A 57097-nucleotide genomic window follows, 5' to 3' on the forward strand; every position below is an offset into this window, starting at 1 on the left:
GCCTGCAGGGCGCCGGCATCGATGTGCTGTCCTACCTGCAGGCGCTGCTCGAAGTGGATCGCCTCGATGGCCAGGTAATCGTCCACGACCGACAGTTCCTCGGCCAGCGTGACCTGCTCGCTGCGGTTGTTCGCCAGCGCCTGCCGCAGCGTGCGCGACAGGCGGGTGACCATGTCGCGGGCCCGCTCCGGGTCTTCCAGGATCAGCGCGCGCAGGTTGTTCAGCGCATTGAACATGAAGTGCGGGTTGAGCCGTGCGCGCAGTGCATCGCGCTCCAGTGCGCTGCGTTCTGCTTCGGCTCGCAGCCGGGCCAGTTCACTGTGGCGCGCCCGGCGCAGACCGTGCAGGCCGGCCCATAGGCCGGTCCACATCAGCAGGAACAGCGCGGTGTTCATCCAGTACACCAGCAGCGAAGACCATCGGTAATCCGCGTGGCCACCGGGCAGCTGCACCCAGCCCAGTGCCAGCGCCGGCAGCAGCAACGCCGCCGTCATCGCCTGTGCGACGCTGGCACCGGCCACCACACCGGCGGCCAATTTCAACACCAGGCTGCCCAGGCTCCCCTCCCACCAGCGCTGGCGCAGCGCCACCGCGCGCAGCATGCCGCTGCACAGCCACAGGCAGGCGGCCACGCTGACGGTGATCAACACGATGCCGCTGAATACCACGCCGCCGCCGATCCGCATCCCCGCCCACAGCCCGTACATCGCATAACCCGCCCATGCCAATGCATTGAGCGTCCAGAAACGGCGGGATGAGGTGGTGGCGTCCATGCGGGCTCTCGGCGAGGACAAGGGTCAGGGGTGCGCGGCGAGGAAACGCTGCACCTGCTCCTGCAGCCACCGCGGATCATCCCACATCAGGAAGTGGAAACCCTGCGCGCTCATCGCGATCTGCACGCCCTGCAGTTTCGCGTACTGCGCCTGGAACACCGCGCGCGTGCTGTCCTCGGTGCCGCCCATCGGCTGGTAGCCGGCCCAGCTGCCCAGCACCAGTGTCGGTGCGGTGATCGAGGCGATGCTGTCGCGCAGGTCAGTGGTGATCACCGCATGCATGGCGTCAGCGGTGGTCTGGCGGTCGCTGGCTTCGCCCCAGCGCCCCAGTTCGGCCTGCCGCTGCGGATCGCGGGTCATGCCCGGCAGGCCGGCTTTCAGCTGCGCCTGCCACTGCGCGACATCGGCGGCGAGCATGCCCTTGCGCAGCTGGTCGGCCATCGGCCGCACGCTGTCTGCGGTGGCGTTCGGGTCACGCGCGGCCGGCAGGAACGGCAATGCATCGACCACCACCAGCGCGCTGACTGCCTTCGGCTCGGCCTGCGCCATCTGCAGCCCCAGCAGGCCGCCAAGACTGTGGCCGATCACCACCACCGGGCCCAGCTGTTGGTCATGCAGGTAGGCCAGCAGCTGCCCGCGCATCGCCGTCAGGAATTCGGCCGGGCGCGGGTCGGCAGGCGCAGCGCCGGCAAAGCCCGGCAGCTGCACCAGATGGCACTGCACGTCCTTCAGCGCCAGGCAGGTCTCGCGCCAGACCTCGGCGCTGCTGTTCAGGCCGGGGATCATCAGCAGCGGACGGCCCTTGCCGACCACCTCGACCTGCACCTTGCCGGTGCCGGTGGCGGCCGCCGCATGGGCCGAACCGGAGCCGAGCACCGCCATCGCCATGCCGATCATCGCCAGCCGGGCCAGCGCCTTCATTGCGTACCAGAGTGCCAGGAAGATCTTCATCGTCTGCTCCTTCATCGGGTGGGTGCTGCCGGGATGGGAGCAGCGTGGGCCCGGCCGACGCATGCCGGTTGCGATTTCGGAGCAGCGGCCGGACGGCGGGGCGAACGGTCGCGGGTTGGGGACGGCTGGCCCTCACGCAATCTTCAAACATCCATCTTGATGAAGAGATATACTGCTTCGCTCCGACCGCCGCCATCCGCGCCATGACCGCCATCAGCTTCGAGTTCTATCCGCCCAAGACCGACGAACAGCGCAGCCAGCTGGACCGTGCTGCGGCCAAGCTGAAGGACTACGCCCCCGAATACGTGTCGTGTACCTTCGGCGCCGGTGGCTCGACCCTGAGCTACACCTCCGAGACCGTGCGCCACCTCAACCAGCACCATGGGTTCGATGCCGCGCCGCACCTGTCGTGCGTGGGCGGCACCCGCCAGGAGATCCGCGAGCTGCTCAAGCTGTACCGCGCCATCGGCTGCCGCCGCCTGGTCGCGCTGCGTGGCGACCTGCCCTCGGGCATGGGCTTTCCCGGCGACATGCGCTATGCCGCCGAACTGATCGCCTTCATCCGCGCCGAACACGGCGATGCGTTCCACATCGAAGTGGGCGCGTATCCGGAGACGCATCCGCAGGCCTCCGATTCACTGGCTGACCTGAAGCACTTCAAGGCCAAGATCGATGCCGGTGCCGATGCGGCCATCACCCAGTATTTCTTCAATCCGGACGCGTACTTCCATTTCGTCGATGAAGTGCGGCGGCTGGGCGTGCAGGTGCCGATCACGCCGGGCATCATGCCGATCGCCAACTTCAGCCAGCTGCGCCGCTTCTCCGAACAGTGTGGTGCGGAGATTCCGCGCTGGATCAGTCGCAAGATGCAGGCCTATGGCGATGATGCGGAGTCGGTGCGTGCATTCGGCACGGAAGTGGTGGCCCGGCTGTGCCAGCGCCTGATCGAGGGCGGCGCACCCGGCCTGCACTTCTACACCCTGAACCTGGCCAAGCCGACCACCTCGGTGCTGAAGCTGCTGCAGGGCTGAGAGCACGACGCGCAAGCGTGATCGGCGCTACCCTGCAGGAATGATACGGCTTTCCTTCCTGCTGTTCCTGCTGCCGCTGTGCGTGCTGCCGAGCGTCGCCCAGGCACAGTCCATGCGCCTGAACCGCTGTACCGATGCGCAGGGCCAAAGCGTGTATACCGACCGACCCTGCGACAGTGTGGGTGCGCGGTCGCGGGTGCCACCGCCTGCGCCCAGCGGCAACATCCTGCAGCGCGATACCCTGGGGGCACGCTGCCCGCGGCGGCTGAGTGAACTGGTGGACGCATTGCGCAACGGCATCGTCAGCAATGATGTGAACCGGCTGTCCTCGCTGTACCTGTGGGGCGCGGTCTCCGATGCGGGCGCGCAGCGAATCCTCGGTCAACTGGAATCGCTGGTGCGGCGGCCGCTGGTGGACGTCGTGCCGGTGTATCCAGGACAGGGCCAGGACGCAGTGACTGACGAGGGCCAGGGCCCTGCTGCGCAGGGATCCGCCCCTGAGCCGACGGCTGTTCGCCATCCGGTCGGCCTGCGCCTGGAGCAGACCCTGCCAGGCAGCGTGGCGCGTGCCTCGACGGTGGTGGGATTACGGCGGCAGTACGGGTGTTTCTGGATCACGTTGTGATTGGGAGGGGTCAGAGCCCTGCTGCGCAGGGATCTGACCCCGCATGCCGGCTCACTCCGGCCACAGCCCGCGAATGGCGGCAATACCTTGCCCGCCATGGCGGCGCGCTTCGGCAATGTGACTGCGGCCCATGCCTCCCAGCGCATAGATGGGCAGTGACACCTGCGCGCGCAGCTCGGCGAAGGCATCCCAACCCAGCGGCACGGCATCTGGATGGCTGGGCGTGGCCTGCACCGGGCCCAGCACAGCGAAGTCGCAGCCCAACTGTTGTGCGGCCTGCAGTTGCTGCAGGTCGTGGCAGGATGCAGCCACCAGCTGGCCTTGGGGTAGCGGGCGCTGCGACAGCTGCAGCAGCTGTTCGCTGCCCAGGTGCACGCCCACGCCCAACGCACGCGCCAGTTCGATATCGCGGTTGAGCAACCATTGCACGCCGCTGCGGCGATGCGCACGCACGACCTGCTCGACCATCGCCTGCCGCTGCGGATGGGCCGTCGGCAACCGCAGTTGGATGCGCTGCTGGCCCGCAGCCACCACGCGCTGCAGCTGTTCGTGCCAATGCTGCATGCCGCCCTCATCATCGGCCGGCGCCGGGGTGATCAGGTAGCTGTCGGGCTGGCGCAGGGCGGCCACCACCGGCAGGTCTGCCGGCGGCATTGAATAGCGGCCCAGCTTGTCCGGCGCCACCCAGGTGATCGCCTGGCCCTCCCGCCCACGCGGTGTCCCCTTCCAGCTGCGCACGTGGCGCACCTCCAGGGTCAGGTGCTTGTCCGGATAGCGCTGCGGCACATCCATCAGCCACTCGCCGACATCGGCCTCGATGCCCAGTTCCTCGCGCAGCTCGCGCACCAGCGCCTGTTCGGAGGTCTCGCCGGATTCGCGTTTGCCGCCGGGAAACTCCCACAGGCCGGCCATGTCGCGGTTCTCGGTACGGCGGTTGAGCAGCACGCGGCCACGGGCGTCGGTGATGACGGCGGCCACGACATGGATCGATCGGGTGGGGGAAGGCATGGGGGGAAGCATGCCCAGAACAGGGCGGCCGGCGCAATCACGGATCCGCTGCAACTCCCCTGCCACAAACGAAAAGCCCCGCTTTCGCGGGGCTCTTCGGCATCAGCTCAGCTGGCCGTGGCAGTGCTTGTACTTCTTGCCACTGCCGCACGGGCACGGATCGTTGCGGCCGATCTTCGGCTCGTCGCGCTGCATCTGCGCCACGCCCTGCTGGGCAGCCTGCACCTGCGCAGCTTCCTCGTCGGCGCTGTAGCCGCCCACGTCCTGGTGCTGGAACTGCGACTGGCTCAGGCGGGCTTCGGCCTGCTGGCGTTCGGCCGCTTCCAGCGCCTGCACTTCCTCGTCGCTGCGGATGCGCACGCGCGACAGCAGGGTCACCACTTCGCGCTTGACGTTTTCCAGCATGTCCGAGAACAGCTCGAAGGCTTCCTTCTTGTATTCCTGCTTCGGCTGCTTCTGCGCGTAACCACGCAGGTAGATGCCCTGGCGCAGGTAATCCATGCGCGCCAGGTGCTCCTTCCAGCTCTGGTCCAGCACGGTCAGCATCACGTGCTTCTCCAGCGCGCGCATGGTCTCTTCGCCCACGCCGGCCTCCTTCTCGGCGAAGTGCTGGTTGACGCGTTCCTGCACCTTGGCGGCAATCGCCTCGGCGTCCAGCTCCTCGTGTTCCTTGACCAGGTCGGTCAGCGACATCTGCAGGCCGAAGTCCGACTCCAGGGTCGCTTCCAGGCCTCGCAGGTCCCACTGCTCGTCGATCGAGTTCGGCGGCACGAAGCGGGCCACCACGTCGAAGATCACGTCGTCGCGGATGCCGTCGACGTTGTCCTTCACCGATTCGGCGTCCAGCAGCTCGTCGCGCTGGGCGTAGATCACCTTGCGCTGGTCGTTGTTGACGTCGTCGAAGTCCAGCAGGTTCTTGCGGATGTCGAAGTTGTGGGCCTCGACCTTGCGCTGCGCCTTCTCGATCTGGCGGCTGACCAGGCGGTCTTCGATGACGTCGTCTTCCTTCATGCCCATCATGCGCATGGCCTTCTGCACCCAGTCGGAGGCGAAGATGCGCATCAGGTTGTCTTCCAGCGACAGGTAGAAGCGGGACGAACCCGGGTCACCCTGGCGGCCCGAACGGCCACGCAACTGGTTGTCGATACGGCGCGACTCATGGCGCTCGGTGCCGACGATGTGCAGGCCGCCCGCCGCCTTCACTGCCTCGTGGCGCTTCTGCCAGTCGGCCTTGACCGCGGCCTTCTGCTCGTCGGTCGCGTCCTCGCCCAGCGCGTGGAGCTCTGCTTCCAGCGAACCGCCCAGCACGATGTCGGTACCACGGCCGGCCATGTTGGTGGCGATGGTCACCGCGCCCGGACGGCCGGCGTTGGCGACGATGGTCGCTTCGCGGTCGTGCTGCTTGGCATTGAGCACTTCATGCTTCACACCGGCCTTGCTCAGGTGCTCGGACAGCATTTCCGAAGTTTCAATCGAGGTGGTACCGACCAGCACCGGCTGGCCGCGCTTGGCGCACTCTTCAATGTCGGCCAGCACCGCATTGAACTTGCCCTTGCGGTTGAGGAACACCTGGTCCGGGCTGTCCTTGCGGATGGTCGGGCGGTTGGTCGGGATCACCACCACTTCCAGGCCGTAGATGCTCTGGAACTCGAAGGCTTCGGTATCGGCCGTGCCGGTCATGCCGGACAGCTTCTTGTACATGCGGAACAGGTTCTGGAAGGTGATGCTCGCCAGCGTCTGGTTCTCGCGCTGGACCGGCACGCCTTCCTTCGCTTCCACCGCCTGGTGCAGGCCATCGGACCAGCGGCGGCCGGCCAGGGTACGCCCGGTGAACTCGTCGACGATGACCACTTCGCCGTCGCGCACGATGTAGTCAACGTCGCGCTGGTAGATCGCGTGAGCGCGCAGGGCGGCGTTGAGATGGTGGACCACGGTCAGGTTCTGCGCCGCGTACAGGCCTTCGGTTTCGCCGTTGAGGATGCCGGCTTCAACCAGCAGCTGCTCGGCGTGCTCCATGCCCGCTTCGGACAGGTGCACCTGCTTGCCCTTCTCATCGACCCAGAAATCACCTTCGCCGTCCTCGCTCTCCTGCTTGACCAGGTGCGGCACGACGCGGTTGACACGGATGTACAGCTCCGGGGAATCGTCGGCCGGACCGGAGATGATCAGCGGGGTACGCGCTTCGTCGATCAGGATGGAGTCGACTTCGTCGACGATGGCGTAGTGCAGGCCGCGCTGGTAGCGGTCGGCCTTGGACAGCGCCATGTTGTCGCGCAGGTAGTCGAAACCGAATTCGTTGTTGGTGCCGTAGGTGATATCCGCAGCGTAGGCTTCGCGCTTGTCGCTGTGCGGCATGCCCGGATACACCACGCCCACGCTCAGGCCCAGCCAGTTGTACAGCTTGCCCATCTGCGCGGCGTCGCGGCGGGCCAGGTAGTCGTTCACGGTGACCACGTGCACGCCCTTGCCTTCCAGCGCGTTGAGGTACACCGGCAGGGTCGCCACCAGGGTCTTGCCTTCACCGGTACGCATTTCTGCGATCTTGCCCAGGTGAAGCACCATGCCGCCGATCAGCTGCACATCGTAATGGCGCATGCCCAGCACGCGGCGGCCGGCTTCGCGGCACACCGCGAACGCTTCCGGCAGCACCTTGTCCAGGGCTTCACCACCGGCAATGCGCTGCTTGAACTCCGGCGTCTTGGCCTGAAGCTGCTCGTCGGAAAGCTTCTCGATCTCCGGCTCCAGCGCATTGATCTTGGCGACGATGCGGTTGAGCTGGCGCAGCTGTCGTTCGTTACGACTGCCAAATACGCGGGTAAGCAGGCTGTTGATCATTGAAGGAACCGGGTTGGATGGACACGACGCCCGGCCTCCCCCTGGGGATCCGTCCGCCGCAAACGAAACAGGGCGCCTGGCGCCCTGTCGATGGCAACACCCATTGTAGCTTGGGACGGGCGGCTGAGGTTTCAACCCCGAGGGGGTAGTGCCGGCCGCTGGCCGGTGATCCGCGATGCTGCCGAAGATCATGAGGTTGCCGGCCAGCGGCCGGCACTACCAGGTCAACCGCATCGGGTCAGAGCCCTCCCGCGGCGCGGAAGGGATCCGACCCGGGATCAGCCGCGGCTGACGCGGCCGACCGGCGTGTTGCCGCCGTCGCCGAGGAATTTGCGCGGGTTGACCACGTTGCCGTTCTCCCACACCTCGAAGTGCACGTGGGCGCCGGTCGAACGACCGGTGGAACCGGCCTTGGCCACTTCCTGGCCGGCACGGACCAGGTCGCCGGCCTTCACCACCAGGCGGGAATTGTGCGCGTAGCGGGTGACGTAGCCATTTCCGTGGTCGACGTCGACCACGTTGCCGTAGCCCCCCTTCACGCCGGCGAAGCTGACCACGCCTTCGGCCACGGCCATCACCGGGTCACCGACCTTGGCGTGGAAGTCCATGCCCTTGTGGGTGGCGGCGCCTCGGCCGAACGGGTCGGCACGGGTGCCGAAGCCGGAGGTCACGTAGCTGTTGCGGATCGGCATGCGCGAAGGCACGGCGTTCTGCTGCAGCTGGTGGTCAAACATCAGCGACTCCATCACCGACAACTGGCGGCCTGAAGCAGCGAAGCGCTGCTCCAGCACCTGTAAGTCGGCGTTGACGTCCTTGACCGGGATGTCGCTGGTCGGACCGCCTGCGTCACCGTCACCGAGACCGGGGGTCTCGTTGAAGTCGAACTCGCCATCCTCCAGCTTGCCCATCTGGGTCAGCCGTTCGCCGAGCGCGTTGAGGCGGGTGGCCTGGGCCTGCAGCTCGCCGAGACGGGCCGCCAGCGCGTTGACCTGGGTCTGCGCATCGCGCTTGACCTTGGCCAGCTCCGCATCCTGGCGCTCGACCTTGGCCTGCAGCCGGGAATCATTCAGCGCGCTGACGCCAATGCCGCCAGCAAGGCCGATAATGCAGCCTACCCCGAGCACGCTGCCCAGCAGGGCGCGGGGGCGGTCCTCGAAATAGAACCGCAAACGCGTGATCGGCGACGATTTGGCCTGTCCTTCACGCGTTTTGATTACGATCTTTTTGAATGCCATCAGTGAGTTTTCATGTCTGAGCCGAAATCCAGCGTTCGCCCCGCGTCGGCACCGAAACCGGCGCTGGATGCGGTAATGGCGGACAAAAGCGGGAACCCGCTGCGGCGTGCCCTGTGGCTCGACGCGCTGGACCGACAGTTGCGCCCCCAGTTGCCGCCACCTCTGCGCAGCCGCTGCCGGCTGGCCAATGTGGACGGGGAACACCTCGTTTTTCTCGTCGAATCCCCGGTCTGGCATGCCAAGTTGCGGCTTGCCGAAGCCCAGTTGCTCGACGCGGCCCGTTCCATCGGGCTGAAGGCCACCAAGGTGACCATCAAGACTGCGTCTCCCACTCCCACGCGCTCCCCAGCGCTCGACAACCGGAATGGACCCCACGCAGTTTCAGCCGCCACGCACAAAGGGCTACGCGACGCCTTGGCTTGCCTGCAGGACGTTCCTTCCAAACCGAAGAAACGGTCATGATGGCAACGGAGCATCCGGCTCCGCTCCCCGTCGCGCGTGTCACCACGGCGTGAAACATTTCGGGGGCCGGGTCGCATCCTAGCGGCCATCCAGGGGCCTGTCGTTAGATTGTTGTTAAAACGGCGTTAAATTCAGGCTTCGGATCCAACAGGTTCACAAAACCGTGACCTCGAACCGGCCTTGATGCCTTTTCAAGCACACTGAATGCGTCGTCTTCGCCGGAAACAACAACGCCGCCTTGGGTGGCGGCGTTTTTATCTTTAAATTCAACGGCCTACGGAATCAGGCATAGGCCGGAGTGGCGTATTCGACCGGACCCGGGGTGGCAGGCGAGTCGAAGCTGACCCATTCCCAGGCAGTGGCGTCGGCCATCAGCGCCCGCACCAGCTTGTTGTTGAGCGCGTGGCCGGATTTGAAGCCCTCGTAAGCGCCCAGCACCTGGCCACCGGCCAGGTAGAGGTCGCCGATCGCATCGAGGATCTTGTGGCGCACGAATTCGTCGGCGTAGCGCAGGCCGTCTTCGTTGAGCACGCGGAACTCGTCCAGCACGATGGCGTTGTCCATCGAACCGCCCAGGCCCAGGTTGCGCTCGCGCATGTATTCCAGGTCGCGCATGAAACCGAAGGTGCGCGCGCGGGAGATTTCCTTGGTGTAGGCCAGCGTCGAGAACTCGATTTCCTGGCGCGACTGCTTGGCCGGGATCATCGGGTGGTCGAACTGGATGGTGAAGCCCAGCTTGTAACCCTCGTACGGGGTGAAGCGGGCCACCTTGTCGCCCTCGGTCACTTCCACGGTCTTCAGCACGCGGATGAAGCGCTTGGGCGCATCCTGTTCCACGATGCCTGCCGACTGCAGCAGGAACACGAACGGGCCGGCCGAACCGTCCATGATCGGCAGCTCGGCCGAGGACAGTTCGACGATGATGTTGTCCACACCCAGGCCAGCCAGCGCCGACATCAGGTGTTCGACGGTCTGGATCTTGGCGTCGTTGCAGGTCAGGCCGGTGCACAGGGTCACTTCGGTGACCAGCTCGGCCTTGGCCGGCACTTCCACCACCGGGTCCAGGTCCACGCGGCGGAACACGATGCCATGGTTGACCGGTGCCGGGCGCAGGGTCATGTAGACCTTGTCGCCGCTGTGCAGGCCAACGCCGGTGGCGCGGATCGTGTTCTTGAGGGTGCGTTGCTGGATCATGGGGGATGGACCGGAAGTGACACATTAGATTAACACGCACGCTCCCCTACCCCGGCTGAAACGCCGGCAGGACGCGCGTGAAGCAGGGCGGCCGGGCCCATCCTGGCCCGGCGCCCGCGTTTTCAGGACATGGTGGCGCTACCCGGGGAGGACAACCCCGGGCCGCCCCGCTCAGTCCGCCTGGCGGCGCAGGAACGCCGGGATGTCCAGGTAGTCGTTCGGCAGTTCCGCCGCAGCCGGGGCCGAGGAGGACGGCGCCGACGGGGCCGAAGCGGCCGCGGTATCGCTGCTGGCGCGACGCAGGCCCAGGCCCATGCCGCCGACGGCCTTGGACACGGCGTCGCCACCGTTGTCGAAGTCGCCGAACTCCGGCTGGCCGGTCGTGGCATTGCGGACCAGCTTGATCGGCGCACGCTCGCCCGGACGCTGGGTCTTGCTGGCCGAAACGCGGTTCAGGCCGGTAGCGACCACGGTCACGCGCACTTCGTCCTGCATGTCCGGATCCAGCACGGTACCGACCACCACGGTGGCGTCTTCGGAAGCGAAGCCATCGATGGTGCGGCCGATCTCGTCGAACTCGGCCATGGTGAAGTCGGCGCCGGCGGTGATGTTGACCAGGATGCCGTTGGCACCGGCCAGGTTCACATCGTCCAGCAGCGGGTTCTGGATGGCGGCTTCGGCGGCGGCCTGGGCGCGGTCATCGCCACGGGCGGTGCCGGTGCCCATCATCGCCAGGCCCATTTCGGACATGACGGTACGCACGTCGGCGAAGTCGACGTTGATCAGGCCCGGACGCACGATCAGGTCGGCGATGCCCTGCACGGCGCCCTGCAGCACGTCGTTGGCGGCGCGGAAGGCCTGGATCATGGTCGCGTTGCGACCCAGCACGGTGATCAGCTTCTCGTTCGGAATGGTGATCAGCGAGTCGCAGTGCTGGCTCAGTTCCTCGATGCCCTTCAGCGCCACCTGCATGCGGCGACGGCCTTCGAACGGGAACGGCTTGGTGACCACGGCCACGGTCAGGATGCCCATTTCCTTGGCCAGCTGTGCCACCACCGGCGCAGCGCCGGTGCCGGTGCCGCCGCCCATGCCGGCGGTGATGAACACCATGTCCGCGCCCTGCAGCGCGTCCATGATGCGCTCACGGTCTTCCAGCGCGGCCTGGCGGCCGACTTCCGGGTTCGCGCCTGCGCCCAGGCCCTTGGTCACGTTGGTACCCAGCTGCAGCTGCAGCTTGGCACCACAATTCTTGATGGCCTGCGAGTCGGTGTTGGCGGTGATGAATTCCACGCCGTCCACCGCCGAGTTGACCATGTGCGCCACGGCATTGCCGCCGCCGCCGCCCACGCCAACCACCTTGATCACCGCATTGGGTGCCATCTTTTCGATCAGTTCAAAATGCGCCATGTCCGTGTCCTCGTTGTATCCGCTTGTCGGTGGCATGGACGGTCGGGCCTCCTGCCTTCGCGTGTCATGTTGCCGTTGCGGCTGTGTGGGTTGTGTATTGCGTTGTTGCGTTGTTGCGTTGTGATGCGGGTACTGCGGGTGTTGCGCCGGGCCGGGCCCGGAGTTGCGGGTTCCGCGTCAGAACTCGCCGCGGAACCAGGTCTTGAGTTTCTTGAACATGCTTCCAGCGCGCCCGGTCGGCAGCGATGGCCGCCGCGGGTGCTCGATCTGGCTGCCCATCAGCAGCAGGCCCACGCCGGTGGCGTGCACCGGGTTGCCGACCACTTCGCCCAGGCCGGTGACGTGCTGCGGGATGCCCACGCGCACCGGCATCTGCAGCATTTCCTCGGCCAGTTCGACCACGCCCTCCATCTTCGAGGCGCCACCGGTCAGCACCATGCCGGCGCGCACCAGTTCCTCGAAGCCGGAGCGGCGCAGTTCGGCCTGCACCATCTCGAAGATCTCCTCGTAGCGGCCCTGCACCGCCTGCGCCAGCGAATGGCGCGGCATGCGGCGCGGTGGACGGTCGCCCACCGACGGCACCTGGATGCTTTCCTCGGCGGTGGCCAGCTGGGCCAGGGCGCAGGCGTAGCGCACCTTGATCTGCTCGGCTTCCGGGGTGGGCGTGCGCAGCATGTGCGCGATATCGTTGGTGACGTGGTCGCCGGCAATCGGCAGCGAGGCCGTGTGGCAGATCGCGCCCTGCACGAACACCGCGATGTCGGTGGTGCCGGCGCCCATGTCGACCAGCACCACGCCCAGCTCGCGTTCGTCAGCGGTCAGCACCGCCACGCTGGAGGCCAGCGAGGACAGCACCAGGTCGTCCACCTGCAGGCCACAGCGCTGCACGCACTTGCTGATGTTGGCCGCGGCCGACTGCGCGCACACCACCAGGTGCGCATGCACCTCCAGGCGCACGCCGGTCATGCCGACCGGGTTGCGGATGCCTTCCTGCGAATCGTCCAGCACGTACTCGCGCGGGATCGCGTGCAGGATCTTCTGGTCGGCCGGAATCGCCACCGCCTTGGCCGCATCGAGCACGCGATCCAGGTCGCCCCAGGTCACTTCCCCGTCACGGATCGGCACGATGCCGGGCGAGTTCTTGCACTGCACGTGGTTGCCGGAGATCGAGGCGTACACCGAGCGGATCTCGCAGCCGGCCATCAGCTCGGCTTCTTCCACCGCGCGCTGGATCGACTGCACGGTCGATTCGATGTCCACCACCACGCCGCGCTTCAACCCGCGCGATTCGTGCGAGCCGATGCCGATCACTTCGATCGGGTTGCCCGGCGAATACTCGCCCACCAGCGCCACCACCTTGGAGGTGCCGATGTCCAGGCCAACGATCAGCGATTTGTCACCCTTGCGATTCATGTCCTTTCCTGCGTCCTGCTGGCTGGGGTCGCCGGCGTTTTCGCCGGCGTGGCCGGGGTACCCCAGCTCAGCGTGAAACCATTGGTGTAGCGGAGGTCGGCGCGCTCGATCGGCGCGTCCTGGCGGTTGAGCTGTGGCAGTACCTTGACGAAGCGCTGCAGGCGCGAGCGCGCATCGTCACGGCCGACCACCACTTCGGTGCCGTTGCTCAGCACCAGCGACCAGCTGCCGCGTGCATCCATCGTTACCCGGCGCACATCGACGCCGGCCGGTGCGAACAATGCACGCGAGTCGCTGTACAGCTTCATCACTTCTTCGGTCTGGCTGTCCGGGCCGTCCAGTTCGGGCAACGCCAGGTCGGCCAGCTTCTTCGGCGTGGGGAACAACTTGCCCTGCTCGGAAACCAGGCGGTCGTTGCCCCAGCGCGCGAACGGCTTGTGCTCGACCAGGGTCACTTCCAGCACGTCCGGCCACTGCTTGCGCACCCGCGCGCTTTCCACCCACGGCAGTTTTTCCAGTGCGTCCTGCGCGTCCTGCAGCTTGACCGCGAAGAAGCCGGCGCGCGCATACGGCAGCAGCACCTGCTGCAGCTGCTCGGCCGGTACCCGCTTGAACTCGCCATGCACGCGCAGCTTCGCCAGCGGCCAGCGCTCGGCGCCGACCCAGCCATTGACCACGGCCACCACCGGCAGTGCAACCACCGACAGCGCCAACAGCCAGACGAAGATGCGCAGCACCGCGTTCATGCGTGCGAGGCCTCCAGGGTCTGTTCCAGCACGCGCCACACCAGCTCTTCGAAGCTGATGCCGGCCTGGCCCGCGGCCTTGGGCACCAGCGAATGGCTGGTCATGCCCGGCGCGGTGTTCACTTCCAGCAGGAAGAGGCGGCCGCTGCTGCGATCGCGCATCACGTCCACGCGACCCCAGCCACGGCAACCGGCGGCACGGAATGCGGCCAGCGCGATGCGCCGGATTTCTTCTTCGTCGTCACCGTCCAGGCCCGGGCACAGATACTGGGTGTCCTCGGCGATGTACTTGGCGTTGTAGTCGTACCACTGGCCCTTGGGCACGATGCGGATCGACGGCAGGGCAACGTCGCCGAGGATGGCCACGGTCAGCTCATCGCCCACCACCATCTGCTCCATCAGCAACTGGCCGTCGTAGCGCGCGGCCAGGGTCACGGCCTCGTCCAGGCCAGCCTCGTCGGTGACCCGGCTGATGCCCACGCTGGAGCCTTCGTTGGCCGGCTTGACCACCACCGGCAGGCCCAGCTCGGCCGCCAGTGCATGCACGTTCGATGCGTCGACCTTGCGGTATTGCGGGGTCGGCAGGCCCAGCGACAACCACACCTGCTTGGTACGGATCTTGTCCATGCTCAGCGCAGAGCCCAGCACGTCCGAGCCGGTGTACGGCACGCCGAAGGCGTCCATCAGGCCCTGCACGATGCCGTCCTCACCACCACCGTTGTGGCCGTGCAGGATGTTGAACACACGGTCGATGCCGCCGGCAGCCAGCGCCTTGGCCAGCGCCGGAATGCCGTCCACCGCGAACGCATCGACACCGCGCGACTGCAGTGCTTCCAGTACGTTGCGGCCGGAATCCAGCGACACCTCGCGTTCGCTGGAAGTGCCACCGAGCAGCACGGCGACGCGACCGAACACAGCCGGGTCGGTCACGCGCAGCGGCGGGAAGGTCAGCGTGCTCACGCCTCGCCCTCCCCCTTGAAGCCTTCCACCGCGATGTGGGTGGCCACGGCGCCGATATCGCCCGCCCCCATCATCAGCAGCAGGTCACCGTCCTGCAGCACGTCCGGCAGCACGCTGGCCAGTTCGGCAGCCTTGCCCACCACCACCGGCTCGCTGCGACCGCGGGCGCGGATGGCGCGGGCCAGCGCATGCGAGTCGGCACCGGCAATCGGTTCCTCGCCGGCCGGGTAGACCTCGCTCAGTACCAGTGCGTCGACGCTGGACAGCACCGCAGCGAACTTGTCGAACTGGTCACGGGTGCGGCTGTAGCGGTGCGGCTGGAAGGCCACCACCAGGCGCTTGTCAGCCCAGCCACCGCGGGCCGCGGCGAACACGGCCTCCAGCTCGCTCGGGTGATGGCCGTAGTCATCGATGATACGGACCTTGGCACCACTGGCGGTGGCCACTTCGCCCAGATCGTTGAAGCGACGGCCGACACCGGCGAAGCTTTCCAACGCACGCGCGATGGCATCCGGCGCCACGCCCAGCTGCCAGCCCACTGCGGCGGCGGCCAGCGCGTTGAGCACGTTGTGCCTGCCCGGCAGCGCCAGCACCACTTCCTGGCTGGTGCCCTGCGGCAGGCGCAGGGTAAAGCGCATGCGCGGCCCTTCCTGCACCACGTTCTCGGCGCGCACGTCGGCCTGCGGGCTCATGCCGTAGCTCATCACGTGACGCGGGGTTTTGGCGGCCAGCGCGGCCACTTCCGGGTCATCGATGCACAGCACGGCCAGGCCGTAGAACGGCAGGCGCTGCAGGAATTCGGCGAACGCCGCCTGCACGCGGGCAAAGTCGTTGCCGTAGTTTTCCAGATGGTCGGCATCAATGTTGGTGATGATCGACATCAGCGGGTTCAGGCGCAGGAAGCTGCCATCGCTTTCGTCGGCCTCGGCCACCAGCCACTGGCCTCCGCCCAGCTTGGCGTTGGCACCGGCCGCCAGCAGCTGGCCACCGATCACGAACGTCGGGTCCAGGCCACCTTCGCTCAGCACCGCCGCAGTCAGGCTGGTGGTGGTGGTCTTGCCGTGGGTACCGGCCACGGCGATGCCGCGGCGGAAGCGCATCAGCTCGGCCAGCATCGCCGCACGCGGCATGATCGGAATGCGCTGGCTGCGCGCTTCCATCAGTTCCGGGTTGTCTTCGCGGATGGCACTGGAGACCACCACGCAGTCGGTGCCCAGTACGTTGGCTGCCGAGTGGCCGCGCATGATGCGCGCACCCAGGCTGGCCAGGCGACGGGTTGCCACGTTGTCGGCATTGTCCGAGCCGGACACCTCATAGCCCAGCGTCAGCATCACTTCGGCGATACCGCTCATGCCGGTGCCGCCGATGCCGACGAAATGCACGCGCGGGAACGCGCGCACCAGGTCGTTGGTGTCGTGCAGGCGACGGATCATGCGCGGCCTCGCGCAGGGCAGGCGCGGTGGCATGCCTTCTTCATACAGCTTCCTCAAGAATGATATCGGCGATGCGCTCGGCGGCATCGACCTTGGCCAGGGCACGCGCGGCTTGCGCCATCTGCATGCGGCGGGCGGGATTTTCGGACAGATCGCGCAGCAGTGCGGCAATGCCGTCGGCCAGCGTTCCGTCCTGCTTCAGCAAAACCGCAGCACCGCGCTCGACCAGATACTCCGCATTGCGGGTCTGGTGATCGTCGACGGCAGCGGGGAATGGCACCAGCACACTGCCGACACCGACCGCGCACAGCTCGGCCAGCGTCGAAGCGCCCGCGCGGCACACCACCAGGTCGGCCCAGGCGAAGGCCTCGGCCATGTCGGCGATGAACGGCGTGATGTCGGCCAGCACGCCGGCCTTTGCATACGCCTCCACCGCTTCGGCGTGCATTTTCTCGCCACTCTGGTGGCACACCTGTACCGGAATGCCGGGGCCGAGTGCGGCGATCGCCTGCGGCACGCCGGTGTTCAGTGCACGCGCGCCCTGGCTGCCGCCAACCACCAGCACGCGCAGCGGTCCGTGGCGGTCGGCGAAGCGCTGTTCCGGCGGTGCGGTGGCGGCGATCTCTGCGCGCACCGGATTGCCGACGAACTCCTCACGCTCGGCGAAGGTACCCGGGAAGCCGGTGAGGAGGCGGCGCGCATAGCGCGACAGGATGCGGTTGGTCATGCCGGGCGCGCGATTCTGTTCGTGCACCAGCAGCGGGAGGCCGTGCAGGCGGGTGGCCATGCCACCGGGGCCGGAGGCAAAGCCACCGAAGGCGACCACCGCACGCGGCTGGCGCTTGCGGATGATCATGCCGGCAGCGCGCAGCGCGCGCATCAGCCGCCACGGCGCGCCCAGCAGGGCCAGCTTGCCCTTGCCGCGCAGGCCGGTGATGGCCAGCGTGTCGATTGGAATGCCGTGCTGCGGCACCAGTCGCGTTTCCATCGCGCCGTCGGCGCCCATCCAGGTCACCGGCACGCCGCGCTCGCGCAGCACGCGGGCCACAGCCAGGCCGGGAAAGATGTGACCGCCGGTGCCACCGGCCAGGATCATCACCGGGCGCGCGCTGTCGGTGGCCGCGCTCATGACAGCCTCCCGAAGGTCGGTTCGATACGCGACTGAAGGCGGCTGGTGCCGCGCGCGGCGTTTGCTGGAGCTGGAGCTGCGGCCGTCGCCCCGGCGCTGACCGGCGCGCTGGCGGCCACCTGCACGGCTGGCTCGCCCACCGGCTCAGCAGCTGCGTCTTCGGCACCACCGATGCGCACGGCCTGGCGGCGCTCGGCACGCTTGAGTTCATAGGACACGCGCAGCAACAGGCCCATCGCAACGCAGGTCATCAGCACCGACGAACCGCCGGAGGAAATCAGCGGCAGAGTCAGTCCCTTGGTCGGCAGGATGCCCAGGTTCACGCCGATCGAGACGAAGGTCTGCATGCTGATCCACAGGCCGATGCCGAAGGCGATGTAGCCAGAGAAGTGGCGCTTCATTTCCACGCAGCGCATGCCCAGCCAGAAGGTCCGGCCGACCAGCAGCGCGTACAGGGCCACGATCACGCAGGTGCCCAGGAAGCCGAATTCCTCGGCGGTGACCGAGAAGATGAAGTCGGTATGCGCTTCGGGCAGGTAGTACAGCTTCTGCACCGAGTTGCCCAGGCCGACGCCGGTCCACTCGCCACGGCCCACCGCCATCAGCGCGTTGGACAGCTGGTAGCCGTCGCCCTGCTGGTCGGCCCACGGGTCCAGGAAGGAGGTGATGCGGCGCATGCGGTACGGCTCGATGATCGCCAGCGCGCTCATGCCGACCAGGCCGATGATCACCGGCATCGACATGCGCGGCATGTTCACCCCGCCCAATACCAGCATGCCGGCGGTGATCGCCAGCAGCAGGGTGGACGAGCCGAAGTCCGGCTGCAGCAGCAACAGCACCACCAGCGCACCGGCCACGCCCAGCGGCTTGAGCATCGCCGGCCAGGTCGCGTTGACCTCGTCGCGGAAGCGCACCAGGTAGCTGGACAGCCAGACGATGTAGAGCACCTTCACCGCCTCGACCGTCTGGAACTTGGAGATGCCCAGGTTGATCCAGCGGCGTGCGCCGTTGACCGTGCTGCCCAGGCCCGGCGCGAACACCGCCAGAAGCAGCACGAAGCAGCCCAGCAGCAGCATCTGGTTGTACTGCTCGATGGACTTCAGCTCGGTACGGGCGGCAAGCACCGCCAGCACGATACCCACCGCCAGGAAGATCAGGTGGCGGTTGAGGTAGTAGAACGGGCTGCTCATCAGCGCGATCGAGCTGGACGCCACCATCACCACGCCAATGCCGGTGAGCGCGATGATCGCGCCCAGCAGCCACTTGTCGTAGCTGCCTTCGATGGCTTCAAGGCGTGTTGCCTGGCGGGACAGGTCGTTCATCTCAGCGCACCTTCAACGTGGCCAGGCCGATCAGCACGAGCACGACGGAGATGATCCAGAAGCGCACGATCACGCGCGGCTCCGGCCAGCCCTTCAGTTCGAAATGGTGGTGGATCGGCGCCATGCGGAACACGCGCTTGCCGGTCAGCTTGAACGAGGCCACCTGGATCATCACCGACAGCGTCTCGATGACGAACACGCCGCCCATGATCACCAGCACCAGCTCCTGGCGGGTGATCACCGCGATGGTGCCCAGCACCGCGCCCAGCGCCAGCGCGCCGATGTCGCCCATGAACACCATGGCCGGATAGGTGTTGAACCACAGGAAGCCCAGGCCCGCGCCGGCGATGGCCGCGCAGATGATGACCAGTTCGCCGGCCCCCGGGATCTGCGGGATCTGCAGGTAGTTGGCGAACACTACGTTGCCCGAGGCGTAGGCGAACACGCCCAGCGCGCAGGCCACCAGCACGGTCGGCATGATCGCCAGCCCATCCAGGCCGTCGGTCAGGTTCACCGCATTGGAGAAGCCGACGATCCAGAAGTAGGCGATGGCCACGAAGCCGATGCCGGCCAGCGGCAGCGCCACCGACTTGAACATCGGGATGTAGAAGGTCAGCGCTGCCGGCACGTCGGCTGTATGGAACAGGAACAGGCCGGCGGCCAGGCCGAAGATCGACTGCAGCAGGTACTTCCAGCGCGACTTCAGCCCGTTCGGGTCGCGGCGGACGATCTTGATCCAGTCGTCATACCAGCCGATGGCACCGAAGCACAGCATCACTGCCAGCACCAGCCACACGTAGCGGTTGCGCAGGTCGGCCCACATCAGCACCGACAGGGTGACGGTCAGCAGGATCAGCGAGCCACCCATGGTCGGCGTACCGGCCTTGGAGAAATGGGTCTGCGGACCGTCCTTGCGGATCGGCTGGCCGCCCTTGAACTGGGCAAGCTTGCGGATCATCGCCGGGCCGAGCCACAGCGACAGGAACAGGGCCGTCAGCGCGGCAAGGATGGCGCGGAACGTCTGGTAGTTGAACAGCCCGAACAGGCTCTCCAACTGCTGCAACCATCGAGCCAGTTCATACAACATGCGGGGATTCCTCTCCTTGCGCCAGCAGCGCTTTGACAATCGTGTCCATGGCGCTGCCACGGGAACCCTTGACCAGGCAGCGCACGCCGGCGTGCAGCTCGTCCTTCAGCGCCTTCGACAGCGCGTCATGGGTGGCGAAATGACGGCCGCCTTCGCCGAAAGCGGTAGCGGCAGCGGCACTGAGCGGGCCCAGCGCATACAGGCGCTTGAGGCCGGCCGACCGCGCGCGGAGCCCGGCCTGCGCGTGCAGCGCTCCGGCGTCCGGACCCAGCTCACGCATGTCGCCCAGCACCAGCCAGCCCTCTTCCGGCGCGGCGGCCAGGGCGTCGATGGCCGCGGCCAGCGAACCGGGATTGGCGTTGTAGCTGTCGTCCACCAGCACCGCGCCATTGCGCAGCAGATGGGCAATCTGGCGGCCCGGTACCGGCTGCGCCTCGGCCAGACCAGCCGCGATCAGCGACAGATCGACACCGGCGGACAGCGCCAGGCTGGCGGCAGCCAGCGCATTGCTGACGTTGTGGCGACCCGGCAGGCCGAGCACCACGCGAGCCTCGCCGGCCGGCGAGACCAGGGTGAACTGGCTGCCCTGCGCACCTGCGCGGATGTCGCGCGCGGTCACATCAGCAGTATGTTCCAGGCCGTAGCGCAGCACGCGGCAGCGTGCCGGGGTACCGACGAAATGCTGTTCGAACCAGCGGCCGTAGGCATCGTCGGCGTTGATCACCGCCACGCCATCGGCCGGCAGTGCGGCATAGATTGCGCCCTTGGTCACGGCCACGCCAAGCAGGCTGCCCATGCGTTCCAGGTGTGCCGGGGCGATGTTGTTGACCAGGGCATAGCGCGGGCGGGCGATTTCGGTCAGGTAGGCGATATCACCCGGCTTGCCGGCGCCCATCTCGTAGACGGCGTAGTCGGCATCTTCCGGCGCATCGATCACCGCCAGCGGCAGGCCGATCTCGTTGTTGCGGTTGCCCGGGTTGGCGTAGACCACCTTGTGGGCGTGCTGGGCCACCTGCTGAAGGATCGACAGCAGCAGGCTCTTCACGCTGGTCTTGCCGTTGCTGCCGGTGATCGCGAACACCTCGGTGTCCCGGTCACGCTGCATGCCGGTGGCGATCTTCGCCAGTGCAAGCTCGCTGTCGGCCACCAGCACCTGCGGCAGCTCGACCGGCAGCAGGCGCTCGACCAGCAGCGCGCTGGCACCGCGCACCTGTGCGTCGGCGGCAAAGTCATGGCCGTCGAAGCGCTCGCCGCGCAGCGCCACATACAGGCTGCCCGGACCGAGGCTGCGGGTGTCATTGCTGACCGCGTCGATGGCCACGTCGTCGCCGTGGATCTCACCGCCGGCCCAGTGGGCGATCAGCGAAAGCAGAGTGCGCTTCACGCGGCACCCTCCCCGGCCTGCGCCTCTAGTACACCGGCCTTGGCCGCCAGTGCAGCGGCAGCCACCTCGGTGTCGTCGAAGTCATGGCGCACACCGTTCACTTCCTGGTACGGCTCGTGGCCCTTGCCAGCAATCAGGATGATGTCGCCGGCACCGGCACGCTTCACCGCCAGGCCGATCGCACGCGCGCGACTGCGCTGCACGGTCACGGCATCGGCATTCTGGAAGCCGGCCAGGATGTCGGCGACGATCACGTCACCGTCTTCGCCACGCGGATTGTCGTCGGTGACGATGACCTGGTTGGCCAGGCGCTCGGCGATCGCGGCCATCTGCGGACGCTTGCCGGTGTCACGCTCGCCGCCGCAGCCGAACACGCAGAACAGCGTACCCTGCAGGTGACCATGCAGGCTGCCCAGCGCTTGTTCCAGCGCGTCCGGGGTATGTGCATAGTCGACCACCACGGTCGGCAGGCCATTCTCGCCGCCGAGGCGGTTCATGCGGCCGCGGATCGGCTGCAGCGCCGACAGCACCTCGGCGATGCGCGGCAGCGGCTGGCCCTGCGCATGCAGGGTACCGGCCACCGCCAGCAGGTTGTCCACATTGAAGCGGCCCAGCAGCGGCGAATGCACGGCCGCGCGCTGGCCGTCGATGACCAGTTCAAACGCAATGCCACGACCATCCAGCTGCAACGCTTCGGCGCGCACGCTGGCATCGCTGGCACCACGCGAACTCAGGCCGATCGGCTGCACGCCCACCGGCAGGACGGCGAACAGCTGGCGACCGAAGGCGTCGTCCAGATTGATCACCGCTGCCTTCAGGCCCGGGCGATGGAACAGCCGCGCCTTGGCCGCGCCGTAGCTGGCCATGTCGCCGTGGTAATCCAGATGATCGCGGGTGAGGTTGGTGAACACCGCCACGTCGTAGTGCACGGCATCGACGCGGCCCTGGTCCAGTGCGTGCGAGCTGACCTCCATCGCCACCGCGCGCGCACCGGCGTCGCGCAGCTGTGCCAGCAGCGCATGCATCTGCAGCACCAGCGGCGTGGTGAAACCGGTCGGCTCGACCGCACCATAAAGTCCGGCGCCCAACGTGCCGATACTGCCACTGGGCGTTCCGAGCAGGTGCCAGGCCTGGGCCAGCAACTGCACGGTGGAAGTCTTGCCGTTGGTGCCGGTCACGCCCACCATCGCCATCGCCCGCGACGGCGCGCCATGGAACTGGTCGGCCATCGCACCCATGCGTGCGCGCAGGCCCGGCACGGCGATCGCATCGGCTGGCGCCGGCAGTTCGGCCGGTGCCGGGGGCTCGAACAGGATGGCGCTGGCACCGGCCGCGCGGGCCTGCTCGACAAAGTTCAGGCCATGCGCGCCGAAACCGGCGATGGCGACGAAGGCATTGCCGGGACGCACGGCGCGGCTGTCCAGCGCCAGCCCGGTCAGAACGGGATCATGGCCCGCCAGGGCCACGTCCGGAAGCAACTGCGAAAGCAACATCGAAGGACTCATTGCGTGCCTCCCGTAACGGGGGGCGTCTGGGCGTGCGCGCTCGGCAGCGCAGCATCGAATTCAGCGGCGGCATCCACCGGCAGCGCGGTCTCGGCCGGCGGCGCGGGCAGGATCGAGGCCGAGTGGCCGACCTTGCCGGACTGCTGTGCGGCCAGCCACGACTGCAGGTCATCCAGCGGCACGTCCATCAGGCGCAGTGTGCCTTCCATCACGTTGTGATAGACCGGCGCCGACACCAGGCCGCCGTAGAACTTGCCGGCCTGCGGATCGTTGATGACGATGACGGTGGCGAAGCGCGGGTTGGTGGCCGGCACCACACCGGCAAACAGCGCGTTGTAATGGCCACGCTCGTAACCACCCGGGCCGGTCTTGCGCGCGGTACCGGTCTTGCCGGCTACGCGGTAACCCAGCACCGCTGCCTGCTTGGCGCCGCCCTGGGTGACCACCGTTTCCATCATCGCCACCACCTGCCTGGCGACGCTCTCGTCGATGATCTGATGCGCTTCGTTGCGCTGGCCCTTGACGAAGGTCGGCGCGATCAACTTGCCGCCATTGGCCAGCGCCGAGTAGGCGGTGGCGATCTGCAGCGGTGTCACGTTCAGGCCGTAGCCGTAGGACATGGTGGTCTTGGTGGCACCGTCCCAGTTGGCCGGGCGCCGCACCACGCCACCGGATTCACCCGGGAACCCGCTGTGCGGCACCGAGCCGTAGCCGAAACGGCGCACGCCGTCATAGAACACCTGGTCCGGCATCTTTGCCGCGACCTTGGCCGCGCCGATGTTGGAACTGCGGGTGATCACGCCGGTTACGTTCAGCACGCCGTTGTTGCGCGGCACGTCGCGGATGGTGAAGCGGGCCACCTGCATGTAACCCGGGTTGGTATCGATGATGGTGTCCTTGGTCACCGCACCAGCCTGCAGCGCCGTGGCAATCGTCAACGGCTTCATCGTCGAACCCGGCTCGACCAGGTCGGTCACCGCACGGTTGCGGCGCGCATCGGGCAGCGCGCCGGTCAGCGAATTCGGGTTGTAGGTGGGCAGGTTGACCATGGCCAGGATCTCGCCGGTGTTCACGTCCATGATCACCATCGAACCGCCGGCCGCTTTGTTGGCCACCAGCGCGTTGCGCAGTTCCTTGAACGCCAGGTACTGGATGCGGCGGTCGATGCTGAGCGTCAGGTCCTTGCCCGGTTCGGCGGCGCGCAGCAGATCGCTTTCGACGGTCTCGCCCTTGCGGTTGCGGATCACCCGCTTGGCACCGGCCTTGCCGCGCAGCCATTCGTCGAACGCCAACTCCAGGCCTTCCTGGCCGCGGTCGTCGATGTTGGTGAAGCCCAGCACGTGCGCCATCGCCTCACCCTGCGGGTAGAAGCGGCGGAACTCGCGCTGCGCGGCCACGCCCGGAATCTTCAGCGCGACCACCTTTTCTGCCTCGTCCGGATTGATCCGGCGACGCAGGTACATGAATTCCTTGTCCGACTTCTGCGACAGGCGGCTGCTCAGCTCATCCACAGACATGCCGACCGCCTGGGCCAGCTCCGGAATGCGCTCGGGCGAACGCAGCAGGTCCTGCGGATTGACCCAGATCGAGGCGACCGGGGTGGACACCGCCAGCGGCTCGCCGTTGCGGTCGGTGATCATGCCGCGCGAGGTCTTGATCGGCAGCTCGCGCAGGTAACGGGCCTCGCCCTGGCGCTGGTAGAAGTCGCTGTTGATGATCTGCACGTAGGCGGCACGACCGACCAGCGACACCGAGCACAGGCCGAGCGCCAGCGCGACCCAGCGCAGGCGCTGGCGCAGGTTGAAGGCGTTGCGCGGGCGGTTGCGGCCGGTCTTGCTCATGGCCGCACCACCACGATGTCGGCGGCCTCGGGGAACTTCATGCCGAGCTTCTCGCGGGCGATGCGATCGACACGGTTGGCTTCGGCCAGGGTGGCCTGTTCCAGCTGCAGGCGACCGAACTCCAGGTTGATGTCATCGCGCTTGCGCTCGGCGCGCGACAGTTCGATGAACGTCTGCCGGTGACGATGACGCACGAACACGACGCCGATCGCCGAGGCCACGGTGGAAGCCAGCAGGATGATCAGCAGCAACCGGCTCATGCGTCAGCCTCCCGCTTCTGCGCCACGCGCAGCACGGCGCTGCGGGCACGCGGGTTGGCGGCCAGCTCTTCGTCGGTGGCCTTGATGGCACCGCCGATCAGGTCCAGCGTCGGCACGAACGCGACCGCCTCGGGCAGGCGGCGGTTGGCCGGCGGCGCCTTGGCCAGGCGGTTCATGTACTGCTTGACGATGCGGTCTTCCAGCGAATGGAAGCTGATCACCGCCAGGCGGCCACCGGGCTTGAGCCGTTCGACGGCGGCATCCAACCCGGCCTCCAGATCGGCCAGCTCGCGGTTGATGTGGATGCGGATGGCCTGGAAGCTGCGCGTGGCCGGGTGGATCTTGTCTTTTCCACGCGGCATCACCGAGGCGATCAGCTCGGCCAGTTCGGCGGTGCGGGAGAAGGGCTGCTTCTCACGGCGGGCCACGATGGCACGGGCGATGCGGCGGTTCTGGCGCTCTTCGCCGTAGGTCCACAGCACATCGGCGATCTCGCGCTCTTCCACGCGGTTGATCCACTGCGCGGCGCTTTCACCACTGTCCGGATCCATGCGCATGTCCAGCGGGCCGTCCTTGCCGAAGCTGAAGCCACGTTCGGCCACGTCCAGCTGCGGCGACGACACGCCGAGGTCGAGCAGCACGCCGTCCAGGCCTTCGGCCGTCGCATCCCACTGCAGCAGCTGGGCGAAGCTGCCACGGAAGATGGACACGCGCGGGTCCGGCGCGAAATCGCGCTCGGCAACGGCGATGGCTTCCGGATCCTTGTCCATGACCAGCAGGCGCCCCTCGGGACCGAGCTGGGTGAGCACGCCACGTGCATGACCGCCACGACCGAACGTGCCATCCAGATAACGTCCGTTTTCGATCACCCTCAGGCCTTCAAGGACCTGGGTGTACAGGACCGGCAGGTGCACCGCCGGCGACTGCGACACCGGAAGGTGACCGGTCTGCGCTTCTGGGCGCATCCGGGCACCCCGGCTCACAACTTCAGGTCGAGCAACCCATCACCCAGATCCTCGTCAGACAACGTCTGCTGGATCAGGGCCCGATGCGCCTGCTCGCTCCACAATTCGAACTTGTCGCCCATACCGAGCAATACCGCCTTCTTTTCAATGCCCACCGCACCGCGGTGGCTGGCGGGGATGCTGATGCGACCGTTGCCGTCCAGTTCCAGATGGGCGGCCGAGCCGACCAGCTTCTGCTGCAACAGGCGCACGACGCGCTGGGTGTTGGGCTTGGACATGACGTCGTCGCGGACCCGCTCCCATTCCGACTCTGCATACAGCCACAGGCAGCCGGCTTCGAACGGGTTGTAGGTCAGCACGAGACGGTTGTTGCTGGCGCGCGCGACGAGGTCGCGGTAAGCGGTGGGAACCGCCATGCGCCCTTTATCGTCAACTGTGATGGCCGTCTCGCCCTGGAACACGACGCGTGCACCTATCCTTCGCCCGGTGAAACATTGAACCACGAAAACCCACAAAACACCCGGATTTCCCTCTGATGCCCACCTTAGCAGCGGCCGAAGGGTTGTCAACAACTTTTCAGCGGGGAAATCGCCAGCCGCATCAATGGCTTGCAACAACCTTTAGAGAATTGTTCAAGGCTTATCCACAAGTTGCTGATCCGTCTCAATTTTTGAGATTGAACGGAAGTTCAGGGGTGTGGACAGAGCGTGAAACATCGCTCGCGCATTCATCCGGGACGGGCAGGAAGCGGCGCCAGACTGCGCAAACCGTGCACAATGAGGCCATGTGCCTGCTCGCTCTTGGCTGGATGCACCACCCGCGCTGGCGGCTGGTGATGACCGGCAACCGTGATGAGTTCCACGCCCGCCCGACAGCGGCGCTGGCCCCCTGGCAAGATGAGACCTCCGTCATCGGGGGGCGCGACCTGCGCTCCGGCGGCGGCTGGGCCGGCGTCGGTGCGGGCGGACGCATGGCCGTGGTCACCAATGTCCGCGACCCGCTGGCCGCACAGACCGGTCCTTCACGGGGTGCGCTGGTGGCCGACTTCCTGCGCGGCCGCGACCCGGCCGCCGTGCATATCGACCGGCTGGCGACCGTGGCGGGCGCGTATGCGCCCTTCAACCTGTTGCTGGCCGATGGCGACAGCCTGGAGTACCTGGGCAACCACCCCGCCGAGCGCCAGCGCCTGGGCCCGGGCGTGCATGGCATGTCCAACGGCGCGCTGGACGCACCCTGGCCGAAGACCCGACGACTGATGGCCGCGCTTGAAGCCTGGTTCGAGGCCGGCGATGAGGACCTGACCCCGCTCTGGGCCGCCCTGGCGAACGAACATCGCCCCGCCGACAGCGACCTGCCCGACACCGGCATCGGGCTGGAACGCGAGCGCTGGCTGAGCCCGGCCTTCATCCGCGGCGACGACTATGGCACCCGCGCCAGCACGGTGCTGCTGATCGACGCCGACGGCCACGGCGAGATCCACGAACGCCGTTTCGGCCCGCAGGGTGCACCGAGCGGACAAAGCCACGTCATTTTCTGACCCGGCCGTCCCGGCCACTGGGCGGATTCTCTTGCCAGCGGGGTAGTGCCGGCCGCTGGCCGGCAACCTTTGGATGCTCGGATTCGCCATGAAGCTGCCGGCCAGCGGCCGGCACTACCCACAGCGCGCTGTCGCGATCCACGCGACGGCAGCCGTCATCGCAACGGGCCTGAAACGTCATTCAGCTTCCAGCCGCGACCGCGATCCGCCCGTGCCACAGGGGCTCGGTATCGCAGCCTGCCCACTGTGCCCTTTTCGCATTCGGCACTGTGTCTATAAATGTCGGCCCTGACCTCCCAGGGTGGTCGCGCCCGGCACTCCGCCGCGCGATCGACCGCAACCACAAGGAGGCCCCATGCGCCGTATCCTCATCCTGCTCGCCACTCACCTGCTCACCCTCGGCCTGGGCTTCGGCCTGGGCGTCTACTTCCTGCCGATCCTGATCGCCCCCGATGACCCGCCGGCCGCGCAGGTGCAGGCGGCCATGAAAGACGCGACCTATCGCACCACGTTCCGCCGCGACCTCAAGGGCAGCGATGCGGTGCACTGGGCCGAAGGCAAGGTCAGCGTCAGCGCCACCCAGGTCGCCTTCGACGGCAAGATGGGACCGGGCCCTGACTACAAGGTGTACCTGGTCCGCGACTTCGTCGACAACAAGGCCGACTTCCTGAAGATCAAGGCGCAGGCCCAGCGCATCGGCGAGGTGAAGACCTTCAACCGTTTCCTGGTGGACGTGCCTGAAAGCGTCAACGTGGACGATTACACCACCGTAGTGGTGTGGTGCGAACGGTTCGAGCAGTTCATTTCCGCCGGGCAGTACCGCACGCCGGGTTGAACAACATCCCAAGCATCTGGGCGAAGAGCAGCCGAGCATGGCTCGGCTCTACTGTAGAGCCGAGCCATGCTCGGCCTACCGTAAGAAAGAGGCGGAGCCGGCCGATAAGCCGGGTTCTGTCGTGGACAGTCATTCCTCTAGGCGTTACGTCACCGCAACGCTCAAGCAACCTACCCGGATCCAACGCGGGCCGCGCCAAAGGATCCCTATTTGGTCTTGCTCCAGGTGGGGTTTGCCGTGCCGGTCTGTTGCCAGACTCGCGGTGCGCTCTTACCGCACCATTTCACCCTTACCGGCCTTCCGAAGAAGACGTAGGCGGTATCTTTCTGTTGCACTTTCCGTCGGCTTGCGCCGCCCAGGCGTTACCTGGCACCTTGCCCTATGGAGCCCGGACTTTCCTCGGCACCCCCGAAGGGATGACGCGACTGTCTGGCCGACTCCGCCAGCGCGCATTCTAGCGTACGCACGCCTTTCCTGCCGTGCCGATCGCGGCGTCCGGTTCATCCATCCACGCGTGGCGTGGATCTACCTATGCCGCTGCCCTGGTGGGTGCGGATTCCGCTCTGGTGGGTGCGGACCTTGGTCCGCACGATCGATCAACTGCCGTACAACGCCTTGCGCGGCGCACCGGTCAGTTCCGCGGCCAGCTTCGCGGCGGTCGACGGCGGCAGATGCTCGCTCAGCTTGGCGTAGACGCGGCGGCCATGCGCCAGCTGCGCTTCCTCATCGTCGCCGGCGCCCTGCACCATCACCACGAACTCGCCCTTGCGCTGGTTCTCGTCAGCTTCCACCTTCGCCAACAGGCCGGCCAGGTCACCGTCGAGCACGGTCTCGAACAGCTTGGTCAGCTCGCGGGCCAGCACCGCCGGGCGCTCGCCGCCGAAGATCGCCGCCATGTCGGCCAGCGACTCGGCGATACGGTGCGAGGATTCGTAGAACACCATCGTGCGCACTTCGCCGGCCAGCGCCTGCAGGCGGTCGCGGCGGCCGCTGGCCTTGGCCGGCAGGAAACCCTCGAAGCTGAAACGGTCGCTGGGCAGGCCGGCCACGCTCAGCGCGGCGATGGCGGCGCAGGCACCGGGCACCGGGCTGACCTTGATACCCGCCGCGCGCGCGGCACGCACCAGGCGGAAACCGGGGTCACTGACCAGCGGGGTACCGGCATCGCTGACTAGCGCCAGCGACTCGCCGGCCTGCAATCGCGAAACCAGGCGCTGCGCCAGGGCCTCTTCATTGTGTTCGTGCAGGGCCACCAACGGTTGCTGGATGCCGAAATGGGACAGCAGCTGGCCGCTGCGGCGGGTGTCTTCGGCACAGATGGCCGCCACCGAACGCAGCACCTCCTGCGCGCGCGGGCTCAGATCGGCCAGGTTGCCGATCGGGGTGGCGACGACGTACAGGGTTGGCACACTCATTTCAGCGGTACTCACGGGGCAAGGGTAGAATCGTAGCGTGTACCCGGCCAAGGCCGCTGCCCTCATCGCATGGACCCGATCATGAACAAGCCCGCCGCACGGATCTCCGCCCTGTCGTTGTCGCTGATGCTGCTGGCCGGCTGTGCCACCACCAGCCTGACCAGCGCGCCCGAATCGCCGGCCCAGAGCCAGGCGCTGGCGCTGATCGAACAAGACAAACCGCGCGACGCCGCCCTGCAGCTGGAAGCGCTGGCCGCAACCCTGAAAGGTGGCGCCCGCAGCAATGCCCTGGCCGATGCCGCCTGGGCCTGGCACCTGGCCGGCGACAGTGCCCGCGCGCGCAGCCTGCTTGGCCAGCTCACCGCCCGCCAGCTGTCCGGCGCCAGCCTGCAGCGCTACCAGCTGACCGGCGCCGAGCTGGCACTGGCCGACAAGCAGCCGGCGCAGGCCCTGGTCCTGCTGAAGGAACAGGGCGACAACGTCTTCCCCGCGCTGCGCACGCGCTGGCACGTAGCCCGCGCCAACGCGCTGCAGGGCACCGGCGATGCCTTCGGTGCCGCCACCGAGCGCGCCCGCGCCCACGCCAGCCTGACCGGCAGCGCGCGCAGCGAGAACCAGGCCGCCATCGCCGGTCTGCTCGGTACGCTTGACGATGCCACCCTGCGCAGCCGTGCCGCTGCCCTGCCGGCCAACGACCCGCTGTACAACTTCGCCGGCCGCGCACTGATCGCGCGCGGCCTGCCGCTGCCGCGCCCGTTCGACCGCGATGGCGCCGCCCAGTTCGACACCAGCAAGCGCCCGCCGGCGATGAGCGACGGTTACCGCCCGCCGGCCAAGCTTGCCGTGCTGCTGCCGCTCAGCGGCCGCCTGGCCACTGCCGCACAGCCGGTGCGCGATGGCCTGTTGAGCGCCTACTACGGTGAAAGCCGCCGCCGCCCGGACATCAACTTCTTCGACACCGCCGGCACCCCGGCCGGCGCCCTGGCCGCCTATGACAAGGCCGTCGCCTCCGGTGCCGACTTCGTAGTCGGTCCGCTGGGCCGCGACGAAGTGGACGCGGTGTACGGCCGCCAGCAGCTGCAGGTACCGGTGCTGGCCCTGAACCGTGGCAAGGACGCGCCGCCGGCCGGCAGCGCCGGCTTCTCGCTGGCACCGGAAGACGACGGCATCGTCGCTGCCGAATATCTGCGCGGCCGCGAGCGCGGCAAGGCGTTGGTGATCAACAGCGCCGACGATACCGGCCGCCGTGCCGCCGCCGCCTTCGCCCAGCGCTTCGCGCAGCGCGGTGGCCAGGTGGTGGCCACCGTCGGCGTCAGCGACGCGGTTGGCGATGTCGGTGCGCAGGTGCGCAATGCCGGGCAGGTCGATGCCGTGTTCCTCGCCGTGCGCGCGCCGCAGGCCCGCCTGCTGGCGCCGCAGCTGGCGCTGGCCGGTGCCGGTGGCGCCACCCGCGTTGGCACCTCGCAGCTGACCGTCGGCAGCGGCAAGGTGGAAGAAGACGTGGCGCTGGACGGCATCGTCTACCCGAACGAAGCCTGGAACGTGCGCAGCGTGTCCGGCCTGCCCTCGGCCAGCCAGGTCGCCAGCACCCTGCCCAGCGCACGCGGTGCGGCCGGCCGCCTGTTCGCCTTCGGCGCCGATGCCTGGAAGATCACCGCCTACCTGGACAAGCTGTCCAACGAAGGCGGCCTGGACGGTGCCACCGGCACCCTGTTCCTGGACAGCAATGGCAACATCCTGCGCCAGCCGGCCTGGTCGACCTTCAATGGCGGCCGGCCGATGCCGATCGTCGGTGGTCGCTGAGCGCAGCCAACGTGGCTCGGCGGTGGAAGCCGCCGCCGAGCAGCATCTGCAACGGGCCGGACTGCGGCCGCGTGCGCGCAACGTGCGTTATCGCGGCGGTGAACTGGACCTGGTGATGGACGATGCCGGCACCGTAGTGTTCGTGGAAGTGCGCTATCGCGCGCGATCCGATTTCGGTGGCGGCGCGGCCTCGGTGGATGTGCGCAAGTGTCGGCGCCTGGCACATGCCGCATTGTTGTACCTGCAGGACAATCCCGCGCTGGCCGATGCGCCGTGCCGCTTTGATGTGGTGGAAGCTACGGGCGAGCCGCCGCAGTTGCAGTGGCTGCGCGATGCGTTCCGGTTGGATGATTGCTGATGGCTACCGTCCGCTTTGGTAGAGGCCGACCTTGGTCGGCGCTTCTGTGCCAACCAAGGTTGGCACCTACCAGCGCGCAGCCTGGCCGGCACGACCATGGTGCGTGACTGATGCCTTCGATCATCACCCATGCCGCTGTGCCGTTGGCGCTGTGGTGCGCCGCTGATCGTGGCCGCATCCCGCCGCGCCTGCTTGCGGCCGGCGTGATGGCCGCCATGCTGCCCGATGCCGATGTACTGGCCTTCGCGCTGCACATTCCCTACGCCGATGCGTTCGGCCATCGTGGCGCCAGTCATTCACTGCTGTTTGCCGGCGTGCTGGCTGCATTGGCCGCGGTGTTGGCGTTCTTTGGTAGCGACCGACCATGGTCGGCGCAGCACAGCTCCGGTAGTCGCCGACCTTGGTCGGCGCTTCTGTGCCAACCAAGGTTGGCATCTACCGTACAAGCCGCTGCATTCGTCTTCGTCTGCGCCGCCAGCCATCCACTGCTGGATGCGATGACCTCCGGTGGCCTCGGCGTTGCCCTCGCCTGGCCGTGGAGCGAACAACGCTTCTTCGCACCGTGGCGACCGATCCGCGTGTCACCGTTCGCGCCCCAGTTCTTCAGCGCGCGCGGCATCGCCACCCTGCTCTCTGAACTGCGCTGGGTCTGGCTGCCGCTGGCCGGCGCCGTTGTTGCCTGGAAACTGATCCAACCCGCCCCTGCTGTCCCGCGAGATCCATCATGAGTACTGTCCTGCCCGCCGCGTTGGTTGCCGAACTGTCCGCCCTGCTGGGTGCCGATGGCTGGCGCATGGATGACAACGCGCTGGAGGCGAACGCACAGGACAACTCGTGGCGCCACCAGCGCCCTGCCGCCGTCGCGCTGCCCGCCAGCATCGAACAGGTGCAGGCGCTGGTGCGTGCCTGCCGTGCGCATGGCGTGGCACTGGTCGCGCGCGGCGCAGGCACCGGCACCACCGGCGCGGCCGTGCCGTTGCCGGGCAGCATCGTGCTGTCGTTCACCCGCATGGACCGCATCGTGGCGATCCGCGCCGGTGATCGCTGCGCGGTGGTGCAGCCGGGCGTGCTCAATGGCGCCCTGCAGCAGGCGCTCGCCCCGCATGGCCTGTTCTGGGCGCCGGACCCGTCCAGCGCGGAGATCTGCAGCGTGGGTGGCAACCTGGCCTGCAATGCCGGTGGCCCACGCGCGGTGAAGTACGGCACCAGCCGCGACAACGTGCTGGGTCTGGTGGCGGTGACCGGCACCGGCGAGGTGATCCGCTGCGGTGGTGCCTACACCAAGGATTCCACCGGCTACGACCTCACTCACCTGCTGGTGGGCAGCGAAGGCACGCTGGCGCTGATCGTGGAAGCCACCCTCAAGCTCACCCCGCTGCCGGTCAGCCAGGCCGGACTGCGCGTGCTGTACCGCGACGCCGATGCGGCCGCCGCCGCAGTGTCACGCCTGATGTCGCAGCCGGTGGTACCCACGCGCCTGGAATTCATGGACGCGCGCAGCCTTGAGCTGCTGCGTCTCAACGGTGCGGACGTGCCGGAGGCCGGTGCGATGCTGCTGGTGGAAGCCGATGGTGACCACGACACCCTGCCCTATCTGCTGCAGGCACTGGCCAGCGCCGCTGAAGGCGACGGCATGATCGAACTGGACGTGGCGATGGAAGGCCGTGCACGCGACCAGCTGTGGGCCGCGCGCAAGGCACTGTCGCCGGCACTGCGCACCGTCGCGCCCGGCAAGATCAATGAAGACGTGGTGGTGCCGGTGTCGCGCATTCCAGAGCTTGTGGCTGGCGTGCAGGCATTGGCGCGTGACTACAGACTCACCATCGTCACCTTCGGCCATGCCGGCAACGGCAACCTGCACGTCAACATCCTCTACCATCCGGAGGATGCCGACGAAAACGCGCGCGCGCATGCCGCGCTGCCGAAGATCTTCGAGCTGACCCTGGCACTGGGCGGCACGCTGTCGGGCGAGCACGGCATTGGCCTGGCCAAGCGCGATTTCATGGCGCAGGCATTCAGCCCGGCCACGCTGGCGACGATGCGCGCGATCAAGACCGCGCTGGACCCGGATGGGATTCTCAACCCGGGCAAGGTGCTGCCGCCGGTGTAGACCGCGCGCACTCCTGTAGCGCCGAGCCATGCTCGGCTCACCGCGCGCAGCGCGGACTTCCCGCCTGCGGAACGAAGAGCAGCCGAGCGTGGGCTCGGCTCTACAAAGGCTTGTCGTTCGCAATATCGATCAGGGTCTGCCGGAAACTGGGCAGCAGCACGCGATTACCGTGCCCACTCAGATGATCGTTGTCGAAGAACAACGGTCCGCCCTCTTCCACGGCCGAACAGGTCTGCGGCCCACACAGCAGCGGCAGTGGATCCCACACCGTCAGCGATGGATAGCGCGCTGTCAGTTCGGACAGCAACGCCATCTGCGGCGCCCGCAGCCTCTCCAGATCAGCGCGCGGCATGCTCAGGCCCCCGGCACAAGCCGGGTTGCGGCGGTTGAACCAGTCCGAACAGCGGTACGCACCGGCCTTGAACAACGGTAGCGGCGCATCCAAAACCACATGCACGCCCAGCTTCTGCAGACGTCCAAGAACACGATCAGCCTCATCACGCGCGGCCTGCGCATTGGTCGGGGTGCGCTCGGCAAGCAGTTGACGATAGATCTGCTGTGCATCCTGTCGCTGCCAGTCGAATCCGCGCAGCTCCGGCATGCGCAAGGCCGCCAGCACCACGATGTCACCCGGGCGCGCCTCGCGCTCGATGGTCGACAACGCGTCCTCAATGAAGCCCTGGCAGTCGTACGGGCTGGCCCGCAGCAGGTTGACGAAGCTGCAGCCGCCGCGATCCTGCTGGCGCACCTCCATGCCGGTCTGGCGCGCGACCATGCTGGTCATGGTGCGATACGCCGCCGCGTGCGAATCCCCCACCACGAACAGCCGCCGCCCTTCGAGCGCCGGCGCGCTCACCGGCTCCAATGGGCGCCACGCGGGGTAGCGACGCGCCTGCCATGCATAGCCGTCGCGGGTCACGCTCAGCGAGACCTGCTCGTGGTACTCCACGGTGGCCCAGGCACCCGCGCCACACAGCGCCACCACCGGCAACGCCATCGCCAGCACCTTGGTCGGTGCCAGCCGCAGCAGGGGCGCTGCACGGCGCAGCGGACGTTCGATGAAGTGGTAGGACGCAGCGGATACCGCCAGCAGCAGCACCGGGTACAGCCACAGTGCCGCTCCCTGCAGACCGTAGGTCCAGCGCAGCAGCACCAGCAACGGCCAATGCCACAGGTACAGCGAATAGGACAAGCGCCCCAGGTAGGCGAGCGGTGCGCAGCCCAGCGCGCGGGCGATGCGCGATGACCCCGCTGTCGACACGCTCGCCAACAGCAGCAGGGTACCGGCCACGGTCGCCAGCACACCCGGCACCGGCATCGCCAGCTGCGGGGCGATCAGCGCACCTGCGGCCAGCAGCGCCAGACCGACCACTGCGACCATGTCAGCGTTCTGGCCCGGCGTGCGCGTGCGCATCCACTGGTACAGCAGCGCGCCTGCGGCCAGCTCCCAGAACCGCGCCGGCAGCAGATAGAACGCTGCCGCTGGTGCCGATTGCGCCTGCCAACCTGCCCACGCCAGCGACAGCGCGGTGAGCACCGGCAACAGCCAACGCGACCACGGCCAGCGCTCACGCCCGCGCAGCCAGACGAAGAACAGCAGCGGGAAGACCAGGTAGAACTGCTCCTCCACACCCAGCGTCCACGTGTGCAGGAACGGGTTGAGTTCGGCGCCGGGTGAGAAATAGTCGTCCTGCTGCCCAGCCAGCACGATGTTGCTGAAGCCGACCAGCGCGGCCCAGCCGGTCTGGTCGAACTGCTCGTTGCGCCACGCGCGGGGAATGAACAGCGCCGACAGCACGAAGGTGGCCATCAGCATTACCAGCAGCGCCGGCAACAGGCGCAGCACGCGTCGACGGTAGAAGTCGAGCAGCAGTGCGCCGAGTGATGCGTTGGTGCGCGACGCCAACGACTGGCTGATCACGAAGCCGGACACCACGAAGAACAGGTCCACGCCGGTGAAGCCACCGGGCAACCATGCCGCATTGGTGTGGAACAGGATGACGGCCAGCACCGCCAATGCGCGCAGGCCGTCAATGGCCGCATTGTGGGAACGTTCGGGAGGGGACATGCGGGTGACCGGCAGCGAGCGATCCGGCAGCATCGCCACCGTTTGCGCAGTCATTCAATGGACAATCGCGACAGACATGGACATCGTTCAGGACCCGCCCCTGCTCGAGGCAGTTGTAGAGCCGAGCCATGCTCGGCTGCTCTTCGTTCAGATCGCGTTGAGCCGAGCATGGGCTCGGCTCTACAGCAGCAGCGGGGTCAGAGCCCATTGCCCAGGCAATGGGATCCGACCCCGCTGCACGCCCGCTTACCAGGCCTTGCGCAGGCCCAGCTGGCCGCCCACGTTGCGGTAACCGTGGTCGCCGCGCTGCACGGTCAGGCCACCCCACGCACCCCAGCGCTGGCCCAGCTTCAGCTCGGCACCGGCCTGCACCTCGTAGCGGTTGCGCGGCACGTCCGCGCCCAGCGTGTCACCGTTGAACTGCAACGTGCTGCCGCCGCTGCCACGCAGCCAGTTCACGCCCAGGTACGGCTGCACGGCATTGTCGGCTGCAGTGCCATGGCCAAACACACGCACGCCCAGGCGCCCACTCAGGCCACCGGCATCGGCGTGGTCGATCACCGTGCCGTTGCTCTCCACGTGGCGATCGGCGCGGAAATCGACATGGCTCAGCTGCAGTTGCGGCTGCACGTACAGCGCGCTGGCGCTGCCCTGCCACACGTTGAAGGTGTAGCCGGTCTCCAGCGACACACTGGCCATGCGCGAATCGTAGTGCTCCGGCGCCAGGCCGATGCCCTGCACCCGGTTATCGAAGCGGCCGTACTGCAGGTTCGCATCCATGTACGCGCCCTGCGTGCCGTCAGCCGCCTGCAACCAGGTGCCGTACACACCCACCGCGCTGCCACGCACCCGCCCCTTGGCGCTGTAGCCGGTCAGATCGGACACTGCACTGCTGTCAGCACGCCCCGTGCCCAACATCACGCCGAACGCTGCATTGCCTCGGCGAACCAGGTCACTGCCGATCTGCAGCACCGAGGTGTTGCCGTCGATCGACAGCTGACCGCCGACCGCGCTGAAGTCCGCCTGCTGCCGGCCCACACGCGCCCACGCGGCACGGCCTTCATCCAGCGATACGGCCCCGATGCGGTCGTTCATACGATGGGAAAACATGTTGATGGCTGCTGACTGGTTTGCCAGATATGCACCGGCTTCCGGGCGCAGTACCGGCGGCGGCAGGATCGGATTGATTGGATCCACCGGATCCGTCGGGTCGATCGGATCCGGGCCCGGATCGACCGCGCACCCCGGCGCAGCCGGGTTGTCCTGGCAGACATCGAACCATTGCGAACGCAGATACCAGTTGCCATCGGTGGGATCCGTCACGCCCCCCTTGAACAGGAAATACTCGTACGATCCGCCCACCGCGCGGCCGCTCAGTGCGTAGCTCGCCCGTGATGCACCGTCGATCTCGATCAGTTGGATGCCATCGACCGTCGGCGCACCCACGCCCCCCATGTTCTTCACCGCGATCAGCGCATCGCCGGAGGTGTCGCCGCGCACGTGCAGGCGGTCCATCGCGCTGTCGTCGCCGGCCAGCGCGCCCTGGAACAGGAACGTAGCCCCCTCACTGTGCAGGTCGCCGTTCACGGTGAGCGTGTTGAAGCGACCGGTGCCGTCGGACAGTGCCACGCCACTGTTGAGCACCTGAAGTTCGCCTACCGTGGCATCACCGCTCAGTGTCCACTGGCTGCCGCTCTCGATCGCCATCGTCTGCACCAGACCCGACGAACCCTGCCAGAGCGATCCATCCGCCAGCCGCACGTGCACGTCGGACTGTGGCGGCAATCCCGCGTCCTCATCCTCCGGCGTGATGACAATGTCGCCCTCCATCTGCGAGCCGCTCTCCAGCACCACATCGAAGCGTCCGGCCACTGCGGCATCCAGTGCCAGCGCGATGCCGTTGCCGCCCGATACCAGCGCGCCATTGGACAGGGTCAGGCCTGCATCGCGGCTGCTGCGCAGCCATACACCGCCATGCTGGGCGCTCACCAGCGAACCACCGTCGATGCGCATCCGCCCGTTGTCATTGATCACCGCCGCCCACGCGCCCTCGCCTTCGGTGCGCACATGGGTGTTGCTCAGCGTCATTTCGCCCGTGCCGCCAGACAGCACACCGTGTGAATTGATGCCGGTGGTGCGCACTACACTGTCGGCCAAATGCACGGTGCCACCCAGGCGCGCAATTGCACCGATGGCGCCATCGCCTTCGGTCAGAATGTCGCTGCCGCTGACCTCAGCCAATGGCCGTTGCCCAGGCCCGCCCTGCACATACAGCCCATGCCCATTGAGGCCCAGTGTGCGCAGCTGGCTGGCGCCGATCTGCGTGGTACCCGCGTACAACGCAACCGCCTGCCAACGGTCGCCCTCGGCGGTGATCTGCGAGCGCTCGATGTCGAGCTTGCCTTCATTCATCAGACGCACGGCGATGCCATCGCGCGCGGTGATGACCGATCCTTCCACGCTGGCCTCGCCATCACGTTGGTTGATGTCGATGCCGGTGCTCTCACTGACCAGCTGGCTGTTGCGCAGGGTCAGTTCAGAACCTTCGGTCATGTTGATGCCGAAATGCCCGGACAGATCAACACCGTCCAGCAGCAGCGTACCTCCACCTCCCGTGGCGAAACTGACTGCGCTGGCGTACTCACCGCGCGTGTGGATGGCGCCGCCATGGACTTCGACGTCGCCTCCCACATCCAACCCGATGCCGGAGCGCTCATGACCCAGATCGATCCGCAGATCTTCGAACACCGCCTTGCTGCCCATCGCCACCAGCGCACCGTTCGCGCCCGCGCCACTGGCACTGATCTGGACGTTGCGCAGTACCGCGTCCGAACCCATGGCAATCCACAGCGCGTGGCCCGCGCCGTTCTGTTCGATGCGCAGGTTCTCAGCCGTCACGGTGCTGCCCTGCATATGGATGCCATTGGCATCGCCGTTGATCTGCAGATGGCTGTCGCGCAGCGCAAGGTTGCCATTGCTCACCTGCACGCCGTGGCTGCCGGCGCCATGAGTGACGATGCCGACCCCGGTCGCGGACACGCTGGCCCGGGACGCCGCGATGCCCACTGACGACCGCCCGAGGGTCTCGATCTGGGTGCCGCTCAGTTCGACCCGGCCGCCGTCCACCACCGACACACCTGCAGCACTGCTGCCCAGGGTGGTGATGGTGCCCCCGTCCAAGCGGATCAGACTACCCGCACCCTGCGCCCTCGCCGCGGCCGCACCATTGCCTTCCGTGCGCAGATTGACCTCACCGGCGGGAATGATGCTTCCGCCATTGAGCGCATGGAAGGCGTAACCCGCGGTACTGCCCGCGTCCACCGGCTCGGTGATGCTGTAATCACCGGCAGCGGGCATCTGCTCGTCGCCGTCGGCAACCACCTGCTGCGCCAGCACCGGCGCTGTTGTGGAAAGTACGGTGGCCAGCGCCAGGGCGAGGGTACTGCGGCGCGGAAGCGGAAAGTGCATGGCAAGGCTCCGGAAAAAGTGCCGGATATGCTCGGGACGCCCCCCCGGGGCTATCGAATTCGTTGCGTTCCGCCACAGGTGCGGCGGTTCGTCGCAGCTGCGAGGAGCCTGCCTGAACGGCCCCCGGCCGCACGCCGGAGGTCAAGCGAGCTTTGCAACAAATTGCATGGGATCGCCCGGGCGTGGCTGGAACACTGGGCTCCGTTCCAGACACGCACTGTCGCAATTAGCCCGGATCACCCCGCCTTCACACAACGTTGGCGTATACGCCATCAACCTGAACCGGGGATCCAGGTCATCGCAGTGCGCAGTCCCATCCGCTTTCGATCCCGAGGACTCACCATGCGCAATTCACCCGACCGTACTCCGTCGCTGCGACCGCTGGCCCGCAGCCTGCTGCTGGCCCTGGCCACCGCACCGATGGCTGCTGCCTTTGCAGGCGACCTGGACAACCAGCAGGCCGAAGTGACCGTAGGTGATCCTGTGGAAGCCTGGACGCTGAGGAATGGCTCGAAGCTGACGCTGCGCGGAACTGCACACCAGATCAGGGCACTCGATTCCGATGTCGCTGTCTCTTTCGGCGGGGTGATCGAACGTGCATCAATTGCCGGATCGCCCGTTGCCGTGATCCTTGATGGTCGTTCCAACCTGACCGCTGACCATGGTGCTTTCCTGGGCGGGATACAGGTCATGAAGGATTCCACCGCCACCATCAGCAACAGCACGATCTACTCGCAGCTGGGCACTGGGCTGCTGCCCACCGACGCCTACAGCATTGGTGTGGACCTGCTCAGCCTGTTCGGCGATGTTTCAGACAATACCCGTGCGGTTATCGACAACACCACCATCGTCGTCTCTGAAACGCCGGCAGGCAATGACCTCAACAACGGCCATGGCGTCCGTTTGATGCAGGGACAAGTAGATATACGTAACAACTCGCAGATCTATGCGGACAATGCCGGTATCCTGCTGGCGGCCTACCCGGGCGTACTCCAGCCGATTGCGGTCCGCATTGACAACTCACTGGTGCAGTCCGGCCGCAATGCCGCCATCTGGGTGCGGCCGACCGGTGACGCAGCCGAATACGACATCACCGTGGCCAATGACAGCCAACTGAAGGGTGGCGACGGCAACCTGCTGAACGTCCAGAATTTCGGCACGAGCGGCAGGAAGGCTGAGGTCACCTTCACCGTTGATGATTCCCGCCTGGCCGGCAATGTTAATTTCGATTCCGCTAGCGTTACTGGCAGCCTCGACGTCTTCCTGCGCAACAAGGCACAGATCGACGGCCGCTTCATCAACGTTACCTCGGCCAGCATCGACAGCGACAGCACCTGGCTGATGACCGGCGACAGCACTGTCGGCCATCTGGCGTTGGGCAACACCGGCACCGTCGCGCTGGGTAATGGCAGCACGTTCAACACCCTTACCGTGGATACCTTCGATGGCGCCGGCGGCACCCTGCTGTTCAACACCCAGCTGGGAGACGACAGCTCGGCCACCGACAGACTGATCATCAAGGGCGATGCCAACGGCCAGGCCAACGTGCGCGTGCTTAACGCTGGCGGTGCCGGTGCGAAGACCGACAAGGGCATCGAGTTGATCCGCGTGGGCGGTGCGTCCAATGCGCAGTTCGACCTGCAGGGCCGTGCGGTGGGCGGGCAGTACGAGTACTTCCTGTTCAAGGACGCGACCAACGGCGGCTGGTACCTGCGCTCGGAGCTGGCCGGCACGCCGGACCCGTGCGTGGTGGATCCCACACTGCCGGAGTGCACGCCGGTCGATCCGGTGGACCCGGTCGATCCGGTTGACCCCACGCCAGTGCTGCGCCCGGAAGCCGGCGCCTACCTGGCCAACCAGTTCGCGATGGACCAGATGCTGCGCCATGGCATGCGTGACCGCCAGGGGGGCAGCACCTCCGCCGTTGATGGCGTGCGTGGCTGGGCGCGGGTGGACGGAGCGCAGAGCAAGCTGTCTGCCGTGGAAGACCAGCTGGACCTGCGCGTGGACCGCTCGCGCCTGCAGCTGGGTGCGGACATCGGCGTGTTCGACAACGGCCAGGGCCGCGTGGGCGTGATGGGCACGCTGGCCAAGTCCGATGCCACTTCGCGTTCGCAGCTGACCGGCTACAGCGCACGCGGCAAGGTCAACGGCGGTGCGCTGGGCGTGTACGGCAACTGGAGCACCGATGCACTGTATGTGGATGCCAGCGTGCAGCGCGGCCAGTTCCGCAACCGCGTGCAGGGCGAAGGCCTGGCCGAAGAGCGCTACGACTCGGACATCTGGCAGTCGTCGCTGGAAGCTGGCTACCGCTTCGGCATCGGCCAGATCGGCAATACCGTGCTGAGCCTGCAGCCGGAACTGCAGCTGGTCTACACCGATGCCAACACCGACCGCCACGAGGAAACCAACGGCACGGTGGTGCGCAGCCTGGGCGACAGCGGTCTGTCCGGCCGCGTGGGCCTGCGCCTGCAGGGCGAAGGCCGCAGTGCCGCCGGTGCGTCGGTCAGCCCGTATGTGGTGGCCAACTGGTACCGCGACGGCGCCAGCAACGGCATGGCGTTTGATGATGAAGCACTGAAGGCCAGCGTGCCGCGCAACCGCTATGAGCTCAATGCCGGTGCGCGCGTGGACTTCCGTTCCGGGCTGAGTGCCTGGGGTGGATTTGGTGTGATGCGCGGTGACCATGGGTACCGCGAGGCGACGGCCAATCTGAGCGTGGCGTACAAGTGGTGATGTAGAAACACGCACGGCGCCGGAGGATTCCGGCGCCGTTGTTGTTTGGCCCGGTACGTCCGCTGCACTCTGCTTTCTACTTTTTTGGAGCCGAGCGTAGGCTCGGATCTACAGGAATGTTCGCGGAGCGCTGGTATTCTCCGCCAGCACTGAACATCACCGGTACGTTGCAGATAGCACAGCTTGGCCCTTGATGATGCCTGGTCCTATCGTATCGACGGTGCGGATGTAGCGCGCCTTGAACGGCAGCAGATACGATCCACCATTCTGGACCGGCCCAAACGCCCATTGGGTGCCCATGACCAGTGGAACATCGTTGAGCAGGATCTGCGTATGCACACCGGTTGCCTGCGAATCCGGCGTGGGCGCCAGCTGGTCTGTCCGGTTTCCGGGATCGCTTGCATCACTGATGCTCAGATCCACAAACCCCAGGGCCTCACATAGCAGTTCCACCTCCACATCCACCTCGGCAGCACTTTGGCCGGGGCTCGCGAGGTCGGCTACAGTGACATCGCGCAGCGTGACGGGCGGAGGAAAGATGTAGCAGGTCTCGTTCTGCATGTTTACATCCCCGGCCAGTCCATTGCTCAACTGCAGCGTGGGAAACTTGGAGAAGGTTGTTCCCACCGACCCCATCGAAACCCTGCCCACGCTCGTCATGCTTCCGCCGCGGGAGATGATCGCCATCTGCACCGACATGAACAGGTAGCCGTTGCTCCATCCTGCCACGCTGGTAGGTCGCGCCATGTCCAATGGCCCACTGGATACCTCGCCCCAGTTATTGGCGAGCCGATACTTGAATGCGATCAACGGCGACGTCGCATGCCAGCCGTAGGCAGGGTAGGAGGCCCCGTCAATATGCACATTGCGCACATAGGTCAGGCCCGCCATCGTGGGCGTCAGCGTGATTGGAAAGGAGACGTCGTTGGCACATTCCTTCAGACTCGTGCTGCCGGTGCCTCGGAAGGGGTAGAGGATCACGTCCGGGCTGAGCTCGTTCGGCACGGTGGCCGTGATTCCGTTGATGACGCGGGCCTCGTGCAGTTTGCATGCATGCGCAGCCAGCGGCGCCGAGGCAGGCAGCGCGACCAGCACGCCGCAGAGCAGTTCGCGCGCCGTCCACTTCATTGGTAATCCGCCGTCACGGTGATGTCAGTCTGCACCGCTCCCGCCGTCATGGCACCCACCGTGGGCACGTAATACCCGGCGCGCAGCGCGAAGCTAGCGGTCGCACCGGTCACCGGCACCTCGATGCCGGTATCGCCGTCCTTGAGATACGTCGTACCCGTGGCGCCCTGCAGCAACGCGATGGATACACCATCGGCCGCATCGACGGTGGCGGTGTTCTTCCAGCGCTCGGCATCACCATCGGCAGCGGTGCCGGCGAAGGACAACGTGGCCTTGGTCACGCCCACACAACCAGTGAAATCGAGACTGCCCGTCTTGAGCTTGTTGTCGCCCTGGGTGATCTCGCTGGCCTGCACCGGATCCAGGGTGATGGCAGGTGCGTTCAATGTGCAGGTACCGGGCAGCACGCGGCCGCTGATGGTGAGGGTGGCGGTATCGGCCAATGCGGCCGGCGCAGTGGCAATCAATGCGAGGAAGGTGACCCTACGCAAGGCAACAACGTTCATGGGGAATCTCCTGTGGAAAGGAATGACAGATCAGGGGGTTGCGGGAGCGGCGGCCTGCAGGCCACGCACGGGGGCAGCCAACGGCATGCACAACGCCTGGCTCCACGACAGGCCGTAGCCGTCGGGGGCGTCAGGCATGCGGTATTCCAGGCGACATCGGTGTGCGCCGTCCGGGTCGACAATCAGCGCGCCGGCATCCTGCGCACCACGCAGCTGGATGACACCGCCCTGCCCGACGGCGCCCTTGGGCGTACCGGATTCGTCCTCCACCCGCGCAGCGAACGGCAACGGTTGGCCGAGGGCGTCGGTGGCGTCGATGAACAAGGTGCGCTCACGGCGCGAGCCGAACGCCACGCCCACGATGCTGCCCGCAGTGGGTGCTACCCGCTGCGAGGTCTGCAGCAGCTCCACCTCGATCGGCAGGCCGGACGGATCCAGATCGATCTGGTTCCAGCGGTATGGGCTGACGTGCGGCAGCAGCGCGTAGCCATTGCCTGCCACGCGCACGTGGCCGCCATAGCCGACCCGCGCACCCTGCGCGCCATCGGCATGGATGAGCGCAAAGCCCTCGCCCACCGGTGGGCCCAGGTTCATGCCGCCGCGATGCAGGGCAACGCTGCCGCTGGCACCCAGCGACAGGTTGCGGTAGTCACCGCTGCGGCTGTAGCCGGCGTTTGCGTTGCCACGGCTGCCCTGGTAGGCGGCGTAGGCGCTGGCGTTGCCTTTGCTGCCGCCACCGTCGCTGGCCGACAGGCTGTAGCTGAGCGCGCGATCTTGGCCCAGCACGCCGTTGATGCCCAGCTGCGCCTGCGTGCCGTTGGCGGCATGGCTGAGCTGGCCGCCCAGGCGCGGCGCGCTGGGGCTGCGGCCCAGTGGCACACTGACGGTGAGCGCATAGCGCGTGTCCTGGCGGCGTTCGCCTATCTGGTAGCGCAGCGCGGAGAGGCCGATGTTGGCCCTGCCCACCACGGTCTGCACACCCAGCTGCACGTCGTTCTGGCGTCGCGTGCTATCCCAGTAGCGGGTGTGTCCGCCACTGAGGTACAGCGTGCTGCGCTGGCCCAGCTTCTGCGAAAAGTTCATCTGGTAGCGCTGGCGGGCGCGGCTGGTGTAGCCCCAGTCATCACTGCGCACGCGCGCGAAATCACCCAGCGACAGGTAGCCACGTGTGCTGTAGCGGTAGGCGGCCAGACCGAAATTGGTGCCGGTGCGCGCCACGTAGCGCTGGTAGTTGATGCGGAAGCTGTTGCCGCTGACCGCGCCGACATGCAGCGGCTGTGCCCGCGAATGCGTGATGTCGGCACCGAAGGCACCCACCGGCGTGTTCACCGCCGCACCGGCCAGCAGCGACCGGTAATCCTCGCCAAGTTGCGCGCCGCCCAGCACGGTCAGGCGGTTGCTGATGCCCCGCGCATAGGTGGCTTCGGCAAAGTGCAGTTCGTCCCAACGGTCGCTGTTGTCGCGCAGCTGGCCGACGGTGGCGCTGAAGCGGCTGGCGCCGGGGCGCAACGCCTGCGGCACAGCGGAGAAGTTGACGTTGAAGCGCTGCTCGCGGCCATCGGGCTCGGTAACGGTAACTTCAAGATCGCCACCGAAGTGGGTGGGGTACAGATCCTCGATGACGAACGGTCCGGGCGCCACCGTGGCTTCGTGGATGATGTTGCCGTTCTGGCGGATGCGCACCACCGCATTGCCCTCGGCGATGCCACGCACCACCGGCGCGAAACCGCGCAGTGAATCCGGCAACATGCGTTCGTCGGTGCCCAGGCGCAGGCCTGTGAAGGCCACGCTCTCAAACAATTCACCGCCGGTGTTGCTTTCGCCCAGCAGCAACTGGCTGTCCCAGCCAGGCAGATCGCGCTGCAGCGTACTGCCGATCACGTCGTGGCGGCGGCCTTCGCTGCCGTGGCTGATGGATGCGCGATGGCGCAGCCGCCAGGCGCCTAGATTTAGGCCAGCGTTGAGGCCCAGATAGGTACTGTCGCGACCACCGCTGCGGTTGTGGTTGAGGCTGTAATCGAAGAAGCCGGCGGTGATACCGCGGTCGCGCTGGTCCGGTGCCACGTAGCCGCGCGCGCGCCGCGCCTGCGCGGCCTGTGGCACGTTCACTAGAAGCTGCAGATTGCTTTCATCGAACTCGACCGTGGCGCCCTCGATCAAGTCGGGAAGCACGACGCAGCCTTCATCATCCTGGTCCAGATCGGCCAGGAACATCTCCTTCAGCGGCAACTGGCGTACCAGCCCGGCTGGCAGGCACGGGGTCGCCCCCAGAGGTGCCGGTGCCGCCACGAAGGTGATATCGCGCATGTCGTGGAACTGGCCATTGACCATCACGTCCAGGGGATACACGCCCGGCTCCATGGGATTGCCCTGCGCATAGCGCTGCAGGTCGATGGCCTTGCCGCCGATCAGGAAGCCTTCGCTGAACTGAAGGGGCGCATCGCCGCTGGCACACGCGCGTCCGGTGATCATCATTGCCACGGTGGCAGCAATCGCCGGGCCCAGCACGTGAACGGCAGGACGGCGCGATACCCGTAGTAGGAAGAGGCGGTTGTTCATGGCTGGCATCACTCGATGAGATCGCAGGCGACATCGCTCGAGATCAATGAGGGCCGCAGCGTAGACAGCGCCTCCCTGCCTTCCCATTGAATTTATTGCAAAGCGACAACACCGACCCGAACGGCGCGGCTATCGCAAGGAACCGGCAACACGCTTGCAACTAATTGGATGTCCGTCCCGCACCCATCTGGAAACACTGTGCGCATTCGCTGGCACATTCACTGCGGATCCCCTGACTCCTAACCAAGGACATTCCCATGTCGAACCGACTGAAGCTGATTGCTGCTGGCACGCTTGCGCTGGCGCTATCCCCCACCGCCTTCGCCGAGACGCTGGAGATCACCGGCGAGCTGATGACCAGCACCTGCTCGGTGGATGCCACCGGCGGCACCATCACCGTGCCGATGGGCAAGGTGGACGTCGCGTGGGTGAATGAAGCCGAGCGCGCCGGCATGAAGAACTTCAGCATCCTGCTGGACTGCACCGGCTCCGGCGCTGCGCAGGATATAGGTGTGCGATTTGGCGGCACGCCCGACGGCAGCACCGGCAACCTGGCACTGACTGCGGCGTCCACGGCCACCAACGTGGGCGTGGCGCTGTATGACGCTGCGGGCAACCACCAGAAGCTGGGCGAGGACCCGCTGCAGTGGGTGAACATTCCGGCGGCCGGCAAGGGCCAGCTGGACTACAGCGCCTGGTATTCCTCGCCGGGCAAGAACGCCAGGGCCGGCACGGCCAACGCCTCGGGCGATTTCATCGTGCTTTACAAGTAAGGCACACCCCTGCGCGCCACCCCCGTGGTGGCGCGCCTTATTGGAGGATGACCTGATGAAGATTCGTGCCATGTCGTGGATGACCGCGCTGCTGGCTGGTGCCCTGGCGCTGCCGGCACCAGCAGCGGTGACGCTGCAGGGCACGCGCATCGTGCATGACGCGGCCCAGGGTCGCGACGTAACCGTGAAGGCCACCAACGGTGGCGACAAGGCCGCTATGGTGCAGGTCTGGATTGACGATGGCGACAGCCATGCACGCCCCGAGAACGTGCGCACGCCCTTCCGTCTGACGCCGGCCGACCCGCGCCTGCTGCAGGCCCACCAGGGGCAGGCGTACCGCATTACTTACGCGCCGCGCCCGTCGGAGACACCGCTGCCGACGGATCGTGAATCGCTGTTCTACTTCAACCTGCTGGACATTCCGCCCAAACCCACCGATGCCGCCAGCAAAAACCTGCTGCAGTTCGCGGTGCGTACCCGGGTGAAGCTGTTCCATCGCCCGGCCGGCCTGCCCGGCAAGCCGCGCGATGCCGCCGGGCAACTGCAATGGCGTGCGCGGGCCGGCGCCCTGCAGGTAAGTAACCCCAGCGCCTACCACGTGACCCTGAGCACGTTGACACTGCCCGACGGCCGCACGGTGGAAACGGACATGGTCGCGCCGGGCGCCGAGTTGCGGCTGCCGCTTCCTGGCGGCGCAGCGGTGCCTGCGTCGGTAAGGTTCCAATGGCTGGACGATTACGGCACGCCGCGTGATGCAGAGGCGAAGATCTCCCCTTGAGCGCAGCCTGACGCGCGAGCCGTCTTCTGTAGAGCCGAGCCCATGCTCGGCTGCTTTGCGGCCAGATCGGGCTGAACCCCGTGCATTGCGCTATGAGCCGAGCATGGGCTCGGCTCTACATACTTTGTCGTAATTGACGCGCTCCCGTGCGAGCGGAACATTTGCAACGTTTTCGAACTTTCCAACAATTCTCATTGGCAGCATTGGCGCTTCATGCAAATCATGTGGCGCCACCGACAACGGGTGGCACGGGCTTGCAATCCCGTTTGATCGATGTTGTTTACGCTTGCCTGCCGGCGTCGCCTCCTTCCCCTGTGCCTGGGCGGCGTCGGCAGGCATTCCGTCTATGCCTACATGGCGGACGGTGCGCGGGGGCCTTGTGCCCGCCGGCGTTTCTACATCGGTCACCGGTATTGCAACCACGCACCGTCCGCCACCCTCGCTGTTAAGCAGGGTGGCCCCTTGCCGCTTGCACAAGGACGCCGCCATGACCGCTTCCCCCTACCCGCACCTGTTCGCCACCCTGGGCGAGGCCGCCACGCGCCTGCCCGATGACCTGGCCCGCACGCTGGAAGACACCTTCGTTGCGCTGCAGAGCGGCAACAGCGCCGGGGCCATCACCCTGCAGGCCTGCCTGCAGTACATCCGCCAGGGCGACGCCGCCGATGGCCAGCCGTGGCCCGGCAGCAACCGCACACCCGGGCAGCGCTTGGCCTTGGCGCGCATCGACCGCGCCAATGCGGGGCTGAGTTTCCTGCTGGAACTGCTGCACGCCACCGAACGCGTCCGCGTGGACGGGGATATCGACCAACACATGGATGACGGCGCGCGCGAAGGGCTGCTGCTGGCCTGCCGTGGGCTGGCCGAGTATGTGGATGTGCAGTTGCGGGCGGTGTAATGGCAACTGTAGAGCCGAGCCCACGCTCGGCTCATCACGATCCAATCGGATTGCAGCCGAGCGTGGGCTCGGCTCTACAAATGCCACGTCAACCAAATAGTGCACACTTGGGGTCAGATCCCTTTGCGGCGCAAAGGGATCTGACCCCACCCCCAAAGCTTGGCACCCAGCAGGGCGGTACCGCTGCGGCTACGCGAAGTGCTGGTATCCGCCGTCGGCGGCTTCGCCATCCACGTGCACGCCCTGCCCTTCGGCAATGCGGCCGATGCGGGTGAGCGGTACGTCCAGCGATTCGGCCAGGTAGTGCAGCGCGTCGCGCTGATCGGCGGCGGCGGTGAAACACAGCTCGTAGTCATCGCCACCGCGCAATGCGCAGTCACGCGCACCGTCGCGGCCGAGCAGATCGCGCAGCGCGTGCGAGATCGGCAGCGAATCGGCATCCACATGCGCGGCCACGTTGCTGCGCGTGGCGATATGACCGAGGTCGGCCAGCAGGCCGTCGGACACATCCACCGCCGCGTGCGCGAAGGCCCGCAGGCGCAGGCCCAGAGTCACTCGCGGCGTCGGCCGCAGCAGGCGCAGGCGCAGGCTTTCGTAGTCGGCCAGCAGCGTGGCGGTGGCGATGCTCAACGCACCTTGTTGCCACAGGCGCAGCGCGCCGGCGGCATCGCCCAGCGTGCCACTGACCCAGATGTCATCGCCTGCCTGTGCGCGGTCGCGCCGCAGGGCCTGGCCACGCCCGACCTGGCCCATCGCGGTCACCGACAGCGACAGCGGACCGCGCGTGGTGTCGCCACCGATCAGCGCGATGTCGTGCTGGTCGGCCAGGGCGAAGAAGCCATCGGCGAAGGCCTCGATCCAGTCTTCAGACGCTTCCGGCAGTGACAGTGCCAGCGTGCACCACGCCGGGCGCGCGCCCATCGCGGCCAGGTCCGACAGGTTGACCGCCAGGGTCTTCCAGCCGATGTCGAAGGCCGGGGTTTCCACCGGGAAGTGCACGCCGCTGTTGAGCGTGTCGGCGGTGACCACCAGTTGCTCGTTGGCGCGCGGCTGCAGCAGCGCGGCGTCGTCACCGATGCCGAGCAGGATGTCGTCGCGCTCGAGGGTACGGGCGCGGATGCGTTCGATGAGGGCGAATTCGGCCAGGGACATGGGGCGTTCTACTTTCATGTGGAGCCGAGCCATGCTCGGCTGCAGTTCGATCACGCGCCGCACTGCCGGACGCAACCGTGCGCTGCACGGTGAGCCGAGCATGGCTCGGCTCTACAGGAATCGGGTCAGTGACCCGATTCGACCTTGCGCCATTCCACGGCGGCACGATCCAGCACGCCGTTGACGTAGGTGTGGCCATGTTCGGAACCGAAACGCTTGGCCGATTCGATGGCTTCGTTGATCACCACGCGGTATGGCACGTCCAGGCGGTAACGCAGCTCGTAGGCGGCCAGGCGCAGCACCGCACGTTCGATCGCGTCCACTTCTTCGATGCCGCGGTCCAGGTACGGGCCGAGGGCTTCGTCGATGTCGCGACGGTTGTCGAGCACGCCGTGCACCAGCGCCTCGAAGTAGGCCAGGTCGGCAATTTCGCGGGCCTGCTCGTGGGCGAACTGGGCGATCAGCGACTGTGCGTTGCCGCCGGAGATCTGCCAGGCGTAGATGGCCTGCACGGCACGACGGCGGGCGCGCGAGCGCAGCACCGGATCGACGCCATCGCGACGGACGGGTTTACCGGAGGGCTTGCCCTGGGTGTTCTTGTTCATGGCAGCTGCTCCAGAAGATTGACCATTTCCAATGCGGCGAGTGCGACTTCCTCGCCCTTGTTGCCGTGGCTGCCGCCTGCGCGGGCCTCGGCGTCTTCAACGCGTTCCACCGCCAGCACGCCGTTCAGCACCGGCACGCCGAAATCCAGCTGCACGCGCATCAGGCCTTCGGCGCAGCGGTCGGCCACGTGTTCGTAATGACGGGTATCGCCACGGATCACGCAACCCAGGGTGAGGATGGCGGCGTGTTCGTGGGCGGCGGCCAGGCGCGCGGCCACCAGCGGCAGCTCCCAGGCACCCGGCACGCGGATCACGTCGATGTTGGCTTCGGTGATGCCGTTGCCGGCCAGGCTCTGACGGGCGCCAGCGACCAGCGTGTCGGTGATGCGGGCATTCCAGCGGCTGGCCAGGATGGCGAAGCGCGCCGATTCGGGAGTGCGAAGATCGCCTTCGAAGTGGCTCATATGCGGCTTGGGGACTCGATAAGGGGGTAATTCTAGCGTGGATGGGCCCCGGCCGTGGCTGGCGGAGGCCCAGGGCTGTGCCGACCAACGGTCGGCACCCACCCGAGGTAGGGCATGGTCGGCACCTACCGGTAGTGCCGGCCGCTGGCCGGCAATCCCAGGGAATGCGGTTGCCGGCCAGCGGCCGGCACTACCCATTACAGAGTGACCGTCTCCACCACTTCCAGGCCATACCCGGCCAGGCCGATCTGGCGGCGCGGGGTGCCCAGCACGCGCAGCTTGCCCAGGCCCAGGTCGGACAGGATCTGTGCGCCGGCACCGTTGCGGCGCCACTGGCCCACATCCTTGTCCTTGCCCGGCACCACCGGTGCCGGCTGCTGGCGCAGGCGGGCCAGCAGGGCTTCGCCGTCGCGTGGGGCCGACAGCACCACCATCACGCCCGCGCCTTCGGCATCGATCGCACGCAGGGCATCGGTGGCCGCCACGCCGAAGTCGTCACGGCGCCAGTGCAGCAGGTCGGCCAGCGGGTTTTCCACCTGCACACGTACCAGGGTCGGGGTGTCCGCGTCCGGGGTGCCGCGGACCAGAGCGAAATGCAGGTCGTGGGCGATGCGGTCGCGGTAGGTCACCAGCTTGAACGGACCGAATTCGGTGTCGATCTCGCGCTCGTCCACGCGCTCGACGGTCTTTTCGGTAGCCAGGCGGTAGGCGATCAGGTCGGCGATGGAGCCCATCTTCAGGCCGTGCTCGCGGGCGAACACTTCCAGCTCCGGGCGGCGCGCCATGCTGCCATCCGGGTTCAGGATCTCCACCAGCACGCCAGCCGGCTCCAGCCCGGCCAGCATGGCCAGGTCAACGCCGGCTTCGGTGTGGCCGGCGCGGGTCAGCACGCCGCCCGGCTGGGCGATCAGCGGGAAGATGTGGCCCGGCTGGTGCAGGTCCGACGGCTTGGCGTTGGGCTTCACCGCGGTGCGGATGGTGTGCGCGCGGTCATGTGCCGAAATGCCGGTGGTGACGCCCTCGGCGGCCTCGATACTGACCGTGAAGTTGGTCTGGAACTGCGCGGTATTGGCCTGCACCATCGGCGCCAGGCCGAGGTCGGCGGCGCGGGTGCGGGTCAGCGGCAGGCACACCAGGCCGCGGCCGTGGGTGACCATGAAGTTGATGTCACTTGCCTTGACCAGCTCGGCGGCCATGATCAGGTCGCCTTCGTTCTCGCGGTCTTCGTCATCGACGATGACCACCATGCGGCCCTGGCGGATGTCTTCCAGGATTTCCGGGATCGGGGCGAAATTCATGCGACGTCTCCCTGGGGGTGCTGACCGTTGGTCGGCACGCTGATCAGCCGCTCCACGTAACGGGCGACCAGATCGATTTCCAGATTGACCGCGTTGCCCACGCCGGTGGCGGAGAAGGCGGTGTTGGCTACCGTGTGGGGGATCAGGGCGACTTCAAAACCCTCATCGTCCACTTCGTTGACGGTGAGGCTGACGCCGTCCACGCAGATCGAGCCCTTCCTGGCGATGTAGCGGCGCAGCGAGGCCGGCGCGGCGAAACGCCAACGCTGGGCACGCGCGTCTTCGTGGATGGACAGGACCTGGCCAAGGCCGTCGACGTGGCCGCTGACCAGATGGCCGCCGAGGCGGTCGGTCGGCCGCATGGCGCGCTCCAGGTTGATGACCGCCCCTTCACCCAGCTGGCCCAGCGTGGTCAGGCCCAGGGTTTCGGTGGAGGCATCGGCTTGGAAGCTGCTGGCGTCGAATGCGATGACGGTGAGGCAGACGCCGTTGATGGCAATGCTCTCGCCCATCTGCACGTTGTCGAACGGCAGGTTTCCGACATTGAAGGTGAAGCGGACATCGCCGCCGATGGATTCGCGTGCGGCCAGACGGCCGACGCCTTCGATGATTCCAGTAAACAAGTAACGTTCTCCGCGAAAAGTGAGCGAAAAACGCCGCAAGGCAAACAGGCGGGCGCAGGGCCGCGAAGGCCCTGTGGCACCGTCTTCTTTCATCCGGACTATGACCGTCGGCTCCGGCATTGGACCGGATCTGCTGACCCCCGGCCGTGGGCCGGAGCGCTCGCGGGCTCGTGCTTGCGCACCTACCGCCGGTGGGGAGTTGCACCCCGCCCTGAAGACGTTTGTGTACCGGCGAACCGGCGTGGCCAGTGTACCAGCCCGGGCTGAACGGGGCTGGATGCCACAGCTGTGACGGCCGTCGCTCGCAATTTGTAAAACTTTCATTAAAATTCGCAGCGGACGACATGAGGTCGCCCACGGGTAGCCGAGAGGGCTGGCCCGCCAATGGACTGAAATTCACAGGAATTCCCATGCGCAAGATGCTGATCGTGGCCGCCCTGCTGGCCGCCGCCCCGCTCTCGGCTTCGGCCGACGCCCTGAGCTACACCTACGTCGAAGGCGGTTGGACGCAGGTCAAGGTTGACGACAACGCACTGGACGACCCGAAGGTCGACGGCGGCTACCTGCGTGGTTCCGTGGCGATCGCCGAACAGGTCTACGTGTTCGGTGGCTGGTCGCGCACCAGCAAGACCAATCACTACGGCAATGATTCGCTGAAGCTGGAACTGAACCAGCCGGAGCTCGGCATCGGCTACCACATGCCGTGGACCGACCGCCTGGACTTCACCGCCGATGCCGCATGGGTGCGCCAGAACGCCGAAGCCACCGTCCGCTACGACGGCCTGCGTTTCAGCCAGAAGGACCACACCAACCTGGGCCGCGTCACCCTGGGTATCCGTGGCAAGCCGTCGCGCATGACCGAAGGTTGGGTCAAGGCCGGTTACATGGACGGCGGCAACAACTTCAAGGGCACCTGGGTCGGCACCGTCGGCGGCCAGATCAACTTCACCAGGACCTGGGGTCTGGTGGGCGAGATCTCCGGCTACCGCGACGTCACCCAGTACTCGGCCGGCGTCCGCGCCAGCTTCTGATCCAACGATCGCTCCTCGTCGTGCGATCGAACGGGCCCCGCAAGGGGCCCGTTTTTTTGGCCGGGGTACACCGCCATGTGACCTCTGGCCGCCATCGAAAGTAGTGCTGGATGCGCTAGGCTTGCGCGCCTCTGGAACAGGAAAACACCGTCATGAAGACCCCCACCCGTACCCTTCTGGCCAGCGTGCTGCTGTGCGCCCCGCTGATTGCCAGCGCGGCACCGGCCCAACTGGCACCCGAGCAGGCCTTCGACCTGTATGCGCGCGTGCTGCTGGAGGACGATGCCACCGCCACGCGCACGCTCAACGACGCACTGAAGCCGGCGTTCGAGGGCCAGGATGCCGTGACCCCCAACCCGGGTGCGCTGGCCAAGGCCTTGGCCGAACCCTGGCAGACGGTACTGGCCAGCACCGGCGCCAAGGTCGACGCTGCGGGCACCGAAGCGCTGTATGCCAAGGCGCTGCGCGATTCGAAGTGCCGCGCGACCAAGAGCGTGATCGAAGACAACGAATACGTTGAAGACCAGAAGCTGGCGCGGATCAGCTACAGCTGCCAGGTGCCCGACCTGGGCAAGGTCCGCCCGCTGTTCGCCGCCAGCCTGGCCGACGATGCCAGCCCGGCCGCGCGCAAGCAGTTCACCGATGCCTATACCCAGGCACTGCTGAGTGGCATGCGCGTGCCGGTCAACGGCACCTTCACCCTGTACCCGGCCAAGGACAACGGCTACTGGTACAGCGGTAATTTTGACGATCTGGTGGGCACCGTAGCCGGTGCGCTGGCGCCGTTCGAGGACTGGATGCAGGACGCGCAGGCGGCCAACGCGCCGAAGGTGACCGGCGTTCCGGATTGCGACCTGTTGCTGCAGCAGCACCGCGCCTGCGTGGCGAAGATCGCGCCGGACCAGATCAGCGGCGTGGATGCGATGGCCGAGGAACTGAAGGCCAAGGCGCAGGTGAAGTCAGCCGATGAGATGACGCAGGAGTGCAAGGCGCTGCGCCCGATCGCCGAAATGATGTGGACCGACGAATGCGCGTAAGCGCGAGCTAGAGCCGGGTCCACGCTCGGCTCATCGTTACCTGCGGCAACGGCGAGCGCACTTTCGGAACCGTTGCATGGCCTTGCGCGGCCCGCATGGTCAATGCTGTTGCCCTCTTCCACCGGGGCAACCGCATGAAACATCGTACGACGTCGACTACCGTCATGCTGCTGGCGCTGATGGTGAGTGGGCAGGCCGAAGCGTACAGACCCAAGACCTTCATCGTCCGTCCATCGGTTGCCTTCGAGTCGAACCAGCTACGTGACAGGGACATCGATGCACAGCTGAGCGAGAACGACGACTGCCGCGCCTTCCTGCAGTACCACGATCGATGTGCACCGACGGTCCTGCCGGACGAGTACGACGACGGCATCAGCCGCCGCAGACTACGGTCGAAGTCGACAGAGCTGGCGGGGGAAGCGCTCAGTGCCTACTGCCGCGACCTGCACGTGCTGTGGAAGCAGCAGTGGAAAGAACAGTGCCCCGCCTACGAAGACGAGGACGAGGACAAGGGCACCTGACGACGCCGGAGATACCGCCATTCCCTCACGGCCGCAGCAGCAGCCTGATGTCCTCGCCGACCTGGCGCTGGTCAACCACCCGCAGGCGGCGCTGCTGGTCCATGCCATCGATGCCGAGGCCGGTCAGCAACGGGCGTCCGCCGTCGCCCAGCAGTGTGGGGGCCTGGTACAGCAGCAGCTCGTCCACCCAGCCGCCGCGCAGCAAGGCACCGGCCAGCGTCGCGCCGGCTTCGGTATGCACTTCGTTGATACCGCGTTCGGCCAGCAGGGCCAGCACCGCCCCCAGATCCAACCGTCCCTCTGCGCTGGGCACGCTGGCGAATTCGGCGTCGGCCGCATCCGGCGCGCTCACCGCCGCATCGTGCAGGTACAGCGTCGGGGCCCCGCCTTCGCGCACGCGGCTGCATTCGAGCGAACGCAGGCGCGAATCGAGCACCACGCGCAGCGGTGGCATCACCTCGGTATCGGCCAGGCGCACGGTCAGCATCGGGTCGTCGGCAATCACGGTGTCGGCGCCGGTCAGGATTGCACCCGCACGTGCGCGCCAGTGCTGCACGTCTTCGCGCGCGGCCGGCCCGGTAATCCACTTGGAGCTGCCATCGGCCATCGCGGTGCGGCCATCGAGGCTGGCGGCCAGCTTCACCCGCAGCCACGGGCGGTTGCGCTCCACGCGCGACAGGTAACCCTTGTTGAGCTCGCGCGCCTGTGCCGCCATCAGCCCTTCGGCGACGTCGATGCCGGCATTGCGCAGCAGATCGAAGCCACCGCCATCGACCTTGGGGAACGGATCGCGCATCGCCGCGACCACACGCGACACGCCCGCTTCGATCAGTGCCAGCGCACACGGTGGCGTGCGCCCGTAGTGCGCGCAGGGTTCCAGGGTGACGTAGGCGGTGGCGCCACGGGCGCCGCTGCCGGCCTCGCGCAGCGCGAACACTTCAGCATGCGGGCCACCGGCGCGCTGGTGCCAGCCCTGCCCGACCACGCGTTCGCCATGGGCGATGACGCAGCCGACCATCGGGTTGGGACGGGTGGTGTAGGCAGCGCGCATGGCCAGGCGCAGCGCGTTGGCCATGTGCAGGTGGTCGAGGGCGGAGAACGGGGTGGTCATGCGGCCATGGTAACGCCGCCGGTGTGGATCCATGCCGTCAGTGCCAACCAACGGTTGGCACCCACCAGTGAATGCGGCCACCGGTGCCCCCCCAAGGTTGGCACCCCCAAGGCAGAGGCAGTCAGCCTTTCTTTTTCTTGGTCAGGGCAATCACATCGCCCAGCAGCTGCAGCTGTTCGGTACTGGCCGGCAGCTCGCGCTCGAGCTTCTCGATCTCCTCGCGGAAATCGGCGACGTCCTCGAAGCTGCGGTACACCGAAGCGAAGCGCACGTAGCCCACGTGGTCGAGCTTGCGCAGTTCGTTCATGACGAACTCGCCAACCTTGATCGAGGGCACTTCGCGCTCGCCGCTGATACGCAGCTGGTGCACCACCGCACGTACCGCTGCTTCGATCTTTTCTTCGGGCACCGCGCGCTTCTGCAGCGCGCGATCGAACCCCGCGCGGACCTTGCGCTGGTCGAACGCTTCACGGGTGCCATCGCTCTTGACGATGGCCGGCAGCTTCAGCTCGACCGTTTCCAGGGTGCTGAAGCGCTCGCCGCAGGCTTCGCATTCCCGCCGACGGCGAATCGTCGCGCCGTCTTCAGAGACGCGCGAGTCGATGACCCGGGTATCGGCATGTTGGCAGAAGGGGCAATGCATGGAACGCCTGGCTCAGGGAGCAATTGCCATGGTCATGGCAGCGTCGCAAAGGTACCTGAGAAAGCGTTCGGCAGC

Annotated in this window: 48 protein-coding genes, 1 other RNA gene, 1 pseudogene and 1 riboswitch (1 of these 51 only partly in view); of the genes and pseudogenes, 16 read left to right on the top strand and 34 right to left on the bottom strand. The window is 66.9% G+C overall.

Annotation, left to right across the window (positions count from 1 at the left end):
- Positions 1-773, bottom strand: the 5' portion of a protein-coding gene (locus AC5P6A_RS10775; RefSeq protein ID WP_346714923.1) for a sensor histidine kinase. 277 nt of this gene lie to the left of the window's left edge; the window shows 773 of its 1050 coding nt (coding positions 1-773); its start codon is at positions 771-773; its stop codon lies beyond the left edge, outside the window.
- A 24-nt stretch (positions 774-797) separates the two neighbouring features.
- Entirely contained in the window at positions 798-1724 is a 927-nt protein-coding gene (locus tag AC5P6A_RS10780; protein WP_346714924.1) for an alpha/beta fold hydrolase, read from the bottom strand.
- A 203-nt stretch (positions 1725-1927) separates the two neighbouring features.
- Here AC5P6A_RS10780 and metF point away from each other — a divergent pair, with 203 nt between their 5' ends.
- Together metF and AC5P6A_RS10790 are read left to right on the top strand one after the other, a co-directional pair.
- The gene (gene metF, locus AC5P6A_RS10785; protein ID WP_019661081.1) at positions 1928-2755 is read left to right on the top strand and encodes a methylenetetrahydrofolate reductase [NAD(P)H]; all 828 of its coding nucleotides are present in this window, start codon (positions 1928-1930) and stop codon (positions 2753-2755) included.
- A 40-nt stretch (positions 2756-2795) separates the two neighbouring features.
- Positions 2796-3380: a DUF4124 domain-containing protein gene (locus AC5P6A_RS10790; RefSeq protein ID WP_346475039.1), complete on the top strand. Its 585-nt coding sequence runs from the start codon at positions 2796-2798 to the stop codon at positions 3378-3380.
- Positions 3381-3431: 51 nt separating this feature from the next.
- On the opposite strand, the gene AC5P6A_RS10795 is transcribed toward AC5P6A_RS10790, so the two are convergent.
- The 3 genes from AC5P6A_RS10795 to AC5P6A_RS10805 form a co-directional block, all read right to left on the bottom strand.
- Positions 3432-4388 carry a Nudix family hydrolase gene (locus AC5P6A_RS10795; protein ID WP_346714925.1) on the bottom strand — a complete coding sequence of 319 codons (957 nt, stop codon included), beginning with the start codon at positions 4386-4388 and terminating at the stop codon, positions 3432-3434.
- 102 nt (positions 4389-4490) lie between these two features.
- Positions 4491-7223, bottom strand: a complete 2733-nt coding sequence (gene secA, locus AC5P6A_RS10800) for a preprotein translocase subunit SecA (RefSeq protein ID WP_111108789.1) — start codon at positions 7221-7223, stop codon at positions 4491-4493.
- Between the two features lie 278 nt (positions 7224-7501).
- Complete coding sequence (locus AC5P6A_RS10805; RefSeq protein WP_019661077.1) at positions 7502-8458, bottom strand: M23 family metallopeptidase; 957 nt, start codon at positions 8456-8458, stop codon at positions 7502-7504.
- Between the two features lie 12 nt (positions 8459-8470).
- Here AC5P6A_RS10805 and AC5P6A_RS10810 point away from each other — a divergent pair, with 12 nt between their 5' ends.
- Positions 8471-8920: a DciA family protein gene (locus AC5P6A_RS10810; protein ID WP_026347140.1), complete on the top strand. Its 450-nt coding sequence runs from the start codon at positions 8471-8473 to the stop codon at positions 8918-8920.
- A gap of 282 nt (positions 8921-9202) precedes the next feature.
- Here the strand turns inward: AC5P6A_RS10810 and lpxC are convergent, their stop codons facing one another.
- The 15 genes and pseudogenes from lpxC to mraZ all read right to left on the bottom strand — a co-directional run bounded on the left by lpxC (position 9203) and on the right by mraZ (position 26026).
- A complete protein-coding gene (lpxC, locus tag AC5P6A_RS10815) occupies positions 9203-10114 on the bottom strand; it encodes a UDP-3-O-acyl-N-acetylglucosamine deacetylase (RefSeq protein ID WP_019661076.1) in 912 nt (303 codons plus the stop codon).
- A gap of 171 nt (positions 10115-10285) precedes the next feature.
- A complete protein-coding gene (gene ftsZ, locus AC5P6A_RS10820; RefSeq protein WP_058980418.1) occupies positions 10286-11521 on the bottom strand; it encodes a cell division protein FtsZ in 1236 nt (411 codons plus the stop codon).
- A gap of 177 nt (positions 11522-11698) precedes the next feature.
- Positions 11699-12934 (bottom strand): cell division protein FtsA, encoded by a 1236-nt coding sequence (gene ftsA, locus AC5P6A_RS10825; protein WP_005408083.1) that lies wholly within the window; start codon positions 12932-12934, stop codon positions 11699-11701.
- 68 nt (positions 12935-13002) lie between these two features.
- Positions 13003-13680: pseudogene (locus AC5P6A_RS10830) on the bottom strand (cell division protein FtsQ/DivIB); the annotation flags it as partial.
- The gene (locus tag AC5P6A_RS10835) at positions 13677-14639 is read right to left on the bottom strand and encodes a D-alanine--D-alanine ligase (protein WP_346714926.1); all 963 of its coding nucleotides are present in this window, start codon (positions 14637-14639) and stop codon (positions 13677-13679) included. The pseudogene AC5P6A_RS10830 and the gene AC5P6A_RS10835, both read right to left, overlap by 4 nt.
- Positions 14636-16072: a UDP-N-acetylmuramate--L-alanine ligase gene (gene murC, locus AC5P6A_RS10840; protein WP_346714927.1), complete on the bottom strand. Its 1437-nt coding sequence runs from the start codon at positions 16070-16072 to the stop codon at positions 14636-14638. Before murC ends, AC5P6A_RS10835 begins: the two co-directional genes overlap by 4 nt.
- 40 nt (positions 16073-16112) lie before the next feature.
- Entirely contained in the window at positions 16113-17201 is a 1089-nt protein-coding gene (gene murG / locus AC5P6A_RS10845) for an undecaprenyldiphospho-muramoylpentapeptide beta-N-acetylglucosaminyltransferase (RefSeq protein ID WP_171953433.1), read from the bottom strand.
- Positions 17198-18523, bottom strand: coding sequence for a putative lipid II flippase FtsW (ftsW, locus tag AC5P6A_RS10850; protein WP_346714928.1), 1326 nt, complete (start codon positions 18521-18523; stop codon positions 17198-17200). The genes murG and ftsW overlap by 4 nt, the downstream gene beginning before the upstream one ends.
- A 1-nt stretch (position 18524) precedes the next feature.
- Entirely contained in the window at positions 18525-19610 is a 1086-nt protein-coding gene (gene mraY / locus AC5P6A_RS10855; RefSeq protein WP_019661070.1) for a phospho-N-acetylmuramoyl-pentapeptide-transferase, read from the bottom strand.
- Complete coding sequence (locus AC5P6A_RS10860) at positions 19600-20994, bottom strand: UDP-N-acetylmuramoyl-tripeptide--D-alanyl-D-alanine ligase (RefSeq protein ID WP_134731232.1); 1395 nt, start codon at positions 20992-20994, stop codon at positions 19600-19602. Before AC5P6A_RS10860 ends, mraY begins: the two co-directional genes overlap by 11 nt.
- Complete coding sequence (locus AC5P6A_RS10865; RefSeq protein WP_021203427.1) at positions 20991-22499, bottom strand: UDP-N-acetylmuramoyl-L-alanyl-D-glutamate--2,6-diaminopimelate ligase; 1509 nt, start codon at positions 22497-22499, stop codon at positions 20991-20993. Before AC5P6A_RS10865 ends, AC5P6A_RS10860 begins: the two co-directional genes overlap by 4 nt.
- Positions 22496-24340, bottom strand: coding sequence for a peptidoglycan D,D-transpeptidase FtsI family protein (locus tag AC5P6A_RS10870; RefSeq protein WP_019661067.1), 1845 nt, complete (start codon positions 24338-24340; stop codon positions 22496-22498). The genes AC5P6A_RS10865 and AC5P6A_RS10870 overlap by 4 nt, the downstream gene beginning before the upstream one ends.
- A complete protein-coding gene (gene ftsL, locus AC5P6A_RS10875) occupies positions 24337-24600 on the bottom strand; it encodes a cell division protein FtsL (protein ID WP_005412242.1) in 264 nt (87 codons plus the stop codon). Before ftsL ends, AC5P6A_RS10870 begins: the two co-directional genes overlap by 4 nt.
- Positions 24597-25565 (bottom strand): 16S rRNA (cytosine(1402)-N(4))-methyltransferase RsmH, encoded by a 969-nt coding sequence (rsmH, locus tag AC5P6A_RS10880; RefSeq protein ID WP_346714929.1) that lies wholly within the window; start codon positions 25563-25565, stop codon positions 24597-24599. Before rsmH ends, ftsL begins: the two co-directional genes overlap by 4 nt.
- Positions 25566-25579: 14 nt before the next feature.
- A complete protein-coding gene (gene mraZ, locus AC5P6A_RS10885) occupies positions 25580-26026 on the bottom strand; it encodes a division/cell wall cluster transcriptional repressor MraZ (protein WP_004143635.1) in 447 nt (148 codons plus the stop codon).
- Between the two features lie 323 nt (positions 26027-26349).
- Here mraZ and AC5P6A_RS10890 point away from each other — a divergent pair, with 323 nt between their 5' ends.
- Positions 26350-27102, top strand: coding sequence for an NRDE family protein (locus tag AC5P6A_RS10890; RefSeq protein ID WP_346714930.1), 753 nt, complete (start codon positions 26350-26352; stop codon positions 27100-27102).
- 355 nt (positions 27103-27457) lie between these two features.
- Positions 27458-27937: a DM13 domain-containing protein gene (locus AC5P6A_RS10895; RefSeq protein ID WP_346714931.1), complete on the top strand. Its 480-nt coding sequence runs from the start codon at positions 27458-27460 to the stop codon at positions 27935-27937.
- Positions 27938-28026: 89 nt separating this feature from the next.
- Here the strand turns inward: AC5P6A_RS10895 and rnpB are convergent.
- Together rnpB and rsmI are read right to left on the bottom strand one after the other, a co-directional pair.
- An RNA gene (gene rnpB, locus AC5P6A_RS10900) (RNase P RNA component class A) lies at positions 28027-28378 on the bottom strand.
- A gap of 155 nt (positions 28379-28533) precedes the next feature.
- Positions 28534-29352: a 16S rRNA (cytidine(1402)-2'-O)-methyltransferase gene (gene rsmI, locus AC5P6A_RS10905; protein WP_019661063.1), complete on the bottom strand. Its 819-nt coding sequence runs from the start codon at positions 29350-29352 to the stop codon at positions 28534-28536.
- An 81-nt stretch (positions 29353-29433) separates the two neighbouring features.
- Here rsmI and AC5P6A_RS10910 point away from each other — a divergent pair, with 81 nt between their 5' ends.
- The 4 genes from AC5P6A_RS10910 (at position 29434) to AC5P6A_RS10925 (ending at position 33623) form a co-directional block, all read left to right on the top strand.
- Positions 29434-31155, top strand: coding sequence for a penicillin-binding protein activator (locus AC5P6A_RS10910; RefSeq protein ID WP_495222312.1), 1722 nt, complete (start codon positions 29434-29436; stop codon positions 31153-31155).
- A complete protein-coding gene (locus AC5P6A_RS10915) occupies positions 31145-31513 on the top strand; it encodes a YraN family protein (protein WP_171953429.1) in 369 nt (122 codons plus the stop codon). Before AC5P6A_RS10910 ends, AC5P6A_RS10915 begins: the two co-directional genes overlap by 11 nt.
- A gap of 110 nt (positions 31514-31623) precedes the next feature.
- Entirely contained in the window at positions 31624-32241 is a 618-nt protein-coding gene (locus AC5P6A_RS10920) for a metal-dependent hydrolase (RefSeq protein WP_346714933.1), read from the top strand.
- The gene (locus tag AC5P6A_RS10925) at positions 32238-33623 is read left to right on the top strand and encodes an FAD-linked oxidase C-terminal domain-containing protein (protein ID WP_171953427.1); all 1386 of its coding nucleotides are present in this window, start codon (positions 32238-32240) and stop codon (positions 33621-33623) included. Before AC5P6A_RS10920 ends, AC5P6A_RS10925 begins: the two co-directional genes overlap by 4 nt.
- A gap of 100 nt (positions 33624-33723) precedes the next feature.
- On the opposite strand, the gene AC5P6A_RS10930 is transcribed toward AC5P6A_RS10925, so the two are convergent.
- Together AC5P6A_RS10930 and AC5P6A_RS10935 are read right to left on the bottom strand one after the other, a co-directional pair.
- Positions 33724-35745, bottom strand: a complete 2022-nt coding sequence (locus AC5P6A_RS10930; RefSeq protein WP_332329071.1) for an acyltransferase family protein — start codon at positions 35743-35745, stop codon at positions 33724-33726.
- Between the two features lie 192 nt (positions 35746-35937).
- Entirely contained in the window at positions 35938-39159 is a 3222-nt protein-coding gene (locus AC5P6A_RS10935; RefSeq protein ID WP_180877100.1) for an autotransporter family protein, read from the bottom strand.
- A gap of 342 nt (positions 39160-39501) precedes the next feature.
- Between AC5P6A_RS10935 and AC5P6A_RS10940 the strand changes: the two genes are divergently transcribed.
- Positions 39502-41895 carry an autotransporter family protein gene (locus AC5P6A_RS10940; RefSeq protein WP_346714934.1) on the top strand — a complete coding sequence of 798 codons (2394 nt, stop codon included), beginning with the start codon at positions 39502-39504 and terminating at the stop codon, positions 41893-41895.
- A 156-nt stretch (positions 41896-42051) separates the two neighbouring features.
- Here the strand turns inward: AC5P6A_RS10940 and AC5P6A_RS10945 are convergent, their stop codons facing one another.
- From AC5P6A_RS10945 to AC5P6A_RS10955, 3 genes are read right to left on the bottom strand one after another with little or no spacing between them, the layout of a single operon-like run.
- Entirely contained in the window at positions 42052-43023 is a 972-nt protein-coding gene (locus AC5P6A_RS10945; RefSeq protein ID WP_180877098.1) for a type 1 fimbrial protein, read from the bottom strand.
- Positions 43020-43529 carry a fimbrial protein gene (locus tag AC5P6A_RS10950; protein ID WP_180877097.1) on the bottom strand — a complete coding sequence of 170 codons (510 nt, stop codon included), beginning with the start codon at positions 43527-43529 and terminating at the stop codon, positions 43020-43022. The genes AC5P6A_RS10945 and AC5P6A_RS10950 overlap by 4 nt, the downstream gene beginning before the upstream one ends.
- Positions 43530-43559: 30 nt before the next feature.
- Positions 43560-46088, bottom strand: a complete 2529-nt coding sequence (locus tag AC5P6A_RS10955) for a fimbria/pilus outer membrane usher protein (protein WP_495222313.1) — start codon at positions 46086-46088, stop codon at positions 43560-43562.
- A gap of 257 nt (positions 46089-46345) precedes the next feature.
- On the opposite strand from AC5P6A_RS10955, the gene AC5P6A_RS10960 reads away from it, so the two are divergent.
- The 3 genes from AC5P6A_RS10960 to AC5P6A_RS10970 all read left to right on the top strand — a co-directional run bounded on the left by AC5P6A_RS10960 (position 46346) and on the right by AC5P6A_RS10970 (position 48537).
- On the top strand, positions 46346-46861 hold the full coding sequence (locus AC5P6A_RS10960) for a fimbrial protein (protein ID WP_180877094.1): 516 nt from the start codon (positions 46346-46348) through the stop codon (positions 46859-46861).
- Positions 46862-46916: 55 nt separating this feature from the next.
- Positions 46917-47639, top strand: a complete 723-nt coding sequence (locus tag AC5P6A_RS10965; protein ID WP_180877093.1) for a fimbria/pilus periplasmic chaperone — start codon at positions 46917-46919, stop codon at positions 47637-47639.
- 487 nt (positions 47640-48126) lie between these two features.
- Positions 48127-48537, top strand: a complete 411-nt coding sequence (locus AC5P6A_RS10970) for a hypothetical protein (RefSeq protein ID WP_180877092.1) — start codon at positions 48127-48129, stop codon at positions 48535-48537.
- 189 nt (positions 48538-48726) lie between these two features.
- Here the strand turns inward: AC5P6A_RS10970 and thiL are convergent, their stop codons facing one another.
- The 5 genes from thiL to AC5P6A_RS10995 form a co-directional block, all read right to left on the bottom strand.
- On the bottom strand, positions 48727-49689 hold the full coding sequence (gene thiL / locus AC5P6A_RS10975; protein ID WP_134731594.1) for a thiamine-phosphate kinase: 963 nt from the start codon (positions 49687-49689) through the stop codon (positions 48727-48729).
- Positions 49690-49814: 125 nt separating this feature from the next.
- Positions 49815-50294: a transcription antitermination factor NusB gene (nusB, locus tag AC5P6A_RS10980; protein WP_005415268.1), complete on the bottom strand. Its 480-nt coding sequence runs from the start codon at positions 50292-50294 to the stop codon at positions 49815-49817.
- On the bottom strand, positions 50291-50758 hold the full coding sequence (ribH, locus tag AC5P6A_RS10985) for a 6,7-dimethyl-8-ribityllumazine synthase (protein ID WP_005408061.1): 468 nt from the start codon (positions 50756-50758) through the stop codon (positions 50291-50293). The genes nusB and ribH overlap by 4 nt, the downstream gene beginning before the upstream one ends.
- A gap of 197 nt (positions 50759-50955) precedes the next feature.
- Positions 50956-52056: a 3,4-dihydroxy-2-butanone-4-phosphate synthase gene (gene ribB, locus AC5P6A_RS10990; RefSeq protein ID WP_021204342.1), complete on the bottom strand. Its 1101-nt coding sequence runs from the start codon at positions 52054-52056 to the stop codon at positions 50956-50958.
- Positions 52053-52679, bottom strand: a complete 627-nt coding sequence (locus tag AC5P6A_RS10995) for a riboflavin synthase (protein ID WP_021204341.1) — start codon at positions 52677-52679, stop codon at positions 52053-52055. The genes ribB and AC5P6A_RS10995 overlap by 4 nt, the downstream gene beginning before the upstream one ends.
- A gap of 77 nt (positions 52680-52756) precedes the next feature.
- A riboswitch (FMN riboswitch) is annotated at positions 52757-52902 on the bottom strand.
- A gap of 187 nt (positions 52903-53089) precedes the next feature.
- Here AC5P6A_RS10995 and AC5P6A_RS11000 point away from each other — a divergent pair.
- The 3 genes from AC5P6A_RS11000 (at position 53090) to AC5P6A_RS11010 (ending at position 55268) form a co-directional block, all read left to right on the top strand.
- On the top strand, positions 53090-53710 hold the full coding sequence (locus AC5P6A_RS11000; RefSeq protein ID WP_021204340.1) for an outer membrane beta-barrel protein: 621 nt from the start codon (positions 53090-53092) through the stop codon (positions 53708-53710).
- 152 nt (positions 53711-53862) lie between these two features.
- Positions 53863-54747: a hypothetical protein gene (locus AC5P6A_RS11005; RefSeq protein ID WP_171953418.1), complete on the top strand. Its 885-nt coding sequence runs from the start codon at positions 53863-53865 to the stop codon at positions 54745-54747.
- A 134-nt stretch (positions 54748-54881) separates the two neighbouring features.
- Positions 54882-55268: a hypothetical protein gene (locus AC5P6A_RS11010; RefSeq protein WP_171953417.1), complete on the top strand. Its 387-nt coding sequence runs from the start codon at positions 54882-54884 to the stop codon at positions 55266-55268.
- Between the two features lie 25 nt (positions 55269-55293).
- Here AC5P6A_RS11010 and ribD read toward each other — a convergent pair whose 3' ends face one another.
- Both ribD and nrdR read right to left on the bottom strand, forming a co-directional pair.
- The gene (gene ribD / locus AC5P6A_RS11015) at positions 55294-56379 is read right to left on the bottom strand and encodes a bifunctional diaminohydroxyphosphoribosylaminopyrimidine deaminase/5-amino-6-(5-phosphoribosylamino)uracil reductase RibD (RefSeq protein WP_171953416.1); all 1086 of its coding nucleotides are present in this window, start codon (positions 56377-56379) and stop codon (positions 55294-55296) included.
- A 121-nt stretch (positions 56380-56500) separates the two neighbouring features.
- Complete coding sequence (nrdR, locus tag AC5P6A_RS11020) at positions 56501-57022, bottom strand: transcriptional regulator NrdR (protein WP_019661036.1); 522 nt, start codon at positions 57020-57022, stop codon at positions 56501-56503.
- Positions 57023-57097: the final 75 nt, after the last annotated feature.

It is taken from the genome of Stenotrophomonas sp. YJH_SMC_20, from assembly GCF_059367845.1.

Excerpts from the sequence above, each read along its gene's own strand:
- AC5P6A_RS10950 (WP_180877097.1), bottom strand. The coding sequence starts at position 43,529 with ATGAACGTTGTTGCCTTGCGTAGGGTCACCTTCCTCGCATTGATTGCC.
- secA (WP_111108789.1), bottom strand. The coding sequence starts at position 7,223 with ATGATCAACAGCCTGCTTACCCGCGTATTTGGCAGTCGTAACGAACGA.
- AC5P6A_RS10795 (WP_346714925.1), bottom strand. The coding sequence starts at position 4,388 with ATGCCTTCCCCCACCCGATCGATCCATGTCGTGGCCGCCGTCATCACC.
- ribB (WP_021204342.1), bottom strand. The coding sequence starts at position 52,056 with ATGAATTTCGCCCCGATCCCGGAAATCCTGGAAGACATCCGCCAGGGC.
- AC5P6A_RS10960 (WP_180877094.1), top strand. The coding sequence starts at position 46,346 with ATGTCGAACCGACTGAAGCTGATTGCTGCTGGCACGCTTGCGCTGGCG.
- AC5P6A_RS10940 (WP_346714934.1), top strand. The coding sequence starts at position 39,502 with ATGCGCAATTCACCCGACCGTACTCCGTCGCTGCGACCGCTGGCCCGC.
- ribH (WP_005408061.1), bottom strand. The coding sequence starts at position 50,758 with ATGAGCCACTTCGAAGGCGATCTTCGCACTCCCGAATCGGCGCGCTTC.
- murG (WP_171953433.1), bottom strand. The coding sequence starts at position 17,201 with ATGAGCGCGGCCACCGACAGCGCGCGCCCGGTGATGATCCTGGCCGGT.
- AC5P6A_RS10790 (WP_346475039.1), top strand. The coding sequence starts at position 2,796 with ATGATACGGCTTTCCTTCCTGCTGTTCCTGCTGCCGCTGTGCGTGCTG.
- AC5P6A_RS10965 (WP_180877093.1), top strand. The coding sequence starts at position 46,917 with ATGAAGATTCGTGCCATGTCGTGGATGACCGCGCTGCTGGCTGGTGCC.
- AC5P6A_RS10935 (WP_180877100.1), bottom strand. The coding sequence starts at position 39,159 with ATGCACTTTCCGCTTCCGCGCCGCAGTACCCTCGCCCTGGCGCTGGCC.
- AC5P6A_RS11005 (WP_171953418.1), top strand. The coding sequence starts at position 53,863 with ATGAAGACCCCCACCCGTACCCTTCTGGCCAGCGTGCTGCTGTGCGCC.
- ribD (WP_171953416.1), bottom strand. The coding sequence starts at position 56,379 with ATGACCACCCCGTTCTCCGCCCTCGACCACCTGCACATGGCCAACGCG.
- AC5P6A_RS10925 (WP_171953427.1), top strand. The coding sequence starts at position 32,238 with ATGAGTACTGTCCTGCCCGCCGCGTTGGTTGCCGAACTGTCCGCCCTG.
- AC5P6A_RS10870 (WP_019661067.1), bottom strand. The coding sequence starts at position 24,340 with ATGAGCAAGACCGGCCGCAACCGCCCGCGCAACGCCTTCAACCTGCGC.
- AC5P6A_RS10910 (WP_495222312.1), top strand. The coding sequence starts at position 29,434 with ATGAACAAGCCCGCCGCACGGATCTCCGCCCTGTCGTTGTCGCTGATG.
- AC5P6A_RS10890 (WP_346714930.1), top strand. The coding sequence starts at position 26,350 with ATGTGCCTGCTCGCTCTTGGCTGGATGCACCACCCGCGCTGGCGGCTG.
- ftsL (WP_005412242.1), bottom strand. The coding sequence starts at position 24,600 with ATGAGCCGGTTGCTGCTGATCATCCTGCTGGCTTCCACCGTGGCCTCG.
- AC5P6A_RS10865 (WP_021203427.1), bottom strand. The coding sequence starts at position 22,499 with ATGAGTCCTTCGATGTTGCTTTCGCAGTTGCTTCCGGACGTGGCCCTG.
- AC5P6A_RS10780 (WP_346714924.1), bottom strand. The coding sequence starts at position 1,724 with ATGAAGATCTTCCTGGCACTCTGGTACGCAATGAAGGCGCTGGCCCGG.
- AC5P6A_RS10895 (WP_346714931.1), top strand. The coding sequence starts at position 27,458 with ATGCGCCGTATCCTCATCCTGCTCGCCACTCACCTGCTCACCCTCGGC.
- nrdR (WP_019661036.1), bottom strand. The coding sequence starts at position 57,022 with ATGCATTGCCCCTTCTGCCAACATGCCGATACCCGGGTCATCGACTCG.
- lpxC (WP_019661076.1), bottom strand. The coding sequence starts at position 10,114 with ATGATCCAGCAACGCACCCTCAAGAACACGATCCGCGCCACCGGCGTT.
- AC5P6A_RS10805 (WP_019661077.1), bottom strand. The coding sequence starts at position 8,458 with ATGGCATTCAAAAAGATCGTAATCAAAACGCGTGAAGGACAGGCCAAA.
- murC (WP_346714927.1), bottom strand. The coding sequence starts at position 16,072 with ATGATCCGTCGCCTGCACGACACCAACGACCTGGTGCGCGCGTTCCCG.
- AC5P6A_RS10970 (WP_180877092.1), top strand. The coding sequence starts at position 48,127 with ATGACCGCTTCCCCCTACCCGCACCTGTTCGCCACCCTGGGCGAGGCC.
- nusB (WP_005415268.1), bottom strand. The coding sequence starts at position 50,294 with ATGAACAAGAACACCCAGGGCAAGCCCTCCGGTAAACCCGTCCGTCGC.
- ftsA (WP_005408083.1), bottom strand. The coding sequence starts at position 12,934 with ATGAATCGCAAGGGTGACAAATCGCTGATCGTTGGCCTGGACATCGGC.
- AC5P6A_RS10930 (WP_332329071.1), bottom strand. The coding sequence starts at position 35,745 with ATGACTGCGCAAACGGTGGCGATGCTGCCGGATCGCTCGCTGCCGGTC.
- AC5P6A_RS10810 (WP_026347140.1), top strand. The coding sequence starts at position 8,471 with ATGTCTGAGCCGAAATCCAGCGTTCGCCCCGCGTCGGCACCGAAACCG.
- AC5P6A_RS11000 (WP_021204340.1), top strand. The coding sequence starts at position 53,090 with ATGCGCAAGATGCTGATCGTGGCCGCCCTGCTGGCCGCCGCCCCGCTC.
- metF (WP_019661081.1), top strand. The coding sequence starts at position 1,928 with ATGACCGCCATCAGCTTCGAGTTCTATCCGCCCAAGACCGACGAACAG.
- rsmI (WP_019661063.1), bottom strand. The coding sequence starts at position 29,352 with ATGAGTGTGCCAACCCTGTACGTCGTCGCCACCCCGATCGGCAACCTG.
- ftsW (WP_346714928.1), bottom strand. The coding sequence starts at position 18,523 with ATGAACGACCTGTCCCGCCAGGCAACACGCCTTGAAGCCATCGAAGGC.
- ftsZ (WP_058980418.1), bottom strand. The coding sequence starts at position 11,521 with ATGGCGCATTTTGAACTGATCGAAAAGATGGCACCCAATGCGGTGATC.
- AC5P6A_RS10945 (WP_180877098.1), bottom strand. The coding sequence starts at position 43,023 with ATGAAGTGGACGGCGCGCGAACTGCTCTGCGGCGTGCTGGTCGCGCTG.
- mraY (WP_019661070.1), bottom strand. The coding sequence starts at position 19,610 with ATGTTGTATGAACTGGCTCGATGGTTGCAGCAGTTGGAGAGCCTGTTC.
- AC5P6A_RS11010 (WP_171953417.1), top strand. The coding sequence starts at position 54,882 with ATGAAACATCGTACGACGTCGACTACCGTCATGCTGCTGGCGCTGATG.
- AC5P6A_RS10955 (WP_495222313.1), bottom strand. The coding sequence starts at position 46,088 with ATGAACAACCGCCTCTTCCTACTACGGGTATCGCGCCGTCCTGCCGTT.
- rsmH (WP_346714929.1), bottom strand. The coding sequence starts at position 25,565 with ATGCGCCCAGAAGCGCAGACCGGTCACCTTCCGGTGTCGCAGTCGCCG.
- AC5P6A_RS10920 (WP_346714933.1), top strand. The coding sequence starts at position 31,624 with ATGCCTTCGATCATCACCCATGCCGCTGTGCCGTTGGCGCTGTGGTGC.
- thiL (WP_134731594.1), bottom strand. The coding sequence starts at position 49,689 with ATGTCCCTGGCCGAATTCGCCCTCATCGAACGCATCCGCGCCCGTACC.